The sequence below is a fragment of the Helicobacter rappini genome (assembly GCF_900198625.1).
Lineage (GTDB): Bacteria > Campylobacterota > Campylobacteria > Campylobacterales > Helicobacteraceae > Helicobacter_A > Helicobacter_A rappini.
Window position 1 is genome coordinate 1 of record NZ_FZPK01000040.1, and the last position, 57,671, is coordinate 57,671.

At 35.0% G+C, this 57,671-nt stretch carries 42 protein-coding genes and 2 pseudogenes (1 of these 44 running past the window's edge); 20 read left to right on the forward strand and 24 right to left on the reverse strand.

The genetic code is table 11. The features are described from left to right. Nucleotides 1-16: 16 nt before the first annotated feature. Both C6H17_RS08155 and C6H17_RS13020 read left to right on the forward strand, forming a co-directional pair. Nucleotides 17-9,964: a PBECR2 nuclease fold domain-containing protein gene (locus C6H17_RS08155; RefSeq protein WP_158655012.1), complete on the forward strand. Its 9,948-nt coding sequence runs from the start codon at nt 17-19 to the stop codon at nt 9,962-9,964. 129 nt (nt 9,965-10,093) lie between these two features. Beyond that, the gene (locus C6H17_RS13020) at nt 10,094-10,927 is read left to right on the forward strand and encodes a hypothetical protein (RefSeq protein ID WP_233714107.1); all 834 of its coding nucleotides are present in this window, start codon (nt 10,094-10,096) and stop codon (nt 10,925-10,927) included. Between the two features lie 89 nt (nt 10,928-11,016). Here C6H17_RS13020 and C6H17_RS12230 read toward each other — a convergent pair whose 3' ends face one another. The 3 genes from C6H17_RS12230 to C6H17_RS08175 all read right to left on the reverse strand — a co-directional run bounded on the left by C6H17_RS12230 (nt 11,017) and on the right by C6H17_RS08175 (nt 15,244). After that, nucleotides 11,017-11,166 (reverse strand): hypothetical protein, encoded by a 150-nt coding sequence (locus tag C6H17_RS12230; protein WP_155243505.1) that lies wholly within the window; start codon nt 11,164-11,166, stop codon nt 11,017-11,019. A 1,262-nt stretch (nt 11,167-12,428) separates the two neighbouring features. Further along, nucleotides 12,429-13,325, reverse strand: coding sequence for a hypothetical protein (locus C6H17_RS08170; protein WP_020995710.1), 897 nt, complete (start codon nt 13,323-13,325; stop codon nt 12,429-12,431). An 11-nt stretch (nt 13,326-13,336) separates the two neighbouring features. After that, the gene (locus C6H17_RS08175; RefSeq protein WP_020995709.1) at nt 13,337-15,244 is read right to left on the reverse strand and encodes an extracellular solute-binding protein; all 1,908 of its coding nucleotides are present in this window, start codon (nt 15,242-15,244) and stop codon (nt 13,337-13,339) included. A 205-nt stretch (nt 15,245-15,449) separates the two neighbouring features. Here C6H17_RS08175 and C6H17_RS08180 point away from each other — a divergent pair, with 205 nt between their 5' ends. Further along, complete coding sequence (locus tag C6H17_RS08180; RefSeq protein ID WP_005218654.1) at nt 15,450-16,523, forward strand: glycosyl transferase family 90; 1,074 nt, start codon at nt 15,450-15,452, stop codon at nt 16,521-16,523. A 134-nt stretch (nt 16,524-16,657) separates the two neighbouring features. Beyond that, a complete protein-coding gene (argJ, locus tag C6H17_RS08185) occupies nt 16,658-18,091 on the forward strand; it encodes a bifunctional ornithine acetyltransferase/N-acetylglutamate synthase (protein ID WP_005218652.1) in 1,434 nt (477 codons plus the stop codon). 181 nt (nt 18,092-18,272) lie between these two features. Here argJ and C6H17_RS08190 read toward each other — a convergent pair whose 3' ends face one another. The 4 genes from C6H17_RS08190 to dnaX all read right to left on the reverse strand — a co-directional run bounded on the left by C6H17_RS08190 (nt 18,273) and on the right by dnaX (nt 23,495). Next, entirely contained in the window at nt 18,273-19,037 is a 765-nt protein-coding gene (locus C6H17_RS08190; RefSeq protein WP_005218649.1) for a hypothetical protein, read from the reverse strand. 118 nt (nt 19,038-19,155) lie between these two features. Then, a complete protein-coding gene (locus C6H17_RS08195) occupies nt 19,156-19,575 on the reverse strand; it encodes an RrF2 family transcriptional regulator (RefSeq protein WP_005218648.1) in 420 nt (139 codons plus the stop codon). Nucleotides 19,576-20,249: 674 nt separating this feature from the next. Beyond that, the gene (locus C6H17_RS08200) at nt 20,250-20,438 is read right to left on the reverse strand and encodes a hypothetical protein (protein ID WP_040463028.1); all 189 of its coding nucleotides are present in this window, start codon (nt 20,436-20,438) and stop codon (nt 20,250-20,252) included. A 75-nt stretch (nt 20,439-20,513) separates the two neighbouring features. Continuing rightward, the gene (gene dnaX, locus C6H17_RS08205) at nt 20,514-23,495 is read right to left on the reverse strand and encodes a DNA polymerase III subunit gamma/tau (protein WP_020995707.1); all 2,982 of its coding nucleotides are present in this window, start codon (nt 23,493-23,495) and stop codon (nt 20,514-20,516) included. Nucleotides 23,496-23,645: 150 nt separating this feature from the next. Here dnaX and dapF point away from each other — a divergent pair, with 150 nt between their 5' ends. The 6 genes from dapF to acpS all read left to right on the forward strand — a co-directional run bounded on the left by dapF (nt 23,646) and on the right by acpS (nt 27,753). Next, nucleotides 23,646-24,428 (forward strand): diaminopimelate epimerase, encoded by a 783-nt coding sequence (gene dapF, locus C6H17_RS08210; protein ID WP_020995706.1) that lies wholly within the window; start codon nt 23,646-23,648, stop codon nt 24,426-24,428. A gap of 21 nt (nt 24,429-24,449) precedes the next feature. Continuing rightward, the gene (locus C6H17_RS08215; protein WP_005218635.1) at nt 24,450-25,136 is read left to right on the forward strand and encodes a hypothetical protein; all 687 of its coding nucleotides are present in this window, start codon (nt 24,450-24,452) and stop codon (nt 25,134-25,136) included. 306 nt (nt 25,137-25,442) lie between these two features. Continuing rightward, nucleotides 25,443-26,171 carry an RsmD family RNA methyltransferase gene (locus C6H17_RS08220; protein WP_005218633.1) on the forward strand — a complete coding sequence of 243 codons (729 nt, stop codon included), beginning with the start codon at nt 25,443-25,445 and terminating at the stop codon, nt 26,169-26,171. A gap of 10 nt (nt 26,172-26,181) precedes the next feature. After that, complete coding sequence (locus tag C6H17_RS08225; RefSeq protein ID WP_104731394.1) at nt 26,182-26,736, forward strand: flagellar basal body-associated FliL family protein; 555 nt, start codon at nt 26,182-26,184, stop codon at nt 26,734-26,736. 57 nt (nt 26,737-26,793) lie between these two features. Continuing rightward, a complete protein-coding gene (locus C6H17_RS08230; protein ID WP_005218628.1) occupies nt 26,794-27,207 on the forward strand; it encodes a flagellar basal body-associated FliL family protein in 414 nt (137 codons plus the stop codon). A gap of 12 nt (nt 27,208-27,219) precedes the next feature. Continuing rightward, nucleotides 27,220-27,753: a holo-ACP synthase gene (acpS, locus tag C6H17_RS08235; protein ID WP_020995705.1), complete on the forward strand. Its 534-nt coding sequence runs from the start codon at nt 27,220-27,222 to the stop codon at nt 27,751-27,753. Between the two features lie 246 nt (nt 27,754-27,999). Here acpS and C6H17_RS08240 read toward each other — a convergent pair whose 3' ends face one another. From C6H17_RS08240 to C6H17_RS08250, 3 genes are read right to left on the reverse strand one after another with little or no spacing between them, the layout of a single operon-like run. Beyond that, nucleotides 28,000-29,019, reverse strand: a complete 1,020-nt coding sequence (locus tag C6H17_RS08240; protein WP_005218625.1) for an LLM class flavin-dependent oxidoreductase — start codon at nt 29,017-29,019, stop codon at nt 28,000-28,002. Nucleotides 29,020-29,030: 11 nt separating this feature from the next. Then, complete coding sequence (locus C6H17_RS08245; RefSeq protein WP_005218623.1) at nt 29,031-30,107, reverse strand: ATP-grasp domain-containing protein; 1,077 nt, start codon at nt 30,105-30,107, stop codon at nt 29,031-29,033. Continuing rightward, entirely contained in the window at nt 30,097-31,545 is a 1,449-nt protein-coding gene (locus C6H17_RS08250; RefSeq protein ID WP_005218621.1) for an LLM class flavin-dependent oxidoreductase, read from the reverse strand. The genes C6H17_RS08245 and C6H17_RS08250 overlap by 11 nt, the downstream gene beginning before the upstream one ends. Nucleotides 31,546-31,886: 341 nt before the next feature. Here C6H17_RS08250 and C6H17_RS08255 point away from each other — a divergent pair, with 341 nt between their 5' ends. Further along, on the forward strand, nt 31,887-32,909 hold the full coding sequence (locus C6H17_RS08255) for a glycosyltransferase family 9 protein (protein WP_005218613.1): 1,023 nt from the start codon (nt 31,887-31,889) through the stop codon (nt 32,907-32,909). Between the two features lie 376 nt (nt 32,910-33,285). Here C6H17_RS08255 and glmS read toward each other — a convergent pair whose 3' ends face one another. The 4 genes from glmS to C6H17_RS08275 form a co-directional block, all read right to left on the reverse strand. Continuing rightward, a complete protein-coding gene (gene glmS, locus C6H17_RS08260; protein WP_005218611.1) occupies nt 33,286-35,082 on the reverse strand; it encodes a glutamine--fructose-6-phosphate transaminase (isomerizing) in 1,797 nt (598 codons plus the stop codon). 349 nt (nt 35,083-35,431) lie between these two features. Next, nucleotides 35,432-35,884, reverse strand: coding sequence for a hypothetical protein (locus tag C6H17_RS08265; protein WP_004087158.1), 453 nt, complete (start codon nt 35,882-35,884; stop codon nt 35,432-35,434). After that, entirely contained in the window at nt 35,866-36,114 is a 249-nt protein-coding gene (locus tag C6H17_RS08270; protein ID WP_004087157.1) for a hypothetical protein, read from the reverse strand. Before C6H17_RS08270 ends, C6H17_RS08265 begins: the two co-directional genes overlap by 19 nt. Nucleotides 36,115-36,157: 43 nt before the next feature. Beyond that, nucleotides 36,158-37,171 (reverse strand): flagellar basal body P-ring protein FlgI, encoded by a 1,014-nt coding sequence (locus C6H17_RS08275; RefSeq protein WP_396279280.1) that lies wholly within the window; start codon nt 37,169-37,171, stop codon nt 36,158-36,160. A gap of 192 nt (nt 37,172-37,363) precedes the next feature. Here C6H17_RS08275 and alaS point away from each other — a divergent pair, with 192 nt between their 5' ends. From alaS to C6H17_RS08310, 7 genes and pseudogenes are all read left to right on the forward strand, one after another. Continuing rightward, complete coding sequence (alaS, locus tag C6H17_RS08280) at nt 37,364-40,012, forward strand: alanine--tRNA ligase (RefSeq protein WP_020995703.1); 2,649 nt, start codon at nt 37,364-37,366, stop codon at nt 40,010-40,012. Beyond that, on the forward strand, nt 40,005-40,844 hold the full coding sequence (locus tag C6H17_RS08285) for a DNA methyltransferase (RefSeq protein ID WP_005218601.1): 840 nt from the start codon (nt 40,005-40,007) through the stop codon (nt 40,842-40,844). Before alaS ends, C6H17_RS08285 begins: the two co-directional genes overlap by 8 nt. Further along, complete coding sequence (locus tag C6H17_RS08290) at nt 40,844-41,923, forward strand: DNA methyltransferase (protein ID WP_005218596.1); 1,080 nt, start codon at nt 40,844-40,846, stop codon at nt 41,921-41,923. Before C6H17_RS08285 ends, C6H17_RS08290 begins: the two co-directional genes overlap by 1 nt. 2 nt (nt 41,924-41,925) lie before the next feature. After that, nucleotides 41,926-43,653, forward strand: coding sequence for a hypothetical protein (locus C6H17_RS08295; RefSeq protein ID WP_005218594.1), 1,728 nt, complete (start codon nt 41,926-41,928; stop codon nt 43,651-43,653). 203 nt (nt 43,654-43,856) lie between these two features. Further along, nucleotides 43,857-44,681 (forward strand): annotated as a pseudogene (locus C6H17_RS08300) (DNA-methyltransferase). Beyond that, nucleotides 44,671-45,434, forward strand: a pseudogene (locus C6H17_RS08305) (DNA-methyltransferase). The pseudogenes C6H17_RS08300 and C6H17_RS08305 overlap by 11 nt, the downstream one beginning before the upstream one ends. Next, nucleotides 45,434-46,675, forward strand: a complete 1,242-nt coding sequence (locus tag C6H17_RS08310) for a hypothetical protein (protein WP_020995702.1) — start codon at nt 45,434-45,436, stop codon at nt 46,673-46,675. The pseudogene C6H17_RS08305 and the gene C6H17_RS08310 overlap by 1 nt, the downstream one beginning before the upstream one ends. Before the next feature lie 586 nt (nt 46,676-47,261). On the opposite strand, the gene C6H17_RS08315 is transcribed toward C6H17_RS08310, so the two are convergent. Next, nucleotides 47,262-48,029, reverse strand: a complete 768-nt coding sequence (locus C6H17_RS08315) for a DUF268 domain-containing protein (protein WP_005218588.1) — start codon at nt 48,027-48,029, stop codon at nt 47,262-47,264. A 306-nt stretch (nt 48,030-48,335) separates the two neighbouring features. Between C6H17_RS08315 and C6H17_RS08320 the strand changes: the two genes are divergently transcribed. After that, on the forward strand, nt 48,336-48,611 hold the full coding sequence (locus C6H17_RS08320) for a hypothetical protein (RefSeq protein WP_005218587.1): 276 nt from the start codon (nt 48,336-48,338) through the stop codon (nt 48,609-48,611). Between the two features lie 547 nt (nt 48,612-49,158). Here C6H17_RS08320 and C6H17_RS08325 read toward each other — a convergent pair. From C6H17_RS08325 to C6H17_RS08355, 7 genes are all read right to left on the reverse strand, one after another. After that, entirely contained in the window at nt 49,159-49,698 is a 540-nt protein-coding gene (locus C6H17_RS08325) for a HyaD/HybD family hydrogenase maturation endopeptidase (RefSeq protein ID WP_005218586.1), read from the reverse strand. Nucleotides 49,699-49,715: 17 nt separating this feature from the next. Further along, nucleotides 49,716-50,423: a Ni/Fe-hydrogenase, b-type cytochrome subunit gene (gene cybH / locus C6H17_RS08330; protein WP_005218584.1), complete on the reverse strand. Its 708-nt coding sequence runs from the start codon at nt 50,421-50,423 to the stop codon at nt 49,716-49,718. Between the two features lie 27 nt (nt 50,424-50,450). Then, complete coding sequence (locus tag C6H17_RS08335) at nt 50,451-52,214, reverse strand: nickel-dependent hydrogenase large subunit (protein WP_005218579.1); 1,764 nt, start codon at nt 52,212-52,214, stop codon at nt 50,451-50,453. A 49-nt stretch (nt 52,215-52,263) separates the two neighbouring features. Then, entirely contained in the window at nt 52,264-53,541 is a 1,278-nt protein-coding gene (locus C6H17_RS08340; protein ID WP_005218577.1) for a hydrogenase small subunit, read from the reverse strand. A gap of 181 nt (nt 53,542-53,722) precedes the next feature. Next, on the reverse strand, nt 53,723-54,493 hold the full coding sequence (locus C6H17_RS08345) for a tetratricopeptide repeat protein (protein WP_005218576.1): 771 nt from the start codon (nt 54,491-54,493) through the stop codon (nt 53,723-53,725). Continuing rightward, nucleotides 54,456-54,653: a hypothetical protein gene (locus C6H17_RS08350; protein WP_004087134.1), complete on the reverse strand. Its 198-nt coding sequence runs from the start codon at nt 54,651-54,653 to the stop codon at nt 54,456-54,458. Before C6H17_RS08350 ends, C6H17_RS08345 begins: the two co-directional genes overlap by 38 nt. Before the next feature lie 18 nt (nt 54,654-54,671). After that, the gene (locus C6H17_RS08355) at nt 54,672-55,607 is read right to left on the reverse strand and encodes a hypothetical protein (protein WP_020995700.1); all 936 of its coding nucleotides are present in this window, start codon (nt 55,605-55,607) and stop codon (nt 54,672-54,674) included. A gap of 111 nt (nt 55,608-55,718) precedes the next feature. Between C6H17_RS08355 and C6H17_RS08360 the strand changes: the two genes are divergently transcribed. Next, entirely contained in the window at nt 55,719-56,219 is a 501-nt protein-coding gene (locus tag C6H17_RS08360; protein WP_005218572.1) for a peptidylprolyl isomerase, read from the forward strand. Nucleotides 56,220-56,291: 72 nt separating this feature from the next. Here the strand turns inward: C6H17_RS08360 and C6H17_RS08365 are convergent, their stop codons facing one another. Beyond that, nucleotides 56,292-57,107 carry a hypothetical protein gene (locus C6H17_RS08365; RefSeq protein ID WP_005218570.1) on the reverse strand — a complete coding sequence of 272 codons (816 nt, stop codon included), beginning with the start codon at nt 57,105-57,107 and terminating at the stop codon, nt 56,292-56,294. A 260-nt stretch (nt 57,108-57,367) separates the two neighbouring features. Then, nucleotides 57,368-57,671: the 3' portion of a methionine-R-sulfoxide reductase gene (locus C6H17_RS08370; RefSeq protein ID WP_005218567.1), read on the reverse strand. 62 nt of this gene lie beyond the right edge of the window; 304 of the gene's 366 nt are visible here — the last part of the coding sequence; the start codon falls outside the window, past its right edge; its stop codon occupies nt 57,368-57,370.

Here is a 57,671-nt window from a genome sequence, read left to right on the forward strand (position 1 = left end):
GAATGTGTTGGGGGAAATGCAGTCTAAAAACAACATTGTAAGCATTAATGCAGATGAAGCTTTGCAGAGACTCTATTCAATTCAAGGTGCAAAAATACCACAAGAATTAGATATACAATCATTTATGAATACACTTGATAGTATCGTAAATAAAGATAACTTTATAGCACATTTACAAAAAAAGAATGATTCACAAAATAGACTTGCATATTTAAATCTTGTTGAGCCTACGCTGAATAAATGGGATTTAAAGCTTACAAGTGGTGATAGAACCGACTTAATTAAGGTATTTAATGATGGAAAAAACTTTTTTACATTATTAATAACAGCAGAGAATAATAAAAGACTGATAACATTTTTACCAAAAGCACGAGAGGATTATATAGCAAATAAGATAAAAAATGCCGACCATATCCAAACTTTCATCAGCCGAGCGAGTAAAGAAAATGAATGGACTCGCAATGCAAATCCTACCACAAAACAAGAAATAAGTAAAGATATAGAATCTAAAAGCACACAAGAGATAGAAAAAAAAGAAAGAATGCACAGGGGTGTTTATAGTGTCTATTACGATGACATAATGATTGATTTTGTAAAAAAATACGACCCTGATGATGATTTGTGGTTTATGAAACATGCAAAACTTGAATACAGCGATAATGGAGAAGAAGTTTATGCAGCACTTAAACACTTTAATGAAGTTAGAGACAATGTATCAACAACATACGATGATTATGTAGCTGCAACAGAAAAAGTCAAAAACTCTCTCAATCGTGCTGCTTTAGACATTATTGATGATTTTAAAGCTACTGATGAAGCACTTGAGGCAATAGAAAAAATACAAACTAAATTGCTTGATGACTATCCACAAACAAATAAAAATATTTCAATTAACACTAGGCTAGAAAAAGATTCTATGCAAATAGAATCTAAAAGCACACAAGAGCCTGTAACACAAAAAGAAACACAAGAGAATACACAAGCAATAAATCAAAGTGAAGGCATAAGAGAGCAAAACCAACATTTACACCTTGAAAACTTAGATACAACACGCTTTTTTGAAACTATCAATAATATGCAAGGCAAAAATCTAAGCAAAAAAGACAAAATACAATTATTTGATAGCTTTACTTCTGCCCTGCAATCTAGGCAAGATTTAATCATTGATGAAATTGAGAGAATCTTAAAACATGCAAATAAAAGCGGTGATAGGAAACATAAAGACTTTAGCGATTTAGATGAATACGCTATGAAGGAAATTTTCTTTAAGCTTAAAAATAAGGATTTATATGATGATTATGAAAGCATACTTAAAGATTTAAAGGCTAATAAGGATATTGATTGGGATAAAAGCATTTTTAAAGAATTTCAAAATACTGAAAAAGGCATTGCTTTAAGTAATAATAAGATTAGCAGTGGCGTTGCAGAAGACTTTGCAAAAAGTCTAAAGGAATGGGAGCTAGATAATAATCATATTGTTAATAAATTTAAAGATACAATACAATCACAAAATACAAAGGATACACATGCAAACACAAAACAAGACACAAACACAACAAACCACACAGAAAAAGAAACAAGCACAAAAGAAAGCCACACAGACAATCAACATGAAGCTACTCAAAGAGAGAGTGGAGCTGATACTAAGTGGGCAACTTCACGCACGAGCAATAATCCACAAGAAAATAAGGACACAGAGACAACTCTCAAAAGAGACAATGGAATTAGCGATGAGTATTCACCAAGCACAAAAGAGATGGCACAAAGCGGGAATGAAAAAACTCATGAAAAAAGAGATATACGAGATGACTCTAGCCATAGCAGCAGCGACATTGAAACCAATGCTAATATTAGCAGAGATACACAAGGACATAATGCTGGAATCAGACTTGATGAGACTGACAACAAGCGATATAAGCATGATGGAAACGATGATAGGGATAACTCAAGGACTAGAATACACAGAAATGTATCTTTAAAGAAAAAAGGCAAAAAGGATTCTAACACAAACACAGAATCTAAAGTTGCCACACAAGACATAGACACACAATCTACACCACAAGTAAAACCCAAAAAACTCACTGATAAGGAAATAATCGATAACTTCTTAAAAGAATATGATAATCATGAATATGGGAGCAAAGAGATATCATTAATAAAAAATATCGACAAACCTGAAAACTTAATGTATATAGCTAAGGCAATCAAAGATTTTAATGAGGCTAGAACTTTACAAGATGATATATTAAAAATTGATACTAAAGCAATTGCTGATGCTGGTGTTTTAACCCTTGAAGAAAGGCAGCAACTTGGCAGGGGAATGGGCGATTTGCTGCCAACTCTTAAGGAAGCTTTTCATTATTTGCATAAAGCACCATATCCTGCAGAAATATATAAGATAAGTAACATTAAAAAAAGAAAAGAAGTCAAAAAAGCCTATAATCTAGTCCAAGAAAAAGGCTTACATAGATTTGACTATCCACAAACAAATAAAGATGTTTCGCTTAACGCTCAACATGACAAGGAAACACCAAAAACCACAAAAGAAATAATCAAAGAAGCAAAGGCAAGTGGTAAGAGTGTAAGAGAGACACAAGAATTAATAGACAAAAACAAAGCTACTGAAACATTCACGGATAGCTATGGTAAAACACATGAGATACCAAAAGATATAGCAGACAATTGGAAAAATACCTTTAATCTAAAAAGCCTTGATGAAGCCTATATCCCTAACTTTACACCTGAAGTAAAACAAGCTTTAGATTCTATCTTGCAAGGCGAAGATATTAAGCTATCTGCTGGGAGCTTAGTAAAGCTTATACAGAGAGACAGATTAGAGTTTTTACCTTATATTAAGGACACTTTAGAATCACCACAAGTAGTCGTTAGACAAGTAGATGGAGCGTTAATATTTGCCAAAGATTTTAGAGATGATAAATTAGGTAAATTCTTTGCAAGTGTAAGCAAAAACGATAATGGCGAATGGGTTATATCTAGTAATGCACCAAAAAATCTAAATAATTTACAAAATAAGATTAAAGAAGGTGGGGAAGTTTTATATAGTGATTTGCCCGAGCTTCCAATAATCGCTAAGCCCGAATTACCCGCTAAAGCGTTGAATAGCGAAGCAAATGCTGACAACATTATACCACAAAAACCAAAACCAAAACAAAGTCCAAAAGAATTAGATAATATAGAAAGTGATAGCAATCCAGCAGGCATTCTAAACCCTGAAGAGTTAGCAACACTCAATAAAGAATTTAAACTCGGTGAAATACAAGACTTAAAAGGACAAAAAGCCCTATATGATGCAAATATAGAATCTCTTAGTTTGCTTGATGATATACTAAAGAGTGGCAGAGTAGCAACTGATGATGAAAAAAAGATTTTAAGTAATTTTAGAGGCTTTGGTAAGGCAAGTAATGAATTATATCAAGTGATAAAAGAAAAAGGTGAGAGACTAGATAGCCTTAATAAGCTTTTAGAGAGTTTGAGTGAATCTGTTGGAGCAAAGATAGACGCTGATTATTTATTCCGCAGGGCAGGTGATGCTTACTACACACCTACACCTATTGTAGAATCTATGGTAAAACTTGCTAAGGATTTAGGACTAAACAATAATCATGTTATACTAGAGCCTAGCAGTGGGAGTGGTAGATTCTTAGGGCAGTTTCACTCAAATGCGAATGTAGTAGGCATTGAGCTAGACCCATTTACTGCTAAACTATCACAGACTATATATCCCTACTTTAAGATAGATAATGCAGGATTCCAAAACTCTAAATTTGCAAAAGATGACTTTTATGATTTAGTTATAGGCAATCCCCCCTATAGTAACTTTACTATTAGAGATGAGGCTTTCAGTGCGTCAGCTCATAACTACTTTATGAAAAGGGGTATTGATAAACTAAGAGTTGGGGGCATTAGCATACAGATAGTAACAAAAAGCTTTATGGATTCTAGTAATGACTTGGTGCGTAAAGAAATAGCTAAGAATGCAAAGTTTCTAGGTGGAGTAAGACTGCCAAATAATGCTTTTAAAGATGCAAGTGTAACGACTGATATACTTGTATTTAAAAAGGTAAGTGCCGCTGAAGCTAAAAAGCTAGATAACTCATGGATAGAGACAACAGAGTTAAATGGCATACCTGTAAGTAAATACTTTGTAGATAACCCACAAAATGTTTTAGGTGAAATGAAAGTCGGTAAAGGGCAGTTTGGGGATATAGTGCATGTTATAAATAAAGAGGGCATTGACTTTTCTAACTTTGATTTAATGCCATATTTAAATAAAAAATATGATTTTGATACATTAAGACTAAAAGATAATAATACACATTCATTAAAAGACTTAGAGAGTGAAGTAAAGACTACACAAGATATTACAGATAGTCAAATGGGTGCTGTAAGATATGATAAAGAACAAGATAAGTTTATAAAAAATGATGGGGGAAGTGATGATGAGCTTGACTTAAAAGAGTATTTACAATCACTAGAAGTTACTTGGAAACCTGAAACCATAGAGAAAAGAATAGCTGAATATAAAGAGTTAGCCCCAAAGATAAGCGAATTGCAAAGCACATTAAAAAGCTTACAAAAAGCAGAGCTAGATTCTGAAGCAAGTAATGAAACAATCTCTGCATTAAGACAAAAGCTAAATAGTGATTATGAAGCAGTAGTGGGTAAGAATGGTAGCTTTTATACAAAGGATAAAAAGGTATCCCCTAGATTTAAACTCTTTGAAATGGTAGATGATACAAGCTTTGAAATCTTTGCATTGGAAAAAGCACCGCTTGTAAAGAATAATAAAGTAGTAGGAGCAGAAAGGGCAGATATTTTTACAAAGCGAGTAAGCTATCCTTATGTAAGACCACAGAGTGCAGATAACTTGCATGACGCTATGCATATAAGCTTAAATGAGACAGGATATAATGATTATCAAAGGATAGCTGACCTTTTAGGAAGCGATGTAGATTCTGTAAAAAAAGAGTTTTTAGATAAAAAGCTAGAGTATTTAGACCATAATGGCGAGAGATTAAATAAAGATATATTCTTAAGTGGTGATGTAAAGACAAGACTAGAATCCTTTCATGATGAATATGGATTGCCAAAGTTTAGCGATGATGAAACAATCGCTCATTATCAAAAGATAGCCTATGAAGATTTAAAGAATGTTATACCTGATGATATAGAAGTGCCACATATTGAAATACCATTAGGGGCGAATTGGCTTGATAAAAACATTACTGATAGCTTTTTAAGTGAGATTGTAGGACTAGACTATCTTAACACAAATTATATACATGGGGCTGGTTGGAAAGTCAATTTTGATGGATTAAAAGATAGAGACTTTATGATTGCAACAGGCAAGGATTTCAAAGCAAATACAGGTGTAGAATATATCAATGGTATTGATTATATAGAGGATATGCTAAATAATAAAACTTTAGTCGTGCAAAAGACAATAAAAGGTGATAAGGATAAAACAATCATATATAGAGACCCTATTGCAACACAAAGCCTAGAAGCTTTAAAAAAGCAATTAAAAAGAGAGTTTAAACAATATATCCTAGATAATGATAACTTCAGTGAAATAGCACAAAAGCAATATAATGATACCTTTAACAGAGAAGTAGCAAGAAAATATGATGGCAGTCATTTAAAACTACATGGGGCAAATAGTGATATAGAGTTAAGAAAACACCAAAAGAATGCAGTCTTTAGATTTTTCCAAGAGTTAAGCTCTCTTTTAGCCCATGATGTAGGCACAGGTAAAAGCTATACAATGATAGCTTCTGCCATTGAGGGAAAAAGGCTTAAAGTGCATAATAAGCCCATGATAGTATTACCTAATCATGTAGCCCCACAAATAGCAGCAGAAGCAAGGAGATTATATCCTAATGCAAATATAAAGCTTATTCAAGCAGTATCAAGGAAAGATAAGAATAGGCAATTAGCAAGTCTTAAAAACAATAGCCATGATATTATCATTACGACCTATACCGCTTTTACAAATATGAATGTAGCCCCAAGTGCTTTTAAGGATTATATAAATATGGAAGTAGAACATCTAAAGAATATATATTATCAATTAGAAAAATCAGGTGAGGCTTCTAAAAGAGAGTTAAATTCTATTGCAAATCGCATAGAAAAAGCAGAAGAGAGGGCAACTAACTATGCTAAAAGTGTAGCCAATGATAAACAGAATGTATTCTTTGAAGATTTAGGTATAGATACCTTAATGTTTGATGAAGCACATTATCTAAAAAATCTGCCTATATTTACCGCTCAAAGAAATGTAAGAGGTATAGGAAGTGCAGATTCACAAAGGGCAATTGATGCCTTTATGAAAATAAGTCAAATGAGAGATTTGCCTAATAATAGAGTGCTATTTGCAACAGGCACACCGATTACAAACTTTATCAGTGATATTTTTACAATGCAGAGATTTTTAGGCTCTAAAGACTTAGAAGCTAAGGGCATAGATGTATTTGATGAATGGTGTAAAATGTTTGCAGGGGCTTCTAGTGAATTTGAGATGAAAGCAACAGGGGAGTATAAACTCACATCAAGGCTTAGAGACTTCTCAAACCTGCCAGAATTAAAAGCTATGTATTATAAGTTTGCAGACTTAGTAACTAAAGAAGATATGCAAAAAGCCATACTAGAAGAAGGCGGCAAGATTATAGAACCAAAGGTAAGAAGAATACCTGTTGTATTAAAAAGAAACCAAGCACAAATAGATTTTATGGAGAGTGTGAAAAAAAGAGCAAAAGTTTTACAAGAAAATCCACAAGCTGCAATGGAAAAAGGCGGGGATAATATGCTAAAGATTATCTCTGATTCTAATAAAGCAAGTATTGATATGCGTTTAATTGATTCTTCATATAAAAGAGATGAGAATGGAAAAATATCAGCAGCAGCTAATAATATCCTAGAAGTGTATAATGACTTTAACGAGCATAAAGGCACACAATTGGTATTCCTAGATACTTCAGTGCCAAAAAAGGCAGTCAAACCTGAAACACTAGAGAAATGGCAAAAAGAATTAGAAAGAATAGATTCAGTAATACAAAATCAATCTCATAATCTAAGCGATAATCAACTAGAAAAACTAAGAGATAAAGCAAGTGATTTAGAAAGCAAGATTGCAAGGGGAAGTGATGGATTTAGTGCTTATAATGATTTAAAAGATTTACTCATAGAAAAAGGTATTAAAGAAAACGAAGTAGCATTCGTGCATGACTTTGAGGGCATTAAAAAAGAAACACTATCTCAAAAGATTAATAGCGGTGAGATTAGAGTATTAATCGGTAGCACAAGTAAAATGGGTGCAGGGAGTAACTTCCAAGAAAGACTAGCAGCAATACATCACCTAGACCTAGATTGGACACCTGCTAATATGGAGCAAAGAGAAGGCAGGATTATAAGACAAGGTAATCGCTTAATGGATTTAGTCCCTGACTTTGAAGCTAGAATCTATACTTATGTAACAGAACAAATGAGTGATAGCTTAATGCTTCAAACACTAGAGCAGAAAACAAAGATAATAAAACAAATACAAGACCCAAACCTTAAAACAAGAGTAATAGAAGATATAAGCGAAGATAACTTGCATGGCAGACTAAAAGCTATGACTAGCCCTAATGCAGAACAAGAAGTAGAAGCTATGAATATAGTAAAATCCATTGATGAAGTAGAGAATGCTATAAGCACACATGATTTAATCCTTAAAAATAATCACAATAAAATAGAGAATGCAAATAAATTAGAATCTAGTATGCAAAAGGATATAAACACACTAGAAGCTTTTAAAAAGCAAACACAAGATAATACCACTATAAGCTTTGGAAAAGAGAAAGTAAACTTTGCTAAGGATAATAAGGCAAAGACAAGTAAAGATAATAAAACAGACACACCAAAGGCTACAAAAGATAAAGACAAAAAGAAAGAAAAAGAAAAAAGCCCTGAAACTTTAGCTAATGAAAAACTAAATGCAATCATACAAGACTTTGCAAAGTCTAGCGATAACATTAAAGTAATATGTGAGTATCGTGGATTAAATATCTTAGCAAAAAAGGGATATAGCGGCATGATTGACTTTTATTTAGGTAAAGATTTAAATGAATCTTTAAGCATTTCTACAAGACTAGATGTAAGAGATGCTGCATATACAGATAAAAACTATATGCAAAGATTTCATAATGGCTACAATAAGCTTATAAGTGATGATTATATAAAAGAATTACAAGGGCAGATACAAAAAGCAAAAGATACAAGAGAAAAAGCAAAAAAGGCTTATGAAAAAGAGATTGCAAATAAAGAGAGTGTAGCAGAGCTTAGAAATAGCTTGAATGAAATGCTAGTAAGACAGGCAGAATTGCATAGCTTTTTAGGCAGGGCAAGTGATTCTGAAATAGAGAGACTAAAAGCTATATATGGTGATGACTTTGAAGATATTGTGAAAGGGAAGTTTAGTAAAGAGAGTGAAAATAAAGCATTAGATAATAATACAGCTAATAATATAGCAGAGAATGACTTAGAACAAACCCTAGAATCTACCATGCAAAAGTTTAATTACGATGAGAGAAAGGCAAAAGATTTACTAGAGTGGCATAAAGATTCTAGTCCTTTGACAAAAGATGAAAATGGACTGCCTAAAGTGTTTTATCATGGAAGCGGTGCGGAATTTGAAGTGTTTGAAAAAGAGAAAGACAGAAGTGGTTTGGGCTTTTGGTTTGCACTAGATAAGGATTATGCTAAAGAGAAAGCAAGGTTTAGAGGAATAAATGGAGGAATACTCTATGAAGTGTTTTTACATGTTAAAAAGCCGTTAGATTTAAGAAGGGCAAATAAAGATTATCCTGCTGATATTAAAAATGAATTGACAGAAAAAGGTTTAAATCTTAATTCCTATGACACACAAAGCAGGGAAGCACAAGATTTTTTAAGAAGTAAAGGCTATGATGGTATTATTTTGGATGTTGATTCAAGTGATTTTTTTGTAGTCTTTGATTCCAATCAAATAAAGCATATTGACAATAAAGGAAGCTATACGGATACAAAAGGCAATATCACTAAGACTAAACCAAAAAATAAAGAATCTACACATACCTACTTTAATGATAAAAGCCCTAACATCATGTATGCTAATCCAAAACATTTAGGAGCTGGAATCTTAAGTGGCAGTGCAGCAGGAATTGAAACAGATGAGAATGGGAATATTGTAGGATTTAATCCGCAAAACTTTGTCTTAGGCTTAATTGGTGGTAGTGTTGCAAGTAAGGCGATAAGCAAACTCTATAACAATGAAAGCACACAAAGATATGCTACTTTAGCTATTAAAAGCATACAACAAGACTACAAATCTTTGAGTGAAAATAATCCAGCTATGTTTGCTAAAATAATGCAAAAGTTTAATCCTAGAGATTTTTTAAAAGGCAAAAAGGAAATAAATAGCTTGAGTAATGAAATATTTAACAAAGAGTTAGCAAAAGCCATAGAATCTGCCTTGCAAAATGGTAAAGTAGAGACAATGCCACAAGCAGAGTTTAGAAATAAGGAAGAGTTTGCAAAAATATTTGATAGCATAAGCGGAAAATATGGGATTATAGAAACGCCTTATAAGGAAGTGAAAGCGGATATAAAGAGTGCATGGAAGCATTTTACTTACAATACGCACAACACAGACAGAGAAAACATAAAAGGCGGTTTCTTTAAAACCTTTAAAGACCCATTGTTTATCGTAGAACAGGCAAGAGAAGGACAAAGTAGCCCTAGCGTGTATTTCTATAAGCCATTTTACGATAATGACAAAAAGCTAATGAATCTGTTTGGAATAGGGATAGATTCTGTTGGAAATATAGATTTTAAGACATACTACTTTGACAAAAAAGAAAATCGATTAAAAGAAATGTTAATGAGTGATAAGATTAAAATTGTATATATGCAAGAAAACCCTTAAGCCCCACCTCTCTCTCACAATCTACCCTATGAGAGCGTGTTTAGCTATATGTCCTCTAGTAGTATTGAGTTAAAACATATAGCAAGGCTTAAAGATACTTGGATTATACCACAAAAAAAAGGATTTAACATGATAGACACAAAAAATCTCACTCTAAAGAAATTCCAAGAGAATTTTGATTTTATAGAAGCTAAGATGAAAGATAGTCAAATATATAAAGATGCCTTAGATAGTTTTGTAAAGTATATGCCAAGCTATGCTTTTACAGATGACCAAAAGGCTTTAGCATATAGTGATTTTATGGCAAAGACATTTTTAGGCGTATTTCAAAGTGCAGTCCAAACAGCATTAACCATAGACCAAAATGAAGTAGCTACAAGAGATGCACAAAATCAAAGTGCATTAGGCATACTAGGTAAGAAAAAAGAAGTAGCAATGCTATCCAATCAAGTGAAAGAAAGCTTTTTTAAGATACAAGCAAGTAAAATGCAAACAGCACAACTTCAAGCCCAAGCCCTGCAAGATAAAATCAAGGCAGAAGTATTACATAAAAGTGCCAATGATAACGCACAGATAAATAAAGCAAATTGTATGGTAAGCTATCAAAATGTCCTATCAAATGCAAATAAACCAGACTTACTTAAAAGCTATGATATGCAGCAAACTACGGTGAATGCACTCAAAGCAATAGGTGAAGCTCCAATCAGTGATTACACAGATGAGTGGAAAAAGGTGCAAATACCTGACTACAATACAGACTTTGATACTACTATACTAGAGATATATGCCACTAAAAGCGTGATAGCTATTGATGAAGTGATAGGATTTCATATTGTTACTTCTATTGAGTTAGTAGAAGTTGAATGGGATTTTGGTGATGGCAAGGTTAGCAATCAAATGTTAAGAGTAGCCAAAAAGATAATATACTCAAATCTTTCAATAAAGAAGGCTCATATAATGTAAGATTAAAAGCTTTAGTAGAAGTTGAGAATAAAGATTATGTTAATGATAAGAGTCAAGATAAGTTTGTGATGAAAGAATACTTTAGAGACTTAGAGATTTTGGTGTGCTAAGTGTTTTTTGCTAGTGTTTAAACGTGTTGTAGAATCTTGTTTTATATGTTTTTGTGTGCTAGATTCTGCATTTTTTAGTTTAAAATCTGTATTTAAGCCAGTGCGACCCTTTCTAAGCCCACACGCCACATTTTAAAGCCAAAAATCTAAATTTATGCTTTTTTGTTGTTTATCAATGTTTCTGTGTCTTTGTGTTTGAGTGTTTTTTTCACGCCACACTTTAGGTTTTAACATCTGTGTCATGTTGAGCGTAAGCGAAACATCTTTATTAGATTCTGTGCTATCTCAATTTCACGCCACACTTGAGACACAAAATTGCATTATTACACTCTCAAAGCCTTGAAACTCACACGACACATTTCCACGCCACATTTTACGAGATTTTTATATTTTACATATTTGTTTGTATTGATATGCAAGAGAAAACATATAAAAAAGATTGTTTGTGAGTTTCTTTGACAAAAACACTATGAAATGAAGCAAACAGGGCGAGAATTTAACAAAATTGCAAGAAAATGTAAGTCATTTATGTAAGTTTAATGGTAGATTTAAGTGTAATTTCTATCAAAAAAGCAAAAACTAGCCAAATGTAGCCTAGTTTAGCTTAGTTTTAGAGCCTTATTTCAGTGGAATATCAGCCAAAATTACACAAATAGCACAAAAAAACCCTAAATCATGCAAACATAAATCACACTAGCCTTTGCATTCACACAAAAGCCAATCAAAGCAAGACAACTTTACAAGAGCCAATCACACAAGCTACAAAGCTTTAAATATTTAAAAATATTTCAATCTCTCTGCAACTTATCTCATTCTTTAAGATTTTCTATCACACATAAATGACACAAAAAATACACTCATGGCACAAATTTTGACACACATATACATTTTATGCCCTATTTTGCGGACTTTGGATAGAATTGTGATTCCAACAATGAAATTTTAAGTTATTTTTAAGTTTTAAATAAAGTTTATTGTAAGCTAGATTATAAAGCATATTTACGCATTGCAATCACTAAGAACATAGCACACAAGGGGAATTTTTACTCTCACAATAAAATGCAATTACCCACTTATGCTAACTCACTTTATATAAGTTACAATATTACACACAAGCATATAATTTTTAAATTTTTTTTCTAGCTAACTCTTATAAACTTATATAACTAGAGAAAATATCGGTTTTTTGGGAATTTGGAGGCAAATAAAGTACAATTAAAATGAGCGGACATTTTGCCAAGCCCACCTTTTTTATTTCAACTTAGAGTAAATAAAGCGACTTGACAATGAAAAAAATGTCGGTTAAAATTTTGGGTAGGAATATAATTTAGAATCTACGTCTTTATGGGTGGTGCAGGGTTTAGGGTGCATTTTGGGCAAGTTTTTAAAACTTAGAATCTATAAGTTGCTCCCACTTGACCCCCAGCATTTAAGGCATGATAACTTGAAGTATAAGTAACCAAAGCCATAGCATTAAAGCTTAAATGCTGTGTTGCAAAGTAGTCAATACTAGCATTTACATTAAATCTCAAAGCATTTGTGCCTAAAAAAAGCGGTGTAGATTGTGGTAAGAGAGTAAAGACCCCAGCATTATTTTTTGAAAAAAGATTTGATAAAGCTATATTAATAGAACCCAGCATATAATCCCCTCTATAAAAAGTCTTTAAGCCAATATCAACAAGCCCTGCGACACTCACTTCATACACACTGCTAAAAGGCGTAATAAGAGAAAAGCTAATAAATGGGCGAAATACATATTGATCATAGAAAAAATCAATACCTAAAAAGCCTTGAAATAGCATGTTATTGACTTGACTACTTAAAGCCCCAAAGCCTATATCAATGCCAAATACCCCATGTGCTACGACATTTTGTATAGGCAAAGGCACAGAAGCATTAGCCCCTAGATTTGAGCCAAAAAAGAAAGAGCTATTTTGTGTGGCTTGTGTCGTAAGCAAGGCATTCCCAAAAGCAATATTAGCAAATGAATCTAGCTGAATCTTTTTCCATGCAAAAGGGTGTCTATACTGCGTATTTAAGCCATTATACATTAAAGTTTGTGTATCGCTTAAGCCAAGCGTGCCTGTGTAGGCTAGATTAGCTTTTTTATATGTATTTGTAAAAAGCGGATTGTGTTCCCTATACACATCTTCTTTAAAAATATGCGTTTGTTTAGAATCTTTATCTGCCTCTTCATTTGATTCTTCCTTATAGATTCCTTGTATATTTGCGGCAAATACTGATTGCATACATATACATAAACATGCACTTATAAATTTTAATCTCATGTTACCCTCCATTACTCTATCCACCAATAATGATATATGCTAAAAGGTGAAGCATAGGGTGGAAAAATATCTGGCATTCTTATATCATGCCTTAAAGCGATACGAAAGCTAGGGCTATAATAATGCGGCACAACATAGAATCCCCATAGTAAGATTCTATCCATCGCATGTAAAATCGCTATGCGTTTATTATAATCTGTTGTTTGATTAAGCAAAACAATAAGCTTATCAATCGCCTTATTTTTCACACCAGAAAAATTCCTTGAGCCTTCCATATCCGCACTCATTGATGAAAAGAAAAAGTCTTGTTCATTTCCGGGAAAAAGGCTTTGTGGTATCAAGCCCACAATTATATCATAATCAAATTGTTTTACTCTATTTTCATATTGAGCTGAGTCTGTTAATCGTATATCAAGGCTAATGCCAAGTATTGCTAGATTTTTCTTAAAAGGCAGCACCATGCGTTCAAATAAAGGTGAGTTTAGTAAAAGCGTGAGTTTCACTGGCTTATTATTAGAATCTAGCAGCCTATTTTCTACTACTTTATATCCTGCTTCTTTTAAAAGCTTTTGTGCGTATATGAGATTTGCTCTTTTTGAATGTGGTGCTTTTGTGCTTGGATTCTTATAGACTTCATGTAGTAAGCGAGGATTTATAGAATCTTTATAGTCTTTTGTTATTTCAAACTCTCTTGTGCTTTTATTATAGTTTAAGATTCCAAGTGATTGTAATATCTCTATTTCATCTTTAGAATCTCTTAAGAGACCATTTGAAGCATATATTGAGTTTTCATAATAGCTTTGTGTGCGTTTATATTGTGAGTAAAATAGATATTCATTGCTCCATTCAAAATCAAAGCATTGAAGTATCGCTTCCCTTACTCTTATATCATTTAAATGCGTTCTTCTTGCGTTAAGATAAAAGCCCTGCATACCCGCTGGTAAGCCATGTGTTAAAGTGATCTTTTTAAATCTTCCTGCATTAAGGCTACTTCCTTCATAGTCATTTGCCCATGCTTTTGCCTGTGGCTCAAAGCGATAGTCATAATTCCCCGCTAGAAATGCACGCAAAGCGACATTTGCGTCTTTGTAATATTCAATTGTGATTCTATCAAAGTTATATGCCCCAACATTTATCATTAAATCTTTCGCCCAATAATTCTTATTTCGTTTATAAGTAATGTATTTATTTATCTCAAAAGATTCTATTATGTAGGGACCACTGCCAAGCGGTATGCGTAAGGGCTTTTTACCATATAGATTCTCATTATTTTGCTTATTGTTTTGTAGGTAGAAGTGTTTTGGGATAATGTGTAGTTGTGTAAGAATAAAAGGTAATTCCTTATTTTCATTATGCTTAAAGATAAATTCAATAATATTCTCATTCACCACAACCGCTTCTTTTACATCAGCATAATAGCGAGATTGAGTGGGATCGCCCTTTTGCATAAGCATATCAAAGCTAAATTTTACATCACCAGCACTCACCTTGCTATCATCGCTGAATCTTGCCTTTGGATTTATCATAAATCTCACACCGCTATTATCATTTGCAATGCTTACTTTTTCTGCTATAAGCGGATATATCGCATAAGGCTCATCATAGCTTTGTGCCATTAAAGTATCATATACTAAATCGAGTGAATCTGCCTTACTCCCCTTTAATACAAATAAATCGAGACTATCAAAGCCACCAAGCCCCATAGTCTTAAAATCCCCACCCTTTTTTGCTTGTGGATTGGCATAGGGTAAAAATTTCGCATTTTCATGCTTTGGTATCATATCCATAGCAATAGAGCTATGCCATGTGGTATAAAGATCAGAGCGACTTTTCGCATAAACGCATACACTAAAAAGCATAATAAAAGAGAGAATAAATACAAAGAATCTAGCATATCGTATAAAAATATTTTGTAGCATTTTTTACCTGATAATTTTTGTTTTGAATATAAGTGTTTATTATAATGTTTTTCTGTGTATAACTTTATATATGAGAGTAAATAATATGATTGTGGTATGGAATCTTTTGCCTATAATCTTTTGTATTTGGCAATATCGCATATCATCTTCATAACTTTTCTATATAATACTCCGCTAGTTTTAAAAGCAAATGAAAGGGTATTTATTGCAGACAAGGGGTTCGCGTTTTATCTATAATCTCAAAGGTATTATACGCATGATAATACCACGCATAATAACGCAAAAGCAGCTTGAGACAAAGATACAAAAATTACTAAGAATCTATGAGAAAAACCTAGAAGACATAAGTAATCGCATAAATTATTACAATAAACTCAATAAGCCTTTTCATATACCATTAACAAAAGATAAATTACCGCAAATAAGCCCACTAGACCTAGATTTACCGCCTTATCCTAGTCGATTAGCAAACTTGCAGCAACTTGTGCCGAATATAGATATATTGAAAAATAATACTTATAAAGCCGGATCGGTGTATTATTATGATTCGTATGAATGGACGAGATATTTTAAGGATAATTTAGTCTGGGCATATATGTTTTATGATGTGAGTGAGCTTTTAAGCTTTCCTGCGATTTGTAAATCTCGTCCAATTATTGCTTGTAATAACAATTCAGTATTAATGCAGCTTGAAAAATATCGTCATTTTCATTTCATAAACGACCCAATAAGATTTGAGGATAAAAAGGATATATTGCTATTTCGTGGTGCTGTATATCAAGACCATAGAATCCGCTTTTTTGAAAAGCATTTTACTAATCCAAATTGCGATATTGGACATGTTGGACGAGCAGATTCTAATCCACAATGGCTAAAAAATAAGCTCTCAATACAAGAGCATTTGCCCTATAAATTTCTACTAAGCCTTGAGGGCTATGATGTAGCAAGTAATCTCAAATGGGTGTTAAGCTCAAACTCGCTCTGCATTATGCCAGAGCCAGAGATAGAAACTTGGTTTATGGAAGATAAGCTAGAAAAAGGTGTGCATTTTGCAGCTATTAAGCGTGATTATAGTGATGTAGATTCCGTGCTTGACTACTACAAAACACACACAAATGAAGCAAAGGAAATCATACAAAACGCACATGAATTTTGTGCTAGATTCTATGATAAAAGGCTTCAAGGCTTACTTAATCTCTTAGTGTTACGCAAATATTTTTATCTCTCAGGACAGATTGATATAAGCCCATTAGAACAAACATTATTTAAACTTGATTAGATATTATGGTAAAAAATCGCTAAGTGTGAAGTTTTTACACATAGATTCTATAACATAGGTGCGAGTGTTAGAAATATGGTATCTTTATGTGTTTTTTTCGCTAAAATCATTGCAGATTCTAAAAAAGGGATAGCATGGCGACACAAATAAAACTTAAGGCAAAAAGAAGCACAAAACTTCCAAAAGGATTCAAACTCTCTGGCGTAAAGGCAAATATAAAATATAAAAATAGGCTAGACCTAGCCCTTATCTACTCACAAGAGCCTTGCCAAAGCGCTGGTGTATGGACGAAAAATAGCGTGCAGGCGGCTTGTATCACTCACAATAAAGCAAAGATACAAAATCATATCCATGCTGTTATGATAAATTCTGGTTGTGCGAATGCTTGCACAGGAAAGCAAGGTGAAGAAAATTGCGATAAAAGTGCGGAAGCCCTAGCAAAAGTGTTGCGTATAGATTCTAAGCATATTTTACTTGCTTCCACAGGCGTTATTGGAGCGCAATTGCCCATGCCTAGAATCTTGAAAGCTATCCCAAAGTTAGTAGCACAAAAAAACAGCAATAAAGATTCTATAAAATTAGCAAGTAAAGCCATTATGACAACAGATACTTTCCCAAAGACTTTTGGCATAACTTGTAAGTTACAAAGCCCAAATGATTTAGATTCTAAAAATACATCTGGCAAAGAAAAAGTCGCTCGCAATGAAAAAACTAGCGATTCTAAAAATATTGTCATTAACACAGAATCTAAAGAAAATGCTAAAGATTCTACAAGCGTAGAAAATAAGTTAGATTCTAAAACACAAGAAAAAGAGACATGCGATAAAAAGGCAAAAGTAGAAAAGAAAAACAATAAATTTAGAATCTTTGGCATGGCAAAAGGTTCTGGCATGATTCACCCAAATATGGCGACCATGCTAGGCTTTATTTTGACTGATATAGCGATATCTAAAGAGTTATTGCAAGAAGCATTAAGTGAGATTAATACGCAAACTTTCAATCAAATAAGCGTTGATGGCGACACTTCAACAAATGATATGGTTGTTGTGTTAGCAAATGGTGCTGCAAAGAATGAAATTATCACAAGTAAAAGCACAGACTATGAGATATTCAAAAAAGCGTTAAAAAAAGTATGTGTCAATCTTGCCAAACAAATCGCTAAAGATGGCGAGGGTGCTACGCATTTGCTTGAAGTATCCATTAAAAACGCACAGAGTTTGCAACAAGCACAAACTCTAAGCAAAGCTATCATTGGCTCAAATCTTGTAAAAACTGCAATCTTTGGTAAAGATGCAAACTGGGGACGAATTATATGTGCTATGGGGTATAGCAATGCGAGTTTTGATGCAAGTAAATTTAATCTTATTTTTGCAAGTAAAAAAGGGAAAATTGCAATTGTAAAAAATGGCGTAGGAACAGCATTTAATGAAAGTAAAGCAAAAAGTATTTTGAGTGCAGATGTCGTGCGTATTTTAATTGATTTGCAAGATGGCACACATAGTGCGAAGGCTTGGGGTTGTGACTTAAGCTATGATTATATAAAGATTAATGCAGATTATCGCTCGTAGATTCTAGATTGTGTCATGTGATTTAGCTTTGTTTCATCTCTTAAAACTTTAAAAATTTGTGTAGAAAGCTGTATTGCTAAATTTTAGCATACAAAGCTTGGGATACAGCATAAAAAGGCGTGTCTAAATCATGCGTTGAAACAATATGCTAATTAGCTTGATAAGATTTCAAAAATAGAATCTAACCCCTAAGATTAAGAATATATGAAGGCTCAAAAGATTCTAAATCCCATAAAGGTTCATTTTGACCCACATCAATTTGTATCTCATCAAAGCCTTGTAATTCACTTAGTCTATTCTCAAGTATCTTTTTTACTTTTTCACTCATCACACAAAGTCGCAAACATACATTATTTTCATCATTTAGCGATACAATGCCGCTTATCTCACCCAAATGATGAAAAATGCTATAAAATTCTAAAAATTCCACTTGTTTTTTAAGCTGCACTAAACTTTCTTTGCCATCATCCTCTTTTATCACCATGCTAAATACGCCATTTTGCAAAGCAATAAGCAAGTTTGATAACTCTAAAAACTCCTGCTTACTTGTCGCAAGAGGTAATCTCTCTAGTAAAAACTCTTTAAAAACAGATTCTAGTGTGCTGCCGCCCTTATGCGTTTCACTAAGCAACTCTTTTAAGTCATTTGAGCTTAATTTAAGTTTTGCATGTGCTAGATTCTCCAGCATTTTTGGCTGCTTAATAAGATCTGAAATGAGTAAGCCATCTTTGCCTTGTTTGACATTTGCCCAATAATTTGTGCCAACTTGAAGTTCTTTGTTGCTTTGTGTCTCAATGATGAGTTTTCCAAGCTGCACGAGATATTTATCAGCACCTTTTTTATCAAGTATGCGTAAAAGCATAGGCAAAGTAGCATTTATCTCTTTATTGCCTGTGGTTGTTGCCATTTGACTTAATAGGCTTTGAATGTGTGTTGGCTGTATCATACCCACCCTTTTTTACTGATAGTAACATATCGGCATACGCTTGTGGTTTGTAAAATGAAAGTAATGCTAGATAAGTCTCGCATTAAGTTGCTATTTTAATAATTTTTATACAATATAGTTACATATATTCATCTGTCTGCAATAAATCTTGTAAGCTATATTTTTGAAACTCCTGCATGAAAGCATTTTTTGCCTTATGAATGATTGATTTGAGATTGCAATTGATTTGATAGGGGCATTCCGTGTGTTTAGAATTATGCTTCAAACACTCAACAAAGTCGGTATTTATCTCTGTATAAAGCAACACATCGGCTAATCCAATATCCTTTGGCTTTTTAGCAAGTTTTATGCCGCCTTCCCGCCCCCTAAAAGTCTTTATAAACTGACCTTTTGATAGTTTATGGATAATTTTTTTGAGATGATTCTGTGAGATTCTAAGCTCGCTTGCCATATTTTCTATAGTGTTTAATGTATTATCGTGCTGTGCGAGATAGATTAATGCCCGAAATGAATAATCGCTAAACTTTGATAACTGCATATTGCTTCCTTGTATGTATTTTGGCGTGTTGTTTAAGTATGAAATATTATCGTTTTATTTTGTGATTTTCAAACTTTAATAACGCTATATCATTATGTAGCATGAGATTTTTACATATATTTACATAATTTTATAGAATTAAAGATCTGTAATTTTGCCCTTGTGTTTAGAACAATAATCGTGATATAAGATTAACAGGCATCACACATGCAATCTAAAAAAATGATAGTCTTTTTGCTTAATTTCTATTTTTTAAATTCTTTGAATTTTAATTCACCCTTATAATTTTGGCAGAATAAAGTTTATAAAAGTACCCAATATAATTAGAAAAATCATAAACTTAAGGCTTATTTTTTTATCTTTTTTCTCTTTCCATAAATCTAGCCATTGTCCAATTGTCAAGTCATAATACAGCCATTTGATGATGAAAAACGCTACCACAACTACTCATAGCAAAACAGGCATTATAAAGTATTTGCATTAAAGTTTCCATTCATATCCTCCAAATTTGTGATTATTGTATCTTTCCATTTACTAAGCAACCTATCAAGGCAACGAGCAATAAGTAGCAGAAAATCACAACTATATTTTTTCTATATTTTTTGATAAAAAGAATAGTTTTGACATATAGCATAGGGGCAATATATTTCATTATTAATATGACAATAATGCAACTACAAAGCAGTATCGCAATATTCGTAAAAGTTATAGGTGGAGATAAAAATAAAAAATAAGATTCCAAATATCGTATAAACAATCTTTTTTAAGACTCCCATATCTTTATCATCTGGGACAAATAATCCTATCCACCAAATTATTACAAAGCCTAGAAATAGCAAAATAAGAATAAAAAATATCGACATTAAGAATTCCATAATTCTACCTCCATATTGCTTGGTTGGTATAATGCGTTTAAAACTGCATTGCCCTTGCATTACTTATTGCAGTGTCGTTGATACAGGCAATGATATGACTTTCATATCTTTTATGCCGAGTTCATTTTGCATACTTTTTAGCATATCGCTATTTTGCGCGATAAACTGCATGGCAGGGTCTGCACTCATTGCTTGATTATTATTTGTTTCTGTGTTTAGATTCTGTGGTTCTGCTTGTTGTGTATGGGTGGGGTTATTATCTGTTATTTCGTTTAGATTCTGTTTGGTTTGTGGTTTGTTATGTGTTATTTGAGTGGCTCTTGTGGTTGTGCTTTGCATGAGTTTTTCTAAATCCTGTGGGCTTTGCTTTGCAACCTGCATTTTTATAGAATCTCCATAGACTTCTTTCATAACCTGCATAATGCCGCTATATGCTTGTCTCAATGTGCCTGTCTCTTCCTCTGTGGTGTAAAAGATAAGATGCAATATATTATTTGTGAGTTTGTCAAATGCGATTTTATTCTCAAAAAGACTGCCTATATTATAATCCCTTTCATATAGCCTTGTTATAAGTGCTGTAAAAAGTGGGTCATTTTTTGTAAGGCTAAAGGGTTGTTTGTTTGTTTCTTGTTGTGAGTTTATAGAATCTATTTGGCTTTGCTGTGTGGGGTTAGATTCTATTGAGTTATTAGATTCTGTTAGATTATTAGAATTTTGTGAAATATTAGAATCTAGTTTAGATTCTGTTTGAATGTTAGAATCTTGTGCGGTGTTAAGATGTGTTATAGAATCGTTATTGCTAGATTCTATTGTGAAATTAGGATTTACACTCATTTGTGCTTGTGGCATGGAATCTTTATTTATAGAATCTTTTATTAACTCTGCTTGTGTGTTGTTTTCTTGTATTGTATTTATAGTTTCATTTTGTGGGGTTTTTATATTGGTTTCCATTGTGCTGGGGTCTATTTGCTGATTAATATAGGCTTTGCTAGATTCTGTTAGGCTATTAGAATCTATTGATAAATTAGAATTATTTAAAGTATTAGAATGCACTAGGTTATGAGTATTTAAAGAGAGATTAGAATCTTTATTGCTAGATTCTTGTGTATTGGTTTTAGATTCTATAAAAGCATTAGAATCTTGTGTTAGATTCTGTGTGTTTTGTTGAATTTGTGTAGTTTGTAGATTCTGTGTTGTTTGGTTGGATATTTCTGTTTGGGTTGTATTTTTAGTTATAGAATATGTTATGGAATCTTTAGATTCTCTCGCTTCTATAGGTTGTATAGAATCCAAAGAAGTAGAATTTGGGGAATTAGAATTTACATGACTTATAGAATCTTTGGAGTTTGTAGGAATTGTCGCATTTATAGAATCTATGGAATTTTTAACAGAATCATTATACTGCATAGGATTTATGGAATCTTGTGCGGTATTAATATGTGTTATAGAATCTTTATTGCTAGATTCTATTGTGAGATTAGAATTTACACTTGTTTGTGTTTGTGGTAAGGAATCTTTATTTATAGAATCTTTAGTGTTTGTAGGATTTATAGAATCTTTAATGGGATTTATAGAATCTACAGAAGTATTAGACTGCATGGGATTTATAGAATCCACCTGCATAGCATTCTTAGATTCCATACTATTTTGTGTGGCTATATAGTCGTTTGATAATTGCGTGATTTGTGCGTTTTGAGCTGGGGTTTGCATACTTTCTAGCTGTTTTAGTGCGTTTGCTATCTCTCGTATTTTCTGGGCTTCAAGCATTTTTAGAATGGTTAATAACAGACAAAAATCACTATCGCAATCAAGCTGCAACATAGCCTTAGAATCATTAATAATATTCGCATAACGCATGCCTAAAACGGGCGGGATTTGTGGTATCTCTTCTAGCATTTTATTCTTAATATAAAGGCTTAACTCATCTAATATCATCTCAATCTCATAGCCCTCCAGCGATTTAGCAAACTTTATACATTCCTGCATATCCTTTCTTAAAAGGGCTTGAAAAAGCGTGTCAAAGGCACTTGGGTCTAGTGCGCCTAGCATATCGGCTAACTTCTGCGTATTAAGGCTATTTTGACAAAAGACAATGGCTTGGTCTAGCAAGGTTAGGGTATCTCTAAGGCTTCCATGTCCATTTCGTATCAGCATATCTAGGCTTGCTTCATCGCTACTTACATTTTCTTTTTGCAGGATATGTGCTAGGTGATTTTTTAATGCTGTTGTTGGAATCTTTTTAAAGCGAAAATGTTGTGTGCGACTTAGTATTGTCGCCGGGACTTTTAGCGGGTCTGTGGTAGCTAGGATAAATTTCACATAGTTTGGTGGCTCTTCTAGCGTTTTTAAAAGTGAGTTAAACGCCTCTTTTGTTAGCATATGGACTTCATCTATGATAAAGATTTTAAATCGTCCCATTGTAGGCTTGTATTTGGTCTGCTCGATTAAATCTCTCATATCATCAATCTTTCTATTACTCGCACCATCAAGCTCTGTAATGTCTAAATGAGCGCCTTTTAATGCGGCGATACAATTCGCACAAGTCCCGCAAGGACTAGAGGTAATGCCCCTTTCACACTGCAGGGATCTAGCTAAGATTCTAGCTGATGAGGTCTTACCACTCCCTCTTAAGCCGCTAAATAGATACGCATTAGCGATTTTCTTACTATCTAGGGCTAGACACAATGTCCTTGCGACACTTTCCTGCCCTACGAGTTCAGCAAAAGTTTTTGGTCTGTATTTTAGGGCAAGGGCTATTGCCTCTGTGCTTTCAGTCTGTGCTACATTGCTTTGTGCTAGAATCTCGTTTTTGGAATCTTTTGGCTGTGGGATTAATATATGATTTTGTGTGGTGGTTTGGTTGGTCTGTGTTTTTTGCTGCATTATAGGCTGTGTTTGGCGTGAATGCGTGCTATTTTGTGTCATTGAGAAAATATCAAGCGGCTTTGTAAATACAAGTTTATGGTCAATGGGATTTGGTGAGACTCTGTTTATATCCCATGGTGGCATATTTTCATCAGTTGTATGTGTAGTTGTATTATCCATTAAAATCCCCTATTTATTCTACAAGTTAAAGAGTGAAATTATAACAAAATAGCTTAATATTGCGATAAAGCCTTACACTTTATTACAAAAGTTAAGGATTTTGGGTATAATAGGCGGGTTTCTTGTGGTTTGTGGCTTAAAGGATTAGATATGATTATAAGCAAATATTGTGCGAGTGGTAATGACTTTTTGATATTTCATAGCTTTTTGGAGCAAAATCGTGCGAAGATGGCAGTGGAGCTTTGCAATAGATTCTATGGGATTGGGGCTGATGGCATGGTTGTAGTTTTGCCTTATGAGAGTAAAGATTCTAATATCGCATATAAATGGGAGTTTTACAATGCTGATGGCAGTTTTGCTGGTATGTGTGGAAATGCAAGTAGAGCTGTAAGCCTATATGCTTTTCATAATAAACTTGCTACGCAAAATCATAGTTTTCTAAGTGGAGCGGGGATCATTGATACAAGCATTAAAGAAATTATAGATTCAAAACATGCTTATGTGCAAAGCAATCTTGGCGAATATGTCCTGCAAGGCAATATCGTTGAGAATAAAAAGGGGAGTGTCTATGAGTTTGAGCATATTATCATGCGTATCCCGCATTTAGTGTATTTTGCTACTTCTATGAAAGAGTTTAATTTGCTTAGCAATGACTTAGAGTTTCTCTCACATTTAAGACATAAGTATGATGCAAATGTAAATATTGCTATAAGAGAGAATGATAAAATCTATTATGTAACCTTTGAAAGGGGGGTAGAAAATATCACACAAGCCTGTGGCACAGGTGCATGTGCGGTATATGTCAGCCTAAGAGATTTTAGCAAAACCTATACGCTTATACCACCAAGCAAAGAGAAATTGCAAGTATCTTATAATAATGGCTTAATCTATTTCTCTGGACTTGTAACAAAAGTGTGTGATTGTGTTTTGTAATTTGTGTCAAAGGAATTATTAATGAAAGAGAATGTAGATAGTAAAGATACTAGTGTTTTTGCTGATATTTATGAAGATAAGCGAATGTTTAATGTAGATTCTAAAACAGCATGTTTTATTAAGCAAGGCGGTATGTCGAAAGTAGATTCTAATCTTTGTCATATTGAGCGTAGCGAAATGTCTAGTGTAGAGTCTATGTTACATTTAAATAAACATAAAGCTTTATCCACAAAGCTATGGAATCTAGACTTTAAAATAGATTCTAAACAGAATCTTTTGCTTGATCCTACACATAAAATTATTGTAGAAAATACCCACAAAAAATCCCTTAATTTTTACAATAAAAAAAGTAAAATATCTAAGAAACTAAACTCAACCTATTCACATATAAATATAGATTTTAAAGCAACACTATCTCTACACTATCTCTATAAATCCATATATAGAATCTTATCTATATTTTTATTTAGCCTTATATGCAGTATATATACAGCAAATGCCAACACAATCACAGATAATAAAACCCAAACAAACCCCACACAAAATAAAACAACACAATCACAAAAAGTGCAAATAAAAGGCGATACCCTAGTCATACAAGATGCCTCATGCCAATCGGGCAATAAATCGCTACTCAAATCATTACAAACAAAAGATTCCAAAAATACAACGACATTGCAAGAATGCGATGATATAAATCATAAATAGTTATGTCATATTAATATAAAGTCTCTCATAGTAACCAAGACTGAGTGAAATGTTACTAAAAAGCGGGGTTAAAGATTTGGGGTTTTGAGCATGTATATGGAGTGAATATTGTATTGCTTGCATGATTATTGATTTTTATATCCACAACTTGGATAGACAATGTTGTTTTAGTGCCAAATATAACAATAGGCAATCTAATTATAGAATTGGTTGTTATGTATCAATATCGGCTAAAATCTAAATTATGCTAAGATTACAAATTAAAATTCCATAAAACCCCCAAAACAAGTTACTACAAGGAAAAATATGCGTAAGCAAAACAAAGCAAAGCAAAATCGCACACAAAATAAAAAAGAAAAATTTATAATTAATAGGGGAAAATACAAAGGCTTAGGGCTTTTTTTAGAATCTAATAGCACGACACGACCTACAAAAGCCCTTGTGAAAAAGTCCTTTTTTGATACCATGCAACATAACCTTTATAATAAAGTCTTTGTTGAGTGTTTTGCAGGGAGTGGTCAAATGGGCTTTGAAGCCTTATCTCTTGGGGCTAGTTCGGCTGTATTTTTTGAGAAAAACATGGGGGCTTTTAAGAATCTATGTGAAAATATCAGTCTATTTTGGCAGAAACATAAGAACTATCATAGAGACACAAACGATTCTATAACCACGCCTTTTAGCATAAACGCACACTATAAAGATTGTCTGCAATCACAGGATTCTATAATGAATTTTGCAAAAAACACAGATTTTCAAGTAAAAAATGATATAATTCCAGCTTTAAATTCCACAATGCAAACAAATCAATTTGTATTATATATGGACCCACCATTTGCATGTCGAGAAGGTTTTGGCGATATTTATACAAAGATTTGGCATTTTATAGAATCTTTTGATGAAAATTTTACGCAAAAAGTCGATATGATAGTCATTGAAAGTATGAGTAATATCCAGCTTGATACGCAAATAGGGATATTTCAGCTTGTGAAAAAAAGTAAGTTTGGACAGACGACTTTGATGTATTTTACAAAATAAAGGAGCAAACATGGCAGAAGAAGAAAAACCAGCCGCAGAAGAGAAAAAGGGCAAAGGACTTATTTTTATCATTATAGGCGTTGTTGTTGCGGTGCTTATACTTATTGGTGTAGTTGTGTTTCTGTTTATGGGCGGAGATGAAGAGGGCGATCATGGTGGTGGCAATGCAGCGCCACCACCACAAATCGCAAATCTAACGCCAGAGCAGCAAGCATTACTGCAAAATGAAGCATATAAAAATCCTGTTGCTATCATGCCTTTAGAGAAAGATTTTATCATCAATCTAAAGTCGCCGGATCCAGAAAATATGCGTGTTGCAGGCTTTGCTAAGTTTAGGGCTACACTTTTACTTGCTGATAAAAATGCGGTAAAAGAGGTCGATGCGAAGCTTGATATTGTAAGAGGTGTTATCGCTGATGCTACGAGTGCTTATCTTGCTACTGAGTTACAAGGTTCGCAAGGCAGACAAAAACTTGCTAATGCGATTGTAGTAAGCCTTAACTCTGTGCTCACAGATGGCAAGGTAGCAGCAGTTGTATTCCCAGATTTTATTATACAGCCTTAAGATTTCAAGGCTTTAATGCTAGATTAAAAGATTCCTAGAATCTTGTTAAGGAAAGTTATGAAACACATATTGTTTATATTATTGTGTATGTTTGGTTTTAGTGTTGTGCATGCTGATGAAAACGCCTATTATGGCGTATATCGCAATGCAAAGGATTTATATCCAATTGAAAAAGAGTTTGTCATGATGCTAAAACCATCAAATCCAGATGATTTACGCACTGCTGGCTATGCTAAGTTTAATGCGACAATTATTATGAGTGATAAGGCGGCAGCTAAAGAGCTTGATGCAAAGATTGAGATTGTGCGTTCTGTTGTCGTTGATACTGTGAGTGGCTTTATGAAGACAGACTTGCAAGGTGCACAAGGCAAACAAAAACTTGCTGCAACACTTACTGCGAGTGTGAATGCAGTTTTGACAGATAGTAGTATAGTAGGCTTTGTCTTCCCAGACTTTGTAATCCAGCCTTAATATAGCTTCATTATGAATCTTGAAATTGGCACAGATATTATTGCCACATCACGCATAAAAAATGCCATTGCAAAGTTTGGCTTGGGTTTTTTAGAGCGTTTTTTACTACCAAGTGAGATGTTACTTGCTTATAAAAATAAAGAGAAACTATTGCTATATAATAAAGATTTTAAAATCTTGTCTCATAAATTTATATCCACTAAAACACATTTTTTCACACAAGAAAGCCTAGATTTATATACCACGCAAATGCAGGATATTTTCAATGATTTACAAGCAAATTTCACAATAGAATCATATAAGATTGACACAATAGCAGGATTTTGGGCGATAAAAGAGGCATGTTCTAAAGCACTTGGTGTTGGCATTGGCAAAGAACTTGGATTTCATGATATGTGTATATACAAAGATATATATGGAAAGCCGCACCTAGCCCTACATGAAAATAAATATAATAATTTTAGAATGCAAAAAATTGCAATTAGCATGAGTCATGACTGCTTAAATGCCATTGCTGTGTGTGTTATTACTTTTAATGAAGCATGATGTTTATAATTAAAAAGCATGTTTTAGGTGTTTTCCATATTTGTGGGTTTGCCAAGCTTTAGCTTTTTAGAATCTGTATTCTAACTTTTACAACCCAGATTTTAAAACAATACTTCAAGTGATTAGTAGCATTGATATGCTTTAAAAAACACAGATCGCATAATAAGTCATAGCAAGAAAATCTAATCCTTTGCAGCGACTAAAGTGGCGATCATTCACGCATTTTCTATCAATATGCTTCCACTCTCACACCAATGGCATAACCTTTTTAGCGATATATTCTAGCTCTTCTTGCATATTAGCACACTGGATTATAAGCAAATCTAGCCCTGCTTCTTTATAGGCTCTAATCTTTTGTGCTACGCTCTCCGGCGTGCCAACTAGATTTGGTCGCAAACCGCGATTAGACACGCTATATTCTTGCTTACTTATCTCTACATCAAGCTGTGAATTGCCTGTAAAATTCTTATAAGAGTTCTCATAATCGGCATAATTTTTAATGGTGGTAATCCGCTTTAGCTCTTTTTGTGCTTCTTCTTCACTATCACGCACAATCATATACACCGCCATACCAAAGCCCTTAAATGGCGGCAATCCTGCCCTTTTCTTTCGCTCTTTCATATCAGTAATTTTTGCTTTCACTTCATCAAGTGTGCCGCCGTGCAGGAGATAAAAGTCTGCAAATTGTGTGATAGCATTCCTACCTATCTCGCTCTCTCCCCCGGCATATACAAGCGGAATCTTGGGCGGTTTAGGCTCGTTATAGGAATTTTCAAAGCTAAAATACTTGCCCTTATGATGAAATGGGCTTTTACTCCAAAATCCGCGCAAAACATCGGTGTATTCGTGTGTGAGTGTATATCTATCATCGTGCGCGTCAAAGTTTATGCCATATTGCCTAGCCTCCTCTTCCCACCACGCTGATACCATATTGATAGAAAATCGCCCATTGCAAATCTGCGAAATCGTGGCAATCTGCTTTGCCGTGAGTGCTACTTGATGATACTGCGGACGCAAAGCCGCTAGAATCTCAATGCTTTGTGTAACCGCTGCCAAACCATTAGCGATAGCCCACGCATCAAGGGCAGGGGCTTTTTCACCCTTAATGTCATTCAAATACAGCTCTGGCACAAGGGTGAGTGTATAGCCTAGATTCTCCGCCTTTACCGCTAAATCGCGGATATACTCCCAAGAACACTGCGTGCTATCATCATCTACATTCCTAAGCCAACTGCCAAATACCGGACTCCAATACCCAAACTTCATCTTACGCTCCTTTATTGTTTGTCAAACTGCTCTTTTAAAAAGCTAACAAGTCTATCTGCCGCTGCCACGCCGCCACTCTCTCTAATCTTAGATTCTAGTGTGGAGTTGTAGTTTGTGTTTGTGTTTATATCATAGACCACAATATCCCCACTCACACTCTCAATAAACTCAATCCCTGCCACAGCGATATTATGCACTGCTAAAAACTGCTCCAAACACCGCACAATAGGGCTGACAAAATCTATCTCTTTCCGCAAACTAAACTTATCCCCAACGCCCACTTCACACGCCGCCCCAGCAAGAGCAGGTCGCTTTGTAGATTCTGCTTTAGAATTTGCCGACTTAGAATCCCTACTAGAATCCACTTTAGAATCTAAAGAATCTATTTGACACGCATCAGCTGGGCATAGCTCAAATGCCCCATTGCTTGTATCCACTCGCACCGCATAATGAAACTTCCCGCCGATAAACTCACATCGCGTAATAAACGCTTCCCTAGATTCTACATACTCTTGCAAAAGCGTAATGCCATCAATTGGCAGCTCAAAATCGCTAGAATCCACATAGCCCCTAAACTCATTTATATTTTCAAAAAGTCGCACACCTAAGCCCTTGCCGCCTTGATTATGCTTTGTGATAAAGGGCTTGTTACCTAGCTTTTTGGTAAAGCTATTCGCTACATCTAGCAAACTTTTTTTCCCAAATACCGCAAGTGTTTTTGGTGTTTTAAAATCCACGCCTTGAGACTTAAAAAAGGATTCTAAAAACAAAGCCTGTTTAACCTTGCTGACCTCAAGCTCTAGCACAGAGCTGCCATTTATCACGCAACGCCCATAGCTTTCTAGCCACGCTAACAACGCACGACCATATTCCTTAGAAAAGGCATTATCACGCGTATGACTTGAGGCACTAAGCCTACTCCAAAACACCCCATTTGGTGGGATAGAATCTAGAGTGATCCCCCCTTGTGTCAAAAGGATTTCATTAAATCTCACCCCAGCCCTATCAAATGCCTCTTTAAAAGGCGGTATCCACTCGGGATTTTCGTGGATTATGTAAATGCCTTGCGGCAGTGAATCATATAACATAGTCTTGCTCCTTATTGTGTTTAAATCGCCCTGTGTTCGCATAATCATTGATTGTGCTTTTAGCCCCGCCCACACGATAGCGTGAAGCGATATGACTAGAATCTAGCCTATCGCCCTTGCCAAAGAGCTTGTGCCGCAGTGAGCCTTGTGCGTATTCTCTTTTATACACGCCGCGATTTTGAAGCTCTGGCACGATGAAACGCACGACATCTTCAAAGCTCCCGGGCGTTGTCGCATAGGCTAGATTAAAGCCATCAGCATCGCTATATGCGATCACTTCTTGTAAAATATCGCAAACTTGCGATGGTGAGCCTACAAACTTTGGTCCTTGACAGCCTAGCCCTGTGAGCTTTAGCAAGTCTTTTAGTCGCCACTCCTTGCCAGATTCTGTCGTGGAGTTACTCAAGGCTTCTACTTGTGCGACTATGGCGTTTGATTTAATGTTGCTTAATGGATCTTCTAAGTCATAGCGGCTTAAATCCACGCCAAGCCAACCAGAATTTATCACTAAAGAGCCTTCCTTGCTAGAGTAACTAAGCAAGTCATTATACTTAGCCTGTGCTAGATTCTCATTCTCATCAGTGATAATGGTAGCTAGAATGTAGATTTTGGCACTATATGGATCGCGTCCGGCTTGTATCAAAGCTTCTCGCACTTGTTTGACGGCGATTTTAGCGTATTCCTTTGTAGGAGGGGCTATGAAAATAGCCTCTGCGTGAGTAGCGGCAAACTGCCTACCACGCGTAGAATTCCCCGCTTGAAATAGCACCGGTGTGCGTTGGATACTTGGCTCACACAGATGAATGCCCGGGACATCAAAGTATTTGCCGTGATGTCCTATGTGATGGATTTTATTTGGATCGGCAAAGTCCCCACTCTCCCTATCTAAAATCACCGCAGAATCTTCCCAGCTACCCTCTAGTAGCTTATAAATCACTTCCATATATTCATCAGCCACATCGTAGCGTTCATTGTGCGGCAGCTCACTTGAGCCCATATTTTTATTTGCACTTGGTAGATAGCCTGTAACGATGTTCCAGCCGATCCTGCCCTTTGTAAGATGATCAAGTGTGCTAAGGCGTCTAGCAAAGGGATAGGGATGCTCAAAAGGCACGCCAGCAGTTACCCCAAAGCCTATGTGCTTAGTAACTGCCGCACCAATCACGGCAAGTTGTGTGGGGTCATTGACAGGCACTTGCAGGGCAGTCTTTAACGCCCCACAATCATTGCCCCCATAAATATCATACACGCCCAGCACATCAGCGATAAACACCGCGTCAAACAGCCCCTTTTCAGCGATTTGTGCGATATTCTGCCAATATTCAATGTCTTTATATTTTAGGGCTTGGTCGTTTGGATACCGCCACAGCCCCGGACTTAAATGCGAAATACAATTCATTTCAAAAGCATTAAAGCTAATTTGTTTTGTTAATCCCATATTGTTCTCCGTTTTGGAATCTTGTGTTGTGATTTATAAATCGCATTATATCAGTAAATTTTTAAAAATACAATATGTAATTTTAATTTTTTACATTTTTTTAAACTTTTTTATAGATAAACTATAATATATAATTATTAAATAGCCATTTTTATAATTAAAATTACATAAAATATAGTTTTATACTTATTTTATTGTAATAAATAGTAGGCTATAAAACTCTGCTGATAATACAAAGACATAGAATCTAAATCGATATAAGAGATTTCAGAAACTCGTAACTATGCTATAATCTTGCTTTTAAAAATATGATACGAAAAGTTTAAGTGCAGGGAAATTACATGAAGGTTGGCTATATACATTTTTATGGTTTAGGTGATAATATTTTCGCACTTGAGCCACTTTTTGCATTAAAAGCAATATTTAAGTGCGAAGTAATTGTCTTTGGTAATGCGATTATGAAAAATCTATTACTACATTGTGATTTTGTGGATTTTGTGCATGATATACAAGGTGATATTGCAAGTCATATTGATGTATTTAACTCATATCATCTTGATTATGCGATTCTTACAAATTGTAAGCGGTGTTATCTCTATCCCCTGCAAGCAAGCAATGTTAAAACAATTATTACAACTACAAAGATACCTAGTCTCTTTTCCATGCGTTGCAAGACTATCCCCATGCATCTTTTACCAAAATATCGCAACATGACACGATATGAGCAGGGTCTAAGCTATGTGCGAAAAATCAATCCAAAGTTATTTGACACAAAAATAAAGACAATCTGTCTTAATAATGCGAAAGTAAAAACTACACAGGAACAAAAAGAAAAGGTAAAATCTTTTATTGCTAATCATGCAAAAACGAGGGGGGGGGGGGGTAATTCTAAACTCATTTTAATTAATCCCTTTAGTCATACAGCCACACATACGCTTCCTTTAGAATCTTACATAGAGATTATAGCCCATATTAGCAATATGCAAAATTGTATCCCAGTCGTTGCCACCTATCCACAAATACATGACTACTTTTTAGAAGCACTATCTACATGGAAAAATGAAACCAAGCAAGAAATTTCAAATCTTATTATCTTTCAAAATGATGATGATATATTAAATCTTGCTGCATTGATAGAAGAAATGGATTATGTCATTAGCCCAAGCACAGGCACAATACATCTTGCTTCAAATCTAGGCGTGCCAACAATAGGATTATTTTCAGCGTATGACACAAAGAAATGGGGGACAAAGAGTAAGCAATATGTGATTTTACCTTATGAAAAAACGCAAATGAATGAAAATGATATACAACAGGCTATAACACAAACATTGCATATATTGCAAGACAATATTAGGAATTAATAATAAAATGTAGTTATGTTTTATTAAAAAAGTTTTAGCATAGAATCTACGAGAGAAAGCATAAATTTTTCTAGATTCTTTAAGTCTTTATGCAATTCTACATACAAAAAAGCTTATTTTATAACTTTATAAATCATAAAGATTCAATACAAAGCCAGATTAAAATACAAGTAGAGTTTATAGAATCTCTAAAAAGATTCTAAGTGTAACATTACAAAAAAGCTTAATAGCAGAATCTAAAATATAGCTTTAATAGCCAAAACAGATTCAATATAAAATAAGATTCAAAGCGACAATAAATCTTTAAAACTACAAAACAAACCTTAACAACCACATCAAAATACCAACAGAATCTTTATAAAGATTCCATATAAAATCATTCAACCGTAACGCTTTTAGCTAGATTTCGTGGCATATCCACATCATTATTAAGCCGCACTGCTATCTCTAATGCTAAAAGCTGCAAGACAACCATCATGGAGAAAAACTCTTCCATATAGCTTTCAAATTGCGGAATCTTTACGATATCATCAGCGAGTTCAAAATCAATGGGACTAATCGCACAGATTGTAGAATCTCTTGCAATGAGTTCTTCTACATTGCTTTTATTTTTTTCATATAATAAATTCTTAGGCATAAGTGCAAGAGTGAATAACTCACTATCAGCAAGGGCTATAGGACCATGCTTCATTTCCCCACTAGGATAACCCTCTGCGTGTAGATAGCTAATCTCTTTTAGCTTCAAAGCCCCCTCTAATGCGAGTGGATAGAAAATATCCCTACCGATAAAGAAAAAGCCATGTCCATGCAAATATCGCTTTGATAATCGCTTGATTTTTTCATGCAGATTCTGGTTTATATGTGTAGCACTTCTTGCATGTAGCATAGCCCTTGTCTCACTCTTTAAGCCAACAGAATCTATACAGCCCCTTTTGTATCCAAGCAACACTGAAAAGATCCATAGCACCATAACTTGTGTCGCAAATGCCTTTGTGCTTGCCACGCCTTTTTCTGTCCCAGCTCTTGTAAGCAGACAATAATCAGCTAAACGCACCATCGAGCTATTATCCACATTGCATATCACAAGTGTTTTTAAGCCTTTTTCTTTCGCAAGTTTTAGGGCTTGAAGTGTATCAGCAGTCTCACCACTTTGTGAGATAACGATAAAAAGCTCATCAGATTCTAACATAGGCTTTGCATAGCGAAACTCACTTGCAATATGCGTTGTCGTGCGGATTTTCGCTTTTCTCTCTAAGAGATATTTACCAACTAATGCACTATGATAGCTTGTCCCACACGCACAAATCGCAATGCTTTTAAAGGCATTAAAAAAGTTAGAATCTAGCTCTTCAAAACACACGCTCCCCTCACTCACTCGCCCCACCATTGTCTCAAGCAAAACGCTTTCTTGCTCGTATATCTCTTTTTCCATGAAATAGCGATAACCATCTTTTTGTGCCTTCTCTTTACTCGCATTAAAGGGCTTTATCTCATACTTTAAGTTTTGTATTTCATCTACACTAATGCTTCCATACACCCCATCATCAAGGTAAATCACACTATCTATAAGCCCTATGAGTGCTGCATCACTACTTGCAAAAAAGACTTCATTAGGATTATTTTTATTAAAGCCGATTAGAAGTGGGGAGTGCTTTTTCGCATAAAAGATTCTATTAGAATCTAGTTTTGTGATAAGTAGAATCGCAAAAGAGCCTTGCAATCGCTTAATCGTTGCTTCAAAAGCTTCCTTTGGCGAGAGCGTTTGCGTATAAGATTCAAATAAATGCACGATTGCTTCTGTATCTGTTTGACTTTGAAATTGCACGCCTTTTGCTTGTAACTCTTCTTTTAATTCCTTATAATTTTCAATGATTCCATTATGGATAATCGCGCTTTGTGTGCCACTATGCGGGTGTGCGTTGCATTCTGTTGGTTTGCCATGCGTAGCCCAACGCGTATGCCCTATGGCTAGTCCATAGCCCTCAAATGATATGTTTTGTAGCTTCTCACTCAAATTCTCTAGCTTTCCTACCGCACGAAAGGACTGAATCTTTTCATTTTGCAAAACCGCCATACCAGCACTATCATACCCACGATACTCTAGCTCTTTTAAACCATTTAAAATCACACTTTTTTTATCTCTATCACCGATATATCCAACGATACCACACATTGCTAACTCCCTATAATAATTATTTTTATAATACTACCCAATCTATTTCAACTCTGTTTTAATAGGCTATTGGTTTTAAATGCTTGTGCTGTATGTAATGCAACAATGCCATAAAATCTGGATTTTGCAGAAATTGCAGGTGTTATTATGGTTGTATTTCCAACTCGTTTGATTTTTAGCAACCTTGTTCACAAAGGTTAAACTATCGCGCTTAAGTTTGTGTAAAAAACTTATGAAAATAGATCGGTTTTTTGATTATGATAATATGTATATATCATAATTTATACAATCATCAACTACGTCTTGGTTGCTTATTCTGTATTTAACATAATTTTGTCTTTGTGCCAACTTACTCATAATCATACCTTGATTTGTCATACATTGCAAGTAATCTTTGCGGGTCAATATTCTCTTTTATTTTAAATTCTGCAAGAGTATCACAAGTATCCACAAAATCTAAAAATTCCACAACTTTGTGATAGTGTGGGCGATTATTAAAATCATGCACCAAGATTCTTGTATTTGCTTTACAATATATAATACTTGCAAGTATGCAGGCTACTCTAAATCTGCCATCAACAAACACCATACTAAAATCATTGCGATGGGTAAAAATCTGTTTAGAATAGTTAGGGAAACTCTCTCTTTTGTTTAACTCCAAAGGTACACCCCATGCACCAGTTTTACCTATATCAACATGAAAAAATGATAGTCTTTGCGTAGATAAATTTTGTTTTATCATATCCCATTCACTTAAATGTGCCAACCATTTCTTATCAGACTCTACACTTGTAATACGCATATTAGAATGCAAAAGAGCCAAAAAGGTTGAGCCACCGGAACCAAACTCAAGGTATTCACCCCCCCCCCCCCCACGATTTGATTATGCGTTTTAAAAGCGTTTTCTAAATATTCTCGTTCCATAGCAGACATTACTAAAGGAAAGTGCGTGGGGTGCATACTGCCTTTATCCTTTTCTATCATTTGCCTTTGTTTATACGCCTTTCTCTTCTTTCTAAAATAGCTCAACATGGTATCCCTTTTTCTAAATTTATCAAATCAACCTAAAACTTTTTTACAACACCTCAATATCCGCAGCGATAGCCCCGCTTCGTTTCATAGTTTCTAAGATAGACACAATGCTTTGTGGGCTTGCCCCAAGTCGCTGCAATGCCCTTACTACACTTGCAACAGTTGGTGTTTGCCCATTGCTACTTAGTGTGTTTGTCTGTGGGTCAAGTGTCATAGAATCTACTTTTGTGCTTTTATCATTTGTATCAAATTCATTAGTAATCTTTAGTGTTAAATCCCCATGAGTAAGCACGATGGGCTGCACGCTGATACTTAAGCCAGATACGATTGTGCCAGACTTTTCATCTATTACTATTTTCTCTCTAGCAGAGTAGGGGATATCTACTTCTTGGACTAAGGCTAGAAACTCAATCATGCTTAAATTATTTGGCTTATTAATCTTAATCGTTCTAGAATCTAGAGCAGTAGCGGAGTTATCCCCAAAGACTTCATTGATCTTATTTTGCACTTTTATAGCGTTTTGAAAGTCTGATTTCTTAAGGCTTAGAGTCGTGCTTGACTGATTTGCAAGATTATAGATAACTTCCTTTTCAATCGTTGCCCCACCATTAATAGTCCCGCTCACAAGGCTATCGCCCTTACCTACACTAATAGCACCTTGGGCTACCGCATAAATCTGCCCATCAACCGCATTTAGCGGTGTCATCACAAGTGTGCCACCTTGCAAGGACTTTGCATCCCCAATGCTAGAAATCTTTATATCGATTCTATCGCCCTGTCTTGCAAATGGCGGTAGGGAAGCGGTTACCATGACTGCCGCGACATTTTTAGACTTAATATCATCGGCAGTAACCTTTACATTCATAGTCTCTAGCATGTTTGCCATAGATTGTGCGGTAAATTTTGACCCGCCCTTATCGCCTGTGCCATTTAGCCCGATAACAATACCATAGCCCATAAGCTGGTTATCCCTCACACCAGCGATATTTGTGAGATCGCCAATCTTTTCAGCCTGCAGCGCCGCAACAAAACATAATGCTAAGATAAGACTTCTAATCATATAAATCCTTTTAATGTAAAAAATCCTTTTGTCATTGTAGCACAAACCTATCCACAATAAACACACTCAAAGCAAAAGCAATACCATAGCCAATAACATTTTACATTAAGCGTATTTTTTGTAAATAAAGCACACATAAAAATAATGTATAATGCAAAGCAAAATACCCAAAAATCAAGGAATACATATATGGATATACGAGCAAAATATATAGAGTTTTTTAAAAGCAAAGGGCATAAGGTTTATGATTCTATGCCTTTAGTGCCAGATGATGCAAGTTTGCTTTTTACCAATGCGGGAATGGTGCAGTTTAAGGATATTTTCACAGGCAAGATTCCAATCCCAAGTCCCAATATCGCTACAAGCTCACAGCTTTGTATCCGTGCGGGTGGGAAGCATAATGATTTAGAAAATGTCGGCTACACAGCGCGCCATCACACACTTTTTGAAATGCTTGGCAACTTTAGCTTTGGGGCGTATTTTAAAAAAGAGGCGATTGCGTATGCGTGGGAGTTTGTAACAGAGATTTTAGGCTTTGATAAAAGCCTTTTATACGTAACGATTCACGAAAGCGATGATGAAGCTTTTGAGCTATGGTGCGAGCATATAGAATCTAGTCGCATTAAGAGAATGGGCGATAAGGATAACTTCTGGCAAATGGGCGATACAGGACCTTGCGGACCTTGCAGTGAGATATATGTGGATCAAGGAGCAGAGTTTTTTCATAGTGAAGAAGATTATTTTGGCGGTGAGGGGGATAGGTTTTTAGAGATATGGAATCTTGTGTTTATGCAGTATGAAAGAAGTGCTGATGGGACTTTGACACCATTGCCTAAGCCTAGCATTGATACAGGTATGGGGCTAGAGCGAGTGATAGCGTTGAAAGAGGGTGAGATAAATAATTTTGATTCTAGTCTTTTTGCACCCATAATGCAGTGTATTAAGGAGCTTACAGGTAAGAGCTATTACCGCGATAGTGTGTTGCTTAAAAACACGATGGGCTTTGCAAAAGATATAATAGATTCTTGTAAGAAAGACATTGCAAGCTTCCGCGTCATCGCTGATCACGCGCGTGCTGTCGCTTTTCTACTCGCACAAGGGGTGAATTTTGACAAAGAGGGCAGGGGCTATGTTTTGCGTAGAATCTTACGCAGAGCAGTTAGGCACGGCTATTTGCTGGGCTTAAGAAAAGCGTTTTTATATGAAGTCGTAGGGGTAGTGTGTGATTCTATGGGCGGACATTATAGCTATTTGATAGAGCGTAAAAACGCCCTGCAAGAGCAATGCAGGGCAGAAGAAGAGCGGTTTTTTGAGACGATAGAATCGGGAATGGCGTTGTTTCAAACCGAGCTAGATTCTATGCGGCAAAAGAATGAAAAAAGTTTTAATGGTGAAATAGCCTTTAAACTCTACGACACTTACGGCTTTCCGCTTGATTTAACACAAGATATGTTGCGTGAGCTTGGCTTGGGCGTGGATATGCAGGGCTTTGAAAAATGTATGCAGGAGCAAAAAGATAGAAGCAAAGCACACTGGAAAGGAAGCGGCGATAGTGTAAAAGATGGCGATTTTAATGCACTTTTAAGTGAGTATGGAAAGAATGAGTTTGTAGGCTATGAGCGTATGAGTGTGGAATCTAAGATTCTAGCCCTTTTGGATTCTAACTTTAAAAGAGTGGAATCTTTACAGGCAGGGCAAGAGGGCTGGGTGATGTTGGAATCTACGCCGTTCTACCCAGAGTCAGGCGGACCGGTGGGGGATAAAGGAATATTAAAAAATGATTCTCATATTGTTACACAAGTCCTTGACACCCAAAAATATTTTGGGCTAAATCTCTCTAAAGTCGTTGCCACAAGTATGCTAAAAGTGGGGGATTTGGTAAAAGCACAAGTAGATTCTAGTCGCTTTGAAATCATTAAGCACCACTCTGCCACGCATTTACTGCATTACGCCCTAAGGCAGATTCTAGGATCTCATATTGCTCAAGCTGGAAGCCTTGTAGAAGCAAATCGCCTGCGTTTTGACTTCTCTCACCCAAAGGCGTTAAGCGTCGATGAGCTAGAGCAAATAGAATCCCTAGTCAATGAAGAAATCGCAGAATCTTCCCCGCAGATTTGTGAGACTATGGGGATAGAACAGGCAAAAGCAAAGGGGGCTATGGCACTCTTTGGCGAGAAGTATGGGGAGAGCGTGCGTGTGATAACCCTTGGCGATTCTGTTGAGCTGTGTGGGGGGATTCATATCCACAATACCGCAGAGATTGGGAGCTTTTATATCGTGCGTGAAAGTAGCGTGAGTAGCGGGGTTAGGCGTATTGAAGCGGTGTGTGGCAAAGCGGCTTATAATTATGGCAAGGCAGCATTAGAATCTATAAAAAGCCTAAAAGAGCAGCTAAAAGCCCAAGATGTCCTGCAAGGTGTGGCAAAGCTGCAAAACGCTTTAAAAGAGGCAAGAGAGAGTGCGAACAAGGCAAAGCAGAGTGTCAAAAGCCTAGATTATGAAGAAGTCAATGGCGTGAAACTCATCGTGTTGAAACTAGATTTAGTGGAGGCAAAAGAGGCAAAAGACATTATAGATAGGGCGAAAAATGAGAATGAAAAGGTAGCGATTTTGCTTGTAACAGAATCTGGCGGCAAAGTCTCTCTAACCGCTGGAGTAAAGGGCGTATCTAGTCTCAAAGCTGGAGCGTGGGTAAAGCAAGTCGCACAAATCTTAGGGGGCAATGGTGGGGGCAGAGATGACTTTGCCACCGCTGGAGGCAAGGTTACAGAATCTAGCAAAGTCCAAGAAGCCCTAGATCTAGCAAAAAGCATTGCAAGAGAGAAATTAAATGGATAAAAAGAGTAAAGATGCGTTCAATGGTTTAAGCACACAAGAGTGGGCTAAAAATTCTCGTAGCGTGTGGAATGATCTTTCATCGCCAAGATCCAAAAATGCTTTAAAGCACGGAGCAACCTTTCCACAAAAACTAAGCGATAGAGTAATATCTCTATACTCAACAAAAGGCGATATTGTGCTTGATCCATTTTTAGGCACAGGCACGAGTGCAAGAAGTGCTTTAAGTCTAGAGCGAGATTTTATAGGTTTTGAGCTTAATATGGAATTTTATGAAGTTGCCTTAACATCTCTTAGACAAGATTCTAGTCTTTTTGATAAAAATAAATATAACATAAAACAAGGGGATTGTTTAGAGCTTGTAGAGGAGTTGGAAAACAATTCGTTGCAACTTACAATAACTTCACCTCCCTATGCGGATTTAATTCATAAGGTAGTAGATGATAGAACAAAAAGGCACAAAAAATCAGCATTTGTAATAGACAATAACGCAACTACAAAAATATATTCAAGAGATACACGGGACTTTGGCAATATGGATTTTGATAGCTATATGAATGCGGTTTTGCAGTTTATGCAAAAGCTTTATACAAAAACTAAAAGCAATGGTTATAATGTATGGGTGGTTAAGGATTATAGAGATACAAGAAATAAAATTCCTTATGTTGATTTGCATTCCAACATTGCTAATGCTGGAGTAAAGGCTGGGTTTAAGTATCACGATTTGATTATTTGGGATCAAAATGAAAGGCGTAGGCTAGTATTACTTGGCTATCCTAGCGTATTTTATGTCAATCAAAATCATTCCTTTATCGTTGTGCTTAGGAAGCCTTAATGTGTAAATATGATATAAATCTTTTGAGAAAACTTGATAGAATCCACCCTTATCCAGCAAAGTTTATTATTGATATGGCACTGCATTATATTTCAAATTATTCAAAACAAGGCGATATTGTGCTTGATCCATTTTGTGGAAGTGGCACAACTCTTCTGGCTTCAAGAATTTTAAAAAGAAATGCGATAGGGTTTGATATAAACTATATCGCCTATATTTTATCTCAATCTAAGATTTTGTATTTCAATGTTAATGATTTAAAATACCTTAAGGAATTTCAGCCAGACTCTTCATATATTGCTAATATACTACATAATTACGACAATATTTCGCATTGGTTTGAACGACAAAGTATAGAATCTTTATCAAGTATAAAAGAACAAATAAATAATTTTGTGGAAAACAATCATAGCTATAAAATATTCTTATATATGGTTTTTTCATCAATTATCAATATTGCTTCAAATCAAGATTCTGATACGAGATATGCAGCGATTAAAAAGCCACACATAAATAAATCTTTTATTTTTGATAAATTTAATGAAAAACTACATCAATCTATCGCACTTTATGAAAATTTAAATTTAAATGATAATCATTGTGCTATGTTTTTACATAATTCCAAAACACTTACTAAGAAATTTAATAGTGAAGTATCACTCATTCTTACTTCCCCACCTTATCCAAACACCTATGATTACTATCTTTATCATAAACACAGAATGTTGTGGCTTGATTTTAATGTGAAGTTTTCTATGGATAATGAAATAGGTTCAAGAAGGGAATATTCAAGCCTAAAATTACCAAAAGAGAAATTTAATAAGGATTTATTTGAAATTTTTTTTGAATGCAATAAGATTTTAAAACGACACGGCTTTGTTGTAATAATTATGGGTGATGGAAAAATTGCTGGGAAAATCTATCACGCAAAAGATGAATTGGTATCATTGTGTGAAGTTTTTCAATGGAAACTTATTAAGCATTCTTATAGTGAGCTAGATAAAACAAGTCGCTCTTTTTCAAGTGCTTTTCGCACTAAAAATAAAAAAGAGCATATTTTAATTTTTCAAAAGGCTTAATTATGGAAATACGCGTCTATGCAGAATGTTTGGAGCAAGGATTGGATTTTAAGGAATATTTACACAACATAAATTCTAGTTTTAATATTAAAAACATTTATCCAACAAAAGCTAGGGGCAATATTACAACAAAAGATTCTATTTTACAAAAAATTACTAAGCTTAAAGATTTTGATGTAATCATTACTATTGTTTCACACAATCAAGAAACCCCTATTTTATTAGTAGAATACTCAACTGCTGTGCCAACAGATGATCACAAAATGCAAAGAAGTGATGTATATTTTTATTCCAGCCTTTTTAAAATACCTGTTTTAAAGATTAGCCCACATTCAAAAGGTTTGTCCAATAATCACGGTGGTGGAGATAAAATCACACTTATAAGAGAACAAAATCTCACGCTAAAAATCAACGCTCTTGTGTATTTTATAGAGTGGGAAAGTGAAAATGATTTGTTGCTTACCAACCCTAAACGCAACTCTTGCATTCCCTACAATACTAAAATAGAAAATATACTTAAAAATATCTTATCAAAACATTTAAATTCCACTGCTTTAAATTTTTACGATGAGTTGCTTAGTGAAAATATGCAGTATTTTGATGAAAAGCATTTGGCGGAGCTAAAAGCCTCTTTTTCAAATTCTACAAGATTTCAAAAAGAAAACGAAAAACTTATTGTAAAAATTAATCGTTTTGGACACGCAATGGATCCTGATAGGGGAATTTTATTTTTTGTTAATGCTCTTTTTGAAGGTGAAAATATCATTACTAAAATTATTATAAAAAGAGAAAGGCAAAGTGGCAAGGAAAGCTACGACTCTCTTTTTGATGGTTTATCTACCCCTATACAAGATAAACTTCAAAAATTAATCAAACAGGATTTTAATGCAGACATTGCGTTAGAAGTTTTTAAAACAGCTACAAACATTAATGTTTTATGCAAAAAGAAAAATTCAAATCACTTTGAAATAGAGGATAACGACTTTAAAGATTTTTTAGAAAATTACAACAGCATTACTTATAAATCTATTTTTATAAACTCTAGTTGCTTAAGGTTATGCGACACTTATAGCAATATAATATGTGAATTATCTTGGAATGCAAATGTTGCAAAAGAATATTTATTGAGTCTAAAAGGTGGTATAAACAATGCAACAACTTTATATCCACTCACAATGCAAAATGCAAAAGAAGATATTATAACTTTTGCCAGTGTAGTTCTATTGCAGAAAATTGGAGCTAAAATTCTTAGCGTGAGTTATCCGGGAGCACAGGGTGATAAGGCTATACTTATAGGCAATGGTAGGCAGACAAAGAGAATTTATGTTGATATTATCGCTCATAAAGATTCTAAAAAATGTTTTGTTTTATTGCAAGAAAATAAAGAAAAGAAAAACGATTTAAGACAAGATGAGAAAAAACTTTTAGCTATTAAGGACAATCATTTTGATTCATTGCAGGAATTGTTTCATAAAATCCATACTTCTTACATAGAAAAAGATTCTTTATATTTAGGGCTTGGCTCAAAATTTAAGTTAGATTCTATATCACCATTTTTTAGTGTTGATTATATCTTTGCTTTTGAGATTTACTCTTGCGATAAATACACAAATATACTATGGAATGTAGCTATCATCAATCTTGATTTAATACATCTTTTTAAACCACTTTTAAATGCTGAAAATAAACTTCAAGGAATGATTAGTCTTGATTTGATTTATAAGGCTTAGGAAATATCATTTTAACTTTATAGAATCTTTTATCAAAGCCCTCCAAAAAGAGTGCATAAAAAGCGTGGTGCTGTGGCAAGAAAGGGAGAGAGAAGCTTACAAAAAGGTGGTAAAATAAGGCTGCAAAACACACAAAACTAAATAAAGTCAATAAGGAAAGATTCAACTAAATGAATACAATCTTTTATAAATCTAGTCAAAATATGAGCAAAGTGAGTGATTGCAGTGTGGATTTGATTATTACTTCACCGCCGTATTTTAATATCAAAGATTATGCGAAAAATGGCTACCAAGATTTGATACATTCTCATTCTAAAAAGGGCGATTTAGGTGCTATAAGTGAATATAAAATCTATATACAAGAGCTTTTAAAAGTATGGCGTGAATGTGAGCGGGTGCTAAAGCCAAATGGCAAACTGTGTATCAATGTGCCTTTAATGCCGATGTTTAAAAAGGATTTGAGAACGCATTATAATCGCCATATTTTTGACTTACAAAGCGATATACAGCATAGTATTTTAGAATCTACTTCTCTTTTTTTACTCGATTTATATATTTGGAATCGCACCAATACCACTAAAAAATTGATGTTTGGCAGCTATCCTTATCCACGCAATTTTTACGCGCAAAATACAAGCGAATTTATCACCATTTATGTCAAAGATGGCAAGCCGCAAAACACACCACAAGAGCTAAAAGAGCAAAGCAAACTTAGCCAAAAAGAATGGGTAGAATACACCAAGTAAATCTGGGATATACCTATACCAAATAAAAGTGATGTAGCCTTTGGCAAACACGCTGCCATTATGCCCGAAGCCATTCCTTATCGACTTATCAAGCTCTACTCTTTTATAGGGGACATTGTGCTAGATCCATTTGCTGGCAGTGGGACAACGCTAAAGGTGGCAAAGGAGCTAGAGCGGAATTTCATAGGCTATGAGATTTATCCGCATTATAAAAGTGTGATTGAAGAAAAGCTTAGGCAGTGTGGATTATTTGCAACACAAGGGCAGGAAAATGCTAAATAAAATTTATATACAAGATTGCTTTAGCTTTTTAGAATCTTTGGCAGATTCTAGCATTGATTTAGCCATAATTGATCCGCCTTATAATCTAAAAGTAGCAAATTGGGATAGCTTTAAAAGTGAAAAAGAGTTTTTAACATTTAGCTATAAATGGATAGATTTATTACTGCCAAAAATGAAAAAAAGCGGGAGTTTTTATATCTTTAATACCCCTTATCATTGTGCGTTATTTTTGCACTATTTACAAGGAAAAGCCGTGTTTCAAAACTTCATCACTTGGTATAAAAAAGATGGCTTAAGCACGACAAAAAACGCTTTGTAAATAATCAAGAATCTATTTTATTTTACACAATGGATTCTAAAAGCTATTATTTTGACCCAGAATCTATCCGTGTGCCTTATGAATCAACAAGCCGCATAGAACACGCTAAAAAAAATGGAATCCTAAAAAATGGCAAAAGGTGGTATCCAAACGAAAATGGCAAACTCTGCCCTGATGTATGGGAAATCACTAGCCAAAGACATAAGCAAAAAATAAATGGCAAAACGCAAAAGCTCCACCACCCAACCATAAAGCCTAAAGAGATGATCGAGCGAATGATAAAAGCAAGCTCTAAAAAGGGGGATTTAGTGCTAGATTTATTTAGCGGAAGTGGGACAACAAGCCTAGTAGCAAGGGAACTAGAGCGGAATTTCATCGGCTGCGAAGCGAGTATTGAATATGTGGATTCTAGCTTAGATATAAAGGGGTGTTAATGGATAAAATTTTACAAGAGATTTTACAAATAGATTCTAGCAGGGAGTGTATAAATTTTCTAGTAAAACGAGTGCAAAGTGATAATTATAGAGGGTTGCAAATCTCACAGCACAATCGCTACACGCAAAAAGAAATCCTAGTGATTTTACAAGAGATTTATGGGCTTTGTGGGGATAGATTATTACAAATCCGCACAAGCGATTTAAGCAAGCGACCATATAATATTGAAGGTGAAGAAAAGTATGCAGAACTTACGACAAAAATCGCTTCAAAGCTTGGGCGTTGCACGCAAGATTCTTTGCGTAAAAATATCTTTGTAGATTTGCATAGAATGGGGCTTATTGATAGATTTAACGCTAAAAAGAAACAATTAAATCCATTTGATAATGGCACGAAAAAATACATTGCTCTTACAGATTTTGGCATAGAGTTTTTACAAAGCACAGATATTTTCACGCAGAATTTATTTTTTACAAGGGCTTTGGAGAATCTTATGCAAGGTTTTGGCGAAGAGATATTGAGTATTATTTTAGAGCTAGATAAGCATTATTTGACAAGAGATGAAGTATTATTTTTTGCAACTTTTCTATATCAAAAACTAGATTCTAAAACTTATAATCGTAGTGATATTATCTCGCTCATTAGAGATTATAGAACTTTAAGTAAATTTCAAAAACAAGCTTTGAATGAAAAAATAAAATCCTATTGTGAGCCTAAAAATTTTAGTGGTGATAAAACACAAAAGAGAGACTTCCATAATTGGATAAATGAAACACAACAGATTCTAAGTCTCTTAACACAAATGGCATATTTTGAATACAATGAACACGATGTAAAGCTATATATCCGCACAGGAACTTATGGAATCTATGAGGACAATACCAAGCTTAAACGCTCCATTAAAGAAAAATATTTGTATTTCAAAAAGCACAATATCACAAAGGAAAAGGGCTTTGAATTACACCATATTGTGCCTTTGTGTTTGGCTGCAAGTAGGGCGGAATTTCAAGTTATAGACAAATGGGAAAATATGGTTTATATAGATGCTTTTTCACACGCAAAAATCACGCAAAATAATAATGCAAATATGCAACTAAGCTTTGAAAATGATAATGCAAATTTTAGTGATTTTAATGATTGTATTGTGCATTGTGAAAACAACACAAACATTAAATACGACACAAAAAAGCAAGAACTTATGCTAGATTATAATAAACGCATTTTAGATTCTAAAAATTGATTTAACTTTATAGAATCTTTCATCAAAGCTATCCAAAAAGAATGTATAAAAAGCGTGGTTTTATGGCAAGAGAGAGAAAGAGAATCTTACAAAAAGGTGATAGAAAACCAATAGATTTAAGCCTTTTATATAGATTCTATTCTTGCTAAATACCTTAGCAAAAGTGGCGGTAGTGGGAAAAATTACCCAGATATTAAGTTTGTTCTTACCGTAAATATATTGCGAAAATCGCCGTGATGATAGAAGTCAAAGGCACAAAGGTAGATTAAAAAAGCTTTAACCGCCGACATTGCGGACAGACTTTTTTTTAACTCCACTGAAGACCCATCTCCGCTATGAATGCGATAATGAAAGATGCAAGCACCTTGCAAAGTCCAAAAGAGATAAAAAACTAAAGTTTGGTTCTATAGAAATGTATCTATCAATGCTGTATTTAGATTCTACAAATCTATGATACAGCATTTTTCCTTTAAATGAAAATCGTAAGTAAATACAAGCGGGTATTAAGCATTAACATTCCATTCAGTAGGATGCTTTTAGGATCCGCGGTGTATCATTAAGAATATTTGCTATATTTTTAGCTGAATTATTTTTTAATAAATTCAAACAATCCTGTATTCCCATTATTTTGATATTCTGGTATAGAATCAAGACCACTTTGATAAATCTCTAGACGATCGTTTTGCCATTTCATACATTCTACAACATCGAGTGTGTTAATATAACCCATTTCAAGTATCTGCATTTCATCTAATACATCAATAATGGTTTGTGGTCGATACACTCTGTGTGCGTTAAAACACACTTTATCAATCTGCCCCACAGGCACACTAAAATATAGCTTGCCACCGGGTTTTAATACCCTTTGAAAAGCCCTCAAAGCCTTTTCCCAAGCATCTGGTTCGATAGGATCACCATATCGCCCTAATCCAAAATGCTCCACACTACACAATGCAGAAATGGATTCCAAAGAGTTATCAGCAATATTTTCTAAGAGTGTAGCGTTGGCTTGAATATATGAAATGCCACCTTTTTGATTCAAAAAGTTTGTGTCAAAGTTATTGTCCATCGGTCTAATGTCAATGAGAGTGATTTTCTGTCCTTGTGCAAGCAAATGCGCGATAAAACCAACCACAGACGAGCCAACATCATAGTGCATACTCGGCTTATTTTCTAACACTTTTCGTGCTCCCCAAATATCTTGGATAAAATATGATGAGTCCCCTATATCACCATTTTTAGCATACTTGTCATGTCGGCAAATATAATCATGTTTCGGATCGAGTATAAAGCGAGAATCTTTATTTAGTTGGGTGTATAGCTGTTTGTCTTGAGTGATTTCCTCATCGCTCATAAAGGGGTGGTTACCCCCCCCCCCCATTCTTTGTCAATCATTCTGCGGAAGGGTCGTAATATCTCGCGTTTTATCCTTTGTGGAATTGTTTTTCGTTTCATATGAGAATCTCCAAATTAAATTTGTGCTATTGTAGTAAAATTGTCTAAATGATGATAGTCTAAGTATAAAATATTTCTTGGATTGCCTATTTTCCAAGCATGTTTAAATTCTCATTTTGATAAAACCATAAAATAAAAAATATTTTAAAATTTCTTAGAATCTATGCTATAATGTGTCTCACATTTTTATTCTAGGAGTTTCATTATGAAAAAGTTTTTAGCAATGGCAGTTATCACAGGTTTAGCAACATTATTTGTTGCATGCGATGACAAAAAGGAAGAAAAAGCACCTGCACAAGCACCAGCAGCACAAGAAGAAGCAAAACCGGCGGAAGCACCAGCTACTACTGATAATGCAACAGAAGCACAGGGCGAGTCTAAAGAAGCTGTAGAAGCTACTAACACAGAAGAAGCAAAACCAGCGGAAGCACCAGCTGCTACTGACAATGCGACAGAAGCACAGGATAAAGCTTCTAAGTAATCTTTCCCATTTTTTTTGCAACATGATATAAAACGGCATAGGATATTATGCCGTATTTCTCAATACATACTATTTTCTTATCTCTCTCTTGATACATTTTTATATTTGTTCTTAGCGTGATTTGCACAACCTAGATTGTATTCTATTTTGAGTATTTCGCAATATATGCTTGTAATTACGAAATGTATTGTATGCTTATTTCTGTTTTATTGGTAGAAGTTATGCTTGTTGTGGGTGAGATTTAGATGAAGTTGTCTTCTCACAAATGGTCTAGAATTAATATGGTATCTATATTTTTAATTAAATACAAAAATTTCACTTTCAACACTATTATGAAACCTTACATGAAGTATTAGGAGAATTTAAAGTAAGAAAATAGGGATATTTTTTAACAAGTTACTTTAAATATTGCTATCAAAGCATATAAAAATTCAAGCATAGTGTAAAAATATAAAGTGGGATATAAAAATATTGAGACACAATTGCGAGTTATAAAATTAAAATCACCAACAATTTCTCAAACTAGCATACAATGGGATTTATTTTTTTAAAAACCTTTATATGAATTATTAGCTATCTCTTGCAATGGTATATTCTTAGTTTTGCTAATATGAAAGCCTAAATTTTCCAAGTATGAAATAGCGTTTTGCTCCATAGTTAATGCACCCCTTAAAAGAGATTCACTAAGACTAAAGGCAGTGTCTTCACCAATTACTTCAGGAACAATACCAATGACATGCACTTGCGGTAAATCACCCATCATTTTTGTTAAATGAAGTGTTTGCAGCATCTCAACTTCGTGGGCACTTCCAGCCCAAGTAATACATGATGGAATCTTGTCAAAACTAAAGCTATATACATCACCAATTTGTGCGTTTTCAACGCTCACACAATCAAGTAATAATACATGATCGTATTCCACAATGAGTGGAATCAGCATATTTGCCAATGTGCCACCATCAACAAATGTGATAGTATGCTCTTTGCTATCAAAAGTATAATTTACTTTTAAATAGTTACATAAATGAACACCAATACCCTCATCTCCAAAGAGAATATTGCCAATGCCAAGCACTAAAACATTCAAAACAAAAATCTCTCTCTTTATACTCTTTGTTCTTCTGAATAGCGAATACCGCTCACCATCGCATCAGCCCCACCATTTGGATAACGCACAGAATTCCAAATTACAAGATAAATATGCACTGGCACAAATACAATAAATACCCATGTAGCAATATGGTGTATCGCTCTAACATTTGCTAATCCACCACATACAGAATCTATCCAGCTAAAACATGCACCCATAATGCCACCCAAACCATCATGATAGACATTTGCATAAAGATTCACACCTGTCAAACAAATAATCAAGGTTACCAATCCTAATACAAAGTATGTAGTAAATTGCAAAGGATTGTATGCACCTTTAATGTGCGGATGCTTTGCAATAAAAAGATATGCCCCAATAGTCTTCGCCCAAACAAGTGGATTTAGTAATTGCCAAAACGATGTACGTTCTGGCTTACTTGATGGTGCAAAAAAGAATAGATACACTCGAAAAATAGAAGCCGCAATCAATACAAATCCAGCTATACAATGAAAAGCTCTGTTGTATGCTTGTAAGAAAATAACTGGCTCACCACTTGCATCAGGCTGTAAGAAAGGATATGCAATATAAAATCCACTTGCTACCAAAAAAACAATCATAAATGCACGCACCCAATGTAAGAATCTAGTCATTGCACCAAATTCTAAATGCTGTTGGATTTCTTTTGCAATACCCGTGTCAATCTCTGTTCGTGTTACCATAAAAGCTCCTTAATCCAACCATGCTTTTTAGAATCTTGCAAATGCTGGTTCTACTTTATATTCCCCAAGATCATTACCTTTTGTATCCATTACATGCACAGCACAAGCAATACATGGGTCAAATGAGTGGATATGTCGTATAATCTCTAAAGGCTGTGTTAAGTCTGCAATCTTTGTCCCAATAAGACTCATCTCATAAGGTCCTTTTTGTCCTTTAGAATCTCTTGGTCCTGCATTCCATGTCGAAGGCACAACTGCTTGATAATTTGCTACTTTGCCCTCTTCAATACGCACCCAATGGCTCAACATTCCTCTTGGCACATTACCGATATAGCAACCCTTATAAGACTTGCTATTATCAATAATATAAGGCGCACAAGTCGTAGTATCTACTTTAAGATTCCTTACTAATTCATCAAATGCTTTTAGTCCCTCATCTGCTAATACTTTTGCTTCTAGTCCTCTAGCTGCTGTGCGACCTAGCGTGCTGAATAAATGACTTGTGCTTAAGCCAGTGCGTTTTAAAAACGCATCTACCGCGTTATGCAAGGCTTCATTTTTACCTTTTGCATAGCCTACAATAACCGCCGCTAATGGTCCAACTTCCATAGGCTTACCATCATATCTTGGCGATTTAATCCATGAATATTTAGAATCTGTTTGTAAAAGTTTTGTGCGTTCATTCTTACCACTTAAACCTATACTTTCACCATCTTTAAAGCCGGTGTAATCCGGTGTTGTTTGTCCATCATAAGGGTGGAGTGCATCTGTTGGCTTGATTGGCTCTCCATTGCTATGCTTGCCTTCATATTTATACCAAGAGTTTGTTACTTCCTCTGCGATTAAGTCAAGATTCACATCATACACTTTGCTTAAATCACCATCAAGCACATAACCACTATCAAGCAGGTATTCATTATGTCCCACCTGCATTTCTTGGAAACTTAAGAAATTCTTTAGATTACAACCTGCTAAAACACTTGCCTCAGTTGAATACGCCATTCCCGCCATAATTAAATCTGGATAATAAGCACGATTGATAAAGTCTGCTACCATTTCATACTTCGCTTTATATTCAGCAAGTCTTGATGGATCTAAAATATCCATAATGGAAGTAACACCACCAACGGTTAAGCTTTGTGGGTGCGGTTGTTTTGCACCAAAGATAGCCATCATTTTTGCCGCTTCTCTTTGAATTTCAAGCAGTTTTAGATAATGTGATAATACAATAAGGTTTTGTTCTGGACTTAGATGATAGGTTTTATGTCCCCAATATCCATTTGCAAAAGGTCCAAGGGAGCCTTTAGCTGCAAAATCTTTTACCCTTTTTTGCACCATTCTTAGCTCATCTTCACCTGCTGAAATTGGAGAATCTGTATATTCAAATGCAAGTTTCGCAGCCTTAGCAGGATCGGCACTTAAAGCACTGATAATATCGCACCAATCAAGCCCATGCAATGTATAAAAATGCACGATATGATCGTGGAAAAATAAGGCTAGATTCATAAGTGTGCGAACAAGCTTTGCATTATATGGAATCTCAATGCCTAAAGCATTCTCAACCGCAGTAATACCTGCCTTATAGTGAGAATAGGTGCAAACACCACAGATTCTTCCTGCAATAAAACCCGCATCTCGCGGATCTCTACCTTTAATAATAGTCTCTAAACCACGCCATAGCGTAGAGCTAGAAAATGCGTCTGTAATCACATTATTATCATCAACAATAACTTCAATCCGCAAATGCCCTTCAATTCTAGTGATAGGATCAACAACAATTCTTTTTGACATATTCTTTCCTTTCGGTGATATTTATAAGATTCTATGATTACAAAACAACTTACTTTGGCTTGATAGCACCAGATAGCATTGCATGTGCGGCAATACCAATAGCTGTTGCACCCAAAATTACCATACCAACCCTATCTGCTGTGTGATCAGCACCAGCACCTCTAAAGGCTGTTTGATAGCGATTCCCAAGCGGCACTTCAAATGGCGACATCGTATCCCAAAAATGTGGCTCACTACAGCCTATGCAACCATGTCCCGCACCAATAGGCCAATTTGTATGTGAGTTAAATCGTAATTTTGAGCAGTTATTGAAAGTATAAGGACCTTTACAGCCAACCTTATACAAGCAGTAACCATTCTTTGCATTTTCATCGCCAAAATGCTGCACAAACTCACCTGCATCAAAGCGACCTCTTCTCTCACATAAATCATGGATTCTATGTCCATACGCCCATTTCGGTCTATGGAATGCATCGAGCGCCATATCACCAAAGAGAATATGCTGCATAAGTGTGCCTACAATATTTTTTTCATTCGGCGGACAACCCGGAACATTAATAACTTTTTTGTCAATAATATCACTCAAAGGATGTGCGTTTGTAGGATTTGGTGCAGCCGCTTGCACTCCACCAAAGCTAGAGCATGTTCCAATGGCAAAAATTGCTGCTGCATGTTTTGCTACATGTCTGCATTCTTCAGCACCAGTCCTGCCAGATGCACCAATGGTAAGGAAATATTCAGTATCTTTTGGAATCCCACCTTCTACCATCATAACATAGCGACCATCATATTTTTTTACTGCATCTTCTAAGCTTTTTTCCGCTTGATACCCAGATGCCGCCATGATAGTCTCATGGTATTCCATGCTTACATAATCAAAAATGATAGAATCAATACACGGATCTTCACTTCTTAATAAACTTTCACTGCAACCTGTGCATTCTGCCATGTGTAACCATATAATAGGCACTCTATCAGCAAGCTCTGCGGCACGAGCCGTAAGAGGTGCAAAAGTAGCAGGCAGCCCAATTGATGCAGTAACAACTGCTGCCCATTTCATAAAATCCCTTCTTTGAATACCTTTTTCTTGTAGGACTTCGTTTAAATCTTTACCGCTTTTTTCTTCTCTTAATGAAGGGAGTTTCGCCAACTTATCTAGTCGTTTTTTAACCTTTTTAAAAAGCGATTGTTTTGTATGGAATGTGAGATTATCACCTTTTGGGTTTTGACTATAATCTAATGCGATATTTGCGGTGTCGTGTGGCATGGAATCTGAGAGCATAGTATCAGTATGCAACATTCCCTGCGTAGTTTCATGTTTGCTCATCATTGTATCCTTAATGAAAAGTTTTGGGAGTTATAGTGTCGTTATTTTACAATAAAATACATATTTTCTTAGATTATGTGCGTATTTATTCTAAAATCAATACATTTATGTAACTGAATGTAACTAAAACTTTGAAAGGTTGTGTTCTGTGTGTATCAATCTGCTTGCATTATGAATAGTTTTATTGCTTTTGTTTAGAATCTAGCCTAACATACAAACCGCGTTTTTTTTGCAATGGTGGTAATGTAATGCCAGAATCTTTTAATAATTTCACATTTTTACAAGATTCCATCATGCCATAATCACATGCGATATGAAAAAAATATAGTGCATTTGCAAAATCTTTTTTATAGTTAGCATAGACTACGGCAAGATTAAAACAAGCTTGTGGATACTGCATAGAACACGCCCTAGTAAAAGATTGCAAAGCCGCATGTCCGCCCACATTAGATGATGATCGCATAGACTGCAATACGCCCATATTATAGCAACCTATCACATCAGCATTATTACAAGCAGCATTATATGCAATTTCTGCTTCATCTATATTGCCACTCATTTGATAAAGTAATCCAAGTAGAGAACAACCCAGCTTTTCACTCGATTGACAAGACTTTTGTAGATAGGGTATTGCTTCCCTATCACTTCCATTTGCACTTAGCGTAGCACCTATGATATGACATACATGTATTTCACATTCATTCACGCTTGGCACACCTTGCTTAAGCAATAGCGAACATGAATCTTTTATCCCATTAGAGCATTGCTGCAATAAAGGCATAATATCTTGTTGCACCCTTTGTATATTATTAGCTTTATGTGGCATATACGGGTTTGCAAATGCAACAAATACATTGCAAAAAAATACCACCAAATACCGATACAGCACAGAATCTACCTTTATATACTTAAACTTATTGCGATAGGCACTCATGGCAATAGCATTTACCATTCTTTTTTTTCATATCTACTTGTGTGATATATACGCCACATTTTACACATTGCATGAGATTTATTTCTTTATTTTTACTTGATTTTTTATTGTTCTGCTGCATGTTAAGTAGCACAAGAACAAGCACTGCAATGACAACAATAAGCAATAAATACAGCACAATCTCCCCCTTGAAATACTATTTTATCGCAGTATTATTTTTCACACATGCACGCGTTAGATCGCTAGCAGGCAACAATCTTCTTTTTGCTACATCGCAGACAAAATCTCTTACTTCATCACTTGATACAACCACATTTCGCCTTTTTTTAGACTCATTCATACTATATAAAAATCCTACAAAATGCCCACCTGAATTAAAAAGTGGTAGTCCATGTATGGCACTATGCTTTTGGATATTTGCGATACTTGCAGATTTGTAAAATAGGGCATTATTCTCTGTTACAAATGGAAATAATACATTATCCTTACGGCTAAGCACTGTGTTTTTTAGCATTCCCTTATAAATTGGAGTGAAATGATGTAAATTAATTCTTTGATGATAAAAGCTTTCTTCGCGAGTGTTACAATAAATATCTGTGTAGTTTTCAGCCCTAAGCAATGAAAGCTTAGAATCTGTTGCACGCAAACGAAGCATGGCAAAGCACATAAGCGATTTACTAGAATCATCTTGCATTTTTGCCATAACACTGCGTAAATACGCCCCATCTTCATTCATCAAATCCGCAGCAGCAAGGATATATCCATCTTTTAGTAAGATTCCATACCCCTGCTTTTGCACGCCATTGTCAAATAATGCAGTAAGTAAAGCAATAGAATATAAAAAGCTCCCTTTTCTAGCCCCAAGTGTAGGCATAGCCCCACTTGCAAGGAAGCCGCCTTGATAGCCTTGTGTGCCTTGCTTGTTCTGTGTGGCTTTATTTGAATTGCTACTTTTATTCCCACCTTTATTTTGACCGCCTGATTGTGGAATCTGTGTCGTGCCACCATCTATGCAGCCATACAAATCATTGCAATCTCCAAATCCATCAGCATAAAGCGGCGAAACTAACACGCAACAAGACAATACAAAAAACAACATAAAAGACTTAACATGTGAAAAAAGAAGCGACATATCTACTCCAAATTTACTTTTAATCCTAAATTATAACATTAAATCTTGAAATTTACCGGCAAAGTTGCTAGAATCTCAACTTTTGAATCACTGAAATTTAAGGATTTTACAATGGGATTAAAAGAATATAAACTTTTGGCAGACGAGTTACAAACATTGCAATATGCTATCGTTGAAACAAATAAGGGTGTTATGTATATAAAGCTTTTTCCAGAACATGCACCACAAGCAGTAAGCAACTTTGCTACACTTGCTAATAGTGGCTTTTATGATGATTTGAATTTTCATCGCGTAATAGCTGGTTTTATGGCTCAAGGTGGCTGTCCAAAGGGCGATGGCACAGGTGGTCCGGGCTATACTATAAAGTGTGAGCTTGAAAATAACCCAACAAAGCATAATCGTGGCACTTTATCTATGGCTCACGCGGGGAGAAATACAGGTGGCAGTCAGTTTTTTATCTGTTTTGCGCCACAACCGCATTTAGATGGCGAACACACCGCCTTTGGTCGTATTCCAGTAAATGAAAAGGCAAGCTATGAAGTTTTAGATTCTCTAAAACAAGGAGATATTATTAAGAGTATCCGCGTAGTTGCTGAAATGCCAGAGGCTTAAACTCTCTTAAATCGCATAAAAGATTCTATCTATTTTTGCTTTTATAGAATCTTGCGAAATAGATATGCTTCATTATTGACTTGCAATAAGAATATCAACAAGATTCTCTATTCCGATATTCCTATCTACAAATGTAATACTCTCTTTGGGTAATGCGTCTATAGTCTCATTTGTCGCATAAAAGCAATGAAGAAGATTCTCAATTTGCTGAAATATCTCTAAATCATTTGTATCCATAATACGCAAAATAGGGATAATCCCAAGATTATATGCAAAGGCTATGAGTTTATTTATATGTGTTTGTATGCTATGTGTGAGAGAATGATTTTTTATAGAATCTGCGTTTAGGGCTATTTCAGAAGCAATATCATCAATATTAGAATCTAGTAGCATAGGATTAGATTCCAAAGCATGTAAAATCTCACAATATATTTGTAAATGCTTGATATTGAGTATAATCATATCTGCTCCACTAATAGTAGATTCTAGAATCTGATATTCATCAATAAATACACTTTCATGGACAACAAAAGCAGGGGATAATCGCCTTATCATGCTTAAATAGTCCATACTATCCGCACTCTCATTATTTGTGAGTTTATCCAAATCGCTAAATATCACGCAAAGAATCTCTTTATCAAACTCTACGCTATGGTCTAAACTGCTTGTTTGTATGAGTTTTGATAGCTTTTCTGTGTTGGTATATAGGGCTTTTTTGGGTGTATTTGTCTTTAACTTTTCATAGAGATAAGTTTTGTCTGATAAACGCGGTAAAAAGCAAGTATATGCAAGAGAGCGACCAAGCATATCCTTTGGCATGATTTGTTTTTTATTCGATAAATACTGCATAATATACAGCATTTGCTGATAAGAAATCTCTTGTTTCATACTTTTCCCTTAAGGTTTTATACAAAAGTTTAGAATCTGGTTTTATGATTTTTACATAATTTTAGAAGGTTTAAGATTCTAAAATACGGCTTCTATATCACTTGCACTCACCCATTTGAGTGGGATTCTAAAGATTTATAAAAATATTTAATGTGTTATTCTTTTGTTTTTTAAGGCTTTGCTAGATTCTAAAGCCCTTTTTTTACGCCCCAGCCTTACCACCTATTCAAAGAGCGGATTCTAAAAAATCTTAGTTTTTGTTATTTAACACTCTCTTTTGGTATAAATATAAGCGATACAGAATTAACACAATGGCGTGTGTTTTTAGCGGTGAAGCCCTCGCCTCTAAAGACATGTCCTAAATGTGAGTTGCAATGATTGCATATAATCTCTGTTCGCACTCCATCTCTATCTAGCACTTCTTTTACATTATTCTCAATACTAGAATCAAAGCTAGGCCAACCACAATGTCCGCTAAATTTTGAATCTGAAGTAAATAAAGGCATTTCACACATTTTGCATACATAGATTCCATCTTCAAAAAAGTCATTATACTCCCCGCTA

Bases quoted from the DNA above. Each gene is read 5' to 3' on its own strand.
- dapF (WP_020995706.1), top strand. From the start codon at position 23,646: ATGATTATAAGCAAATATTGTGCGAGTGGTAATGACTTTTTGATATTT.
- C6H17_RS08175 (WP_020995709.1), bottom strand. From the start codon at position 15,244: ATGCTACAAAATATTTTTATACGATATGCTAGATTCTTTGTATTTATT.
- C6H17_RS08360 (WP_005218572.1), top strand. From the start codon at position 55,719: ATGGGATTAAAAGAATATAAACTTTTGGCAGACGAGTTACAAACATTG.
- C6H17_RS08220 (WP_005218633.1), top strand. From the start codon at position 25,443: ATGCGTAAGCAAAACAAAGCAAAGCAAAATCGCACACAAAATAAAAAA.
- argJ (WP_005218652.1), top strand. From the start codon at position 16,658: ATGGCGACACAAATAAAACTTAAGGCAAAAAGAAGCACAAAACTTCCA.
- C6H17_RS08335 (WP_005218579.1), bottom strand. From the start codon at position 52,214: ATGTCAAAAAGAATTGTTGTTGATCCTATCACTAGAATTGAAGGGCAT.
- C6H17_RS08290 (WP_005218596.1), top strand. From the start codon at position 40,844: ATGTGTAAATATGATATAAATCTTTTGAGAAAACTTGATAGAATCCAC.
- cybH (WP_005218584.1), bottom strand. From the start codon at position 50,423: ATGGTAACACGAACAGAGATTGACACGGGTATTGCAAAAGAAATCCAA.
- C6H17_RS08365 (WP_005218570.1), bottom strand. From the start codon at position 57,107: ATGAAACAAGAGATTTCTTATCAGCAAATGCTGTATATTATGCAGTAT.
- C6H17_RS13020 (WP_233714107.1), top strand. From the start codon at position 10,094: ATGATAGACACAAAAAATCTCACTCTAAAGAAATTCCAAGAGAATTTT.
- acpS (WP_020995705.1), top strand. From the start codon at position 27,220: ATGAATCTTGAAATTGGCACAGATATTATTGCCACATCACGCATAAAA.
- C6H17_RS08285 (WP_005218601.1), top strand. From the start codon at position 40,005: ATGGATAAAAAGAGTAAAGATGCGTTCAATGGTTTAAGCACACAAGAG.
- C6H17_RS08200 (WP_040463028.1), bottom strand. From the start codon at position 20,438: ATGTCGATATTTTTTATTCTTATTTTGCTATTTCTAGGCTTTGTAATA.
- C6H17_RS08250 (WP_005218621.1), bottom strand. From the start codon at position 31,545: ATGGGATTAACAAAACAAATTAGCTTTAATGCTTTTGAAATGAATTGT.
- C6H17_RS08355 (WP_020995700.1), bottom strand. From the start codon at position 55,607: ATGTCGCTTCTTTTTTCACATGTTAAGTCTTTTATGTTGTTTTTTGTA.
- C6H17_RS08170 (WP_020995710.1), bottom strand. From the start codon at position 13,325: ATGAGATTAAAATTTATAAGTGCATGTTTATGTATATGTATGCAATCA.
- C6H17_RS08195 (WP_005218648.1), bottom strand. From the start codon at position 19,575: ATGCAGTTATCAAAGTTTAGCGATTATTCATTTCGGGCATTAATCTAT.
- C6H17_RS08155 (WP_158655012.1), top strand. From the start codon at position 17: ATGCAGTCTAAAAACAACATTGTAAGCATTAATGCAGATGAAGCTTTG.
- C6H17_RS08310 (WP_020995702.1), top strand. From the start codon at position 45,434: ATGGATAAAATTTTACAAGAGATTTTACAAATAGATTCTAGCAGGGAG.
- C6H17_RS08265 (WP_004087158.1), bottom strand. From the start codon at position 35,884: ATGCGTATTACAAGTGTAGAGTCTGATAAGAAATGGTTGGCACATTTA.
- C6H17_RS08230 (WP_005218628.1), top strand. From the start codon at position 26,794: ATGAAACACATATTGTTTATATTATTGTGTATGTTTGGTTTTAGTGTT.
- C6H17_RS08215 (WP_005218635.1), top strand. From the start codon at position 24,450: ATGAAAGAGAATGTAGATAGTAAAGATACTAGTGTTTTTGCTGATATT.
- C6H17_RS08240 (WP_005218625.1), bottom strand. From the start codon at position 29,019: ATGAAGTTTGGGTATTGGAGTCCGGTATTTGGCAGTTGGCTTAGGAAT.
- C6H17_RS08345 (WP_005218576.1), bottom strand. From the start codon at position 54,493: ATGGTAAATGCTATTGCCATGAGTGCCTATCGCAATAAGTTTAAGTAT.
- C6H17_RS08225 (WP_104731394.1), top strand. From the start codon at position 26,182: ATGGCAGAAGAAGAAAAACCAGCCGCAGAAGAGAAAAAGGGCAAAGGA.
- C6H17_RS08315 (WP_005218588.1), bottom strand. From the start codon at position 48,029: ATGAGCGATGAGGAAATCACTCAAGACAAACAGCTATACACCCAACTA.
- alaS (WP_020995703.1), top strand. From the start codon at position 37,364: ATGGATATACGAGCAAAATATATAGAGTTTTTTAAAAGCAAAGGGCAT.
- C6H17_RS08340 (WP_005218577.1), bottom strand. From the start codon at position 53,541: ATGAGCAAACATGAAACTACGCAGGGAATGTTGCATACTGATACTATG.
- dnaX (WP_020995707.1), bottom strand. From the start codon at position 23,495: ATGGATAATACAACTACACATACAACTGATGAAAATATGCCACCATGG.
- C6H17_RS08295 (WP_005218594.1), top strand. From the start codon at position 41,926: ATGGAAATACGCGTCTATGCAGAATGTTTGGAGCAAGGATTGGATTTT.
- C6H17_RS08190 (WP_005218649.1), bottom strand. From the start codon at position 19,037: ATGATACAGCCAACACACATTCAAAGCCTATTAAGTCAAATGGCAACA.
- glmS (WP_005218611.1), bottom strand. From the start codon at position 35,082: ATGTGTGGTATCGTTGGATATATCGGTGATAGAGATAAAAAAAGTGTG.
- C6H17_RS08255 (WP_005218613.1), top strand. From the start codon at position 31,887: ATGAAGGTTGGCTATATACATTTTTATGGTTTAGGTGATAATATTTTC.
- C6H17_RS08245 (WP_005218623.1), bottom strand. From the start codon at position 30,107: ATGTTATATGATTCACTGCCGCAAGGCATTTACATAATCCACGAAAAT.
- C6H17_RS08320 (WP_005218587.1), top strand. From the start codon at position 48,336: ATGAAAAAGTTTTTAGCAATGGCAGTTATCACAGGTTTAGCAACATTA.
- C6H17_RS08270 (WP_004087157.1), bottom strand. From the start codon at position 36,114: ATGTTGAGCTATTTTAGAAAGAAGAGAAAGGCGTATAAACAAAGGCAA.